Raw genomic sequence first — 57,671 nt, 5'->3', positions numbered from 1 at the left:
TGGGCCCCGACCTCCGTGGCCGCCTTGCGCGGCGGCTATGAGCTGGGCGGCGGGGTCGCCGAGCTGAAGCTGGACCGCCTGCCCCTGGCGGCGGGCAGCACCGTCTCCAGCCGGGTGGAGATGGGCGCGGGCAAGCTGGCCGTGACGGTCCCGCGCGACGCCCGGGTGAAGCTGGACATCGAGGTCGGGATCGGCGACATCTGGCTGCCGGGCGAGAAGAAGGACAAGCACAACGTCGACATCGGCCCGGGGCGGGAGCGCAAGCTCACCCTGGAGCCGGCGGGCGGCGGCAAGGCCGAGGGCACGGTCTCGCTGAAGCTGGAGATGGGGCTGGGCGCGGTGGAGGTGAAGCGATCATGAGGCGTCATTCGTTCGGTCATAGATTCGACCACTCGTTCGGTCACTCGTTCCCCGACCGGTCCCGCCACGCGTTCGAGCCGGGCAAGCTGGTGGCCGGTCTGGTGATCATGGGCGTGGCCGCGGCGTACGGGATGGACGCGGCCGGGGAGTGGAACGTCCGCCCGGAGATCGCCCTCCCGGCGCTCCTGGGCGGCCTGTGCGCGGCGGCCCTGACCTCGGCCCTGACGTACGCCCTGCGCCGCCGGTCGCGGCGGGCGGCCCCGGAGGACTGAGAGCGGGCCGGGGCCGGGGCGCGTGTGCGGGGGCGGTCCCCAGCGTGCCGGTGCGGTCCTCAAGGGGCTCAGGGGCAGCTCGGGGATGGCTCCGGGGCGGCTCCGGGCCGCCGCCCCCGGGCCCGGGTCGGGGGACGATCAGGGGCGACCCTGATACCCGTTGTCGGCCGGACGTGTGACGATCGAGCCATGACCGCCGCTGTGCCCCCTACGGCCCCCGAGCCACCCCCGCGCAAGCTCTACCGCAGTGCCGAAGGCCGCCTCCTCGGCGGTGTGGCGCGAGGGCTCGCGGGGCATCTCGGGCTTCCGGTCTCCTGGGTGCGGATCGTCTTCATCGCGCTGTTCATGGCGGAGGGGTTCGGCGCGCTGGTCTACGCGCTCTTCTGGTTCATCGTCCCGCTCGGCGTCGGCGGCGTGGAGACGACCACCATCCGCCCGCTCACCACCGTGGGCCCCGACGGCCGCCGCCGGATCCTGGCCCGCAGGCCGGAGCGGGGCCAGATCATCGCCCTCGTCGCCCTCTGCGTCGGCATGGGCATCTTCATCCAGGGCTTCCACCTCGGCCGCGCCAACACCTACATCTGGCCGCTCCTCCTCATCGGCGCGGGCGTCGCCCTCTTCTGGCGCCAGGCGGACAACGCCCGCCGCGCCCAGTGGGTCGAGCTCAGCCGCAGCAAGCGGGTGCTGCCCCTGGCCCGTGCCGCCGCGGGGGTCGTGCTGGTGGCCGCCGGGGTGTCCGGGATCGTCGTCCTCCAGGGCTCGGCCAGGCACCTGGGGGCCGTGCTCCAGGCGGCCCTGGCCGTCCTGGTCGGCATCGCGCTGCTGGCGGGCCCGTATGTGGTGCGGATGACGCAGGACCTCTCCGAGGAACGGCTGATGCGCATCCGCGCGCAGGAGCGGGCGGAGGTGGCGGCCCATGTCCATGACTCCGTGCTGCACACCCTCACCCTGATCCAGCGCAGCGCGGAGGACCCCCGCGAGGTGGCCAGGCTCGCCCGCGCGCAGGAGCGGGAGCTGCGCGCCTGGCTCTACCGGCCGGAGGGCACGGGCAAGGACGAGGCCGAGGAGCCGGACACCCTCGCGGAGGCGGTGAAGAAGACGGCGGCGGAGGTCGAGGACCACCACGGCGTCCCGATCGAGGTGGTGGTGGTCGGCGACTGCCCCCTGGACGAGAGACTGGGCGCCCAGATACAGGCGGCGCGCGAGGCGATGGTCAACGCGGCCAAGTACGGTGGCGACGGCGGGGCCGTCCAGGTCTTCGCCGAGGTCGAGGGGGCCACGGTGTTCATCTCCGTGCGCGACCGCGGCCCCGGCTTCGACGTGGACGCGGTGCCGGAGGACCGGATGGGCGTCCGCGAGTCGATCATCGGCCGGATGCAGCGGAACGGCGGCACGGCCCGGCTGAGATCCGCGCCGGACGGGGGCACGGAAGTGGAGCTGGAGATGGAGAGGGCGGCGACATGACTGATCCGACGGGCGGTACGAACGCGGGGAGTGGCCCCGGGGCGCAGGGCCTGCCGGGCGCCGTCCCCGCGCCCGGTCCGGGCGGGACCGACGATGCCGGGGTGGCGCGCCGGGTGCGGGTCGTGCTCGTGGACGACCACCGCATGTTCCGCACCGGGGTGCAGGCCGAGATCGGGGAGACGGCCCGGACCGGTGTCGAGGTGGTCGGCGAGGCGGCCGACGTCGACCAGGCCGTGACCGTGATCACCGCGACCCGCCCCGAGGTGGTGCTGCTCGACGTCCACCTCCCCGGCGGGGGCGGCGTCGAGGTGCTGCGCCGCAGCGCCTCGCTCATGGCCGACCAGGATCGCCCGGTGCGCTTCCTCGCGCTCTCCGTCTCGGACGCCGCGGAGGACGTCATCGGGGTCATCCGCGGCGGCGCCCGTGGCTATGTGACCAAGACCATCACCGGCACCGACCTTGTCGACGCGATCTTCCGGGTCTCCGAGGGCGACGCGGTCTTCTCCCCGCGCCTCGCCGGTTTCGTCCTCGACGCCTTCGCCTCCACCGACGCCCCGCCCGTGGACGAGGACCTGGACCGGCTCACCCAGCGCGAGCGCGAGGTGCTGCGCCTGATCGCGCGCGGCTACGCCTACAAGGAGATCGCCAAGCAGCTGTTCATCTCGGTGAAGACGGTCGAGAGCCATGTCTCGGCGGTGCTGCGCAAGCTCCAGCTCTCCAACCGCCATGAGCTGACCCGCTGGGCGACGGCCCGCCGCCTGGTCTGAGTCCGGGCCCCGGCTCCGGTCTTGGCCCCGGCCTCGGCCACAGAGGCATGGGGGACGGCGGCTCAGCCCGGCACCTCCATCCGCTGGGTGCCGACGACCGAGAGCAGCCGCAGCGCCTCCTCGGACGGCGAGCCGGGGTCGGCGGTGTAGATGACCAGCCGCTGGTCCCGGTCGGAGATGTCCAGCGCGTCGCAGTTGACGGTGATGGGCCCCACGAGCGGATGGTGGAACGTCTTGCACAGGGCGGGCCGGCCGGACACGTCATGGGAGTCCCACAGCCGGGCGAACTCCTCGCTGCCCGAACGGAGCTCGGCCACCAGCCCGGTCACCTCGGGATCGTCGGGGTAGCGGGCGGCCGCGGCGCGCAGGGTCTCGGCCGAGGTCCGGGCGGACTCGTCCCCGTCCGTCACCCCGTACAGCCGCCGCCCCTCCCGCCGTGGCCCGAGGAAGGCACGGCGGACGAGGTTGCGGTCGCGGCGCGAGAGCGCGGAGAAGTCCTCCATGAGGGCGGCCGCCAGGTCGTTCCAGGCGATGACCTCGTACGTCGCGGACACCACGATCGCCGCCGCCTGCGGCAGCCGCCGCAGCAGGTCCAGGATGCTCTGCCGCACCTCGCGCGAGGGCCCGGCCGCCGGGCCGGGAGGGGCGCCCGCGAGATGGTGGAGATGGACCCGCTCGGCGTCCGCCAGCCGCAGGGCGCGGACCAGCCCGGTCAGCACCTCACGGGACGGGCGCGGGGCGCGGGCCTGCTCCAGCCGGGTGTAGTACTCGGTCGAGATGAACGCCAGCTGCGCCACCTCCTCGCGCCGCAGCCCCGGGGTGCGGCGCCGCGTCCCGGCGGGCAACCCCACATCGGCGGGCGTGATCCGCTCGCGTCGGCTGCGCAGGAAGGCCGCCAGCTCTTGTCTGTCCACGCCTTCAGTGTGCGCGGACGGCGTGGGCTCAACCAGGTACCGCCGGTGCCTGGCTGGGCTCCGGCATCCGCAGCAGCCTCATGCACATGAACAACACACCGAACCCCACGCTCGACACCCCGACCCCCGCCCCGGCCGCCGGCCTGCTGGCGGGCAAGGTCGCCTTCATCACCGGCGCCGGGCGCGGCATCGGTGCCGCCGCGGCGCGCCTCTTCGCCCGGGAGGGCGCCCGGGTGCTGCTGGCGGCCCGTACGGAGGCCCAGCTCAAGACGGTCACCGAGGAGATCCGGGCGGCCGGGGGCACCGCGGACCACGTGGTGTGCGACCTCGCCGACGCGGTGAGCGTCCGCGCCGCCGTCGACCGGGCCGTGGAGCTGTACGGCCGGCTCGACGTGGCCTTCAACAACGGTGCGACGATCCAGCAGCCGGGCCCGATGGACCAGCTGCCGGAGGCCGACTTCGACCACGTCTACGCCGTCAACCTCCGGGGCCCCTGGCTGGCCATGAACGCCGAGGTCGCGGCCATCCGCGCCACCGCCGGAACGGGCGCCATCGTCAACAACTCCAGCGTCGGCAGCCTCGCCGGCAACCCCGAACTCCCCGCGTACGGCGCCATGAAGCGTGCCGTCAACAGCCTCACCGAATCCGCCGCCGTCACCTACGGCCCGGAGAACATCCGCGTCAACGCCATCGCGCCCGGTGCCACCCTCACCGAGATGATCCGCGCCTGGGAGGCGGAATCCCCCGGCGTCGTCGAACGCATCAGCACCCACGCCCCCCTGCGCCGCGCCGCCGACCCGGACGAGATAGCCCAGGCCGCGGCCTGGCTCCTCAGCGACCGTGCCTCGTATGTGACCGGTGTGGTCCTCCCGGTGGACGGCGGCACCCGGGCCTGAGCCGACCCGTGGCGGCGGCTGAACCACCCGATCCGGTGGCTTGATGTGATCGGCCCATCACGAGTGGTCGTGGGCTCCGGCGTCCGTCACGTGCCGAACGCGGCCGTCCCCGCGGTCCGCGTATGGCCTCATCCGAGGCCGGACTCCGGCTCGACCCCGGTCAGGCCGCGGCTTGCCGACCACAGGCGGGCCGCGGCCTCCGTGTCCGCCAGGGGGCCTCGGACGGGCTGGCGGCGGGGGGTGCCGCGGAGGCCGAAGAGCCGGGGGGTCCAGAGCTGGCCGCCGGTGATGGCGGGGTCGAGAACGGCCCGTACGGCGGTCCAGGCGGCCGCGTCCTTGCCCTGGACGAGGACTCCGGCGGGCAGGCCGCGCAGCCGTTCGCCCGTTCCGCGGACGTGGATGGGCGGGCGGGACGGGGTGAGGGAGTCGAGCGCGCCGCCGGGGTGGGTGACCACGCTCCGGACCGTGCTGCCGGCCGCCCTCAGGCGGCGGTCGAGTTCGAAACCGAAGAGCATCTGGGCCAGTTTGGAGCGCCCGTAGGTGCGGTCCGGCCGGTAGTCCCGGGTGCTCTCGAGGTCGTCCAGGTCCAGCCGCTCCGATGTGGCGGCGAAGCTGCCCGTGGTGACGACCCGGCCCTCGGGGGCGGCCGCGAGGAGCGGCGCCAGCCAGTGGGTCAGCGCGAAGTGGCCGAGGTGGTTGATCCCGAACATCGCCTCATGGCCGTCCCCGGTCTCCCGGCGGGTGGGCTGGTCGTACTTGACCCCGGCGTTGTGGACGACCGCGTCCAGACGCTCCAGGCGCAGTGAATCGGCCGAGGCTTCGAGCGAGGAGAGGTCGGCGAGGTCCAGCCGGATATGACGCACCCGGGCATCGGGGACCCGGGAGCGGATCGAGGCCACGGCGGCGTCCGCCCTGCCCGCGTCCCGGCTGCCGAGGACGACGGTGGCTCCCGTACCGGCGAGCTGTTCCGCGACGAAGTACCCGATGCCCGCGTTGCCTCCGGTCACCAGAAAGGTCTTTCCGTCGGCACGCGGCAGCCGATGGACGTCCCATGGGCCGGTCGACGCTTCGGGCGGGGCGGTGGAAGGCATACGGGGCTCCTCGGGCTCGGGGGCTCGGGTCGGTGACCGGTGACCGGTGACCGCCGGATGTGGTCGGCGCGGCCACGTATCAGCCTTACGGTCGTCACCGACGCTCCGCCGACAGATCGCCGTCACCCCACCGCCCCCGCCGACAGGCCCCCGTCACCCACCCGCCCCGCCGACAGATCGCCGCTCAGGCGAAGCCGGAGCCCACCGGCCCCGCCACGTCCAGCGTGTCCTTGACCATGGCGAGCGCCGCCCCCAGGGGGCTGGAGCGGCCGCCGCTCACCGTGATGTCGCCCACCTCGGGGCAGCCGTAGACGGCGGCCTTCTCGGGGCCCCTGAGGGCGTGCAGCGGGTCGCCCGGCCCCGTCTCCGCCAACCCGACGCGGACGACGAGCGGTTCATCGGCGGAGGCGGTCGCGACCGACCGCAGACGGCGGCCCCGCGCGGCGGCCGCGCGGGCCGCCTCCGCCGTCCCGGCGTCGATCCCCGGGCCCGTCTCCGTCCTTACGGCCGTCGCGTCCCACCCCCACAGCAGCGCCGCCAGCAGCCGCACCTTCACGGCCGCGTCGGCGCCGGAGAGGTCGGCCGTCGGGTCGGCCTCGGCGATACCGCGCCGCTGGGCCTCCGCGACCGCGTCCGGGAGCGGCTCGCCGTCCGCCAGCCGGTCGAGGACGAAGGTGGCGGTGCCGTTCGGGCAGGCGCGCAGCGTACGGCAGCCGAGGCCCCGTACGCCGATCCGCGCGAGGTCGGCGGTGGGGAGGGCGGCTCCGGTGGCGCTCGAGATCCGGATGCGGCTGCCGCCCTCGGCCGCCGCCAGGGCCAGCTCGCCCCAGTGGCTGAGCAGATGGCTCTTGGTGGCGGTCACCACATGGACCCCTCGGCGCAGGGCCGACAGCGCGTCCGCGGCGGCCTGTTCGCGCACCGCCGGGGACGACGGCACGGCCTGGGCCAGCACCGCCGCCCCCGTACGCTCCAGCGTCTCGGCGAGGGGCGGCAGCGGGCCCCAGCCGCCGCGCGGCTCCGGCGGCAGCCCCTCGGCGGCGCTGGTGCGCACGGCGGCGAGCCGCAGGGGCAGCGCGCCGCCGGTCAGCCGCTCGGCGTAGGCCCGGCCCACCGGGCCGTACCCCGACAACACGACGGACGCTTCGGACCGCACGTCAGCTTCGCTTGGCATGCGGCCAGTCTTACCCGTGGACCGGGGGCGGCGGCTACGCGGGGCGGGCCGCTCCCGCGAAGGGCATGTCGGCGACCGAGGCCATCCGGACGGGGGCCCCGGGGCGCGGGGCGTGGATCATGCGCCCGCCGCCGATGTAGAGGCCGACATGGCTGACGCCGGAGTAGAAGAAGACCAGGTCGCCGGGGGCCAGTTGATCGCGGGTGACGCGCCGTCCGGCGTTGATCTGGGTGTAGGTGGTGCGGGGCAGGGAGACCCCGGCGGCGCGCCAGGCGGCCTGTGTGAGCCCCGAACAGTCATAGCCGTGCGGTCCGGTGGCGCCCCACACATACGGCTTGCCGAGGGCCGCGTAGACGTAGGAGACGGCGCGGGCGGCGCGGCCCGCGCCGGGGGCCAGGGCGTCGGCGGCGCCGGTCTCGTCACCGCCTCTGGCGGCCGTCAGGCGCTGCCGCTGTTCGAGCGTCAGCCGGTCCAGGAGGCGATCGGCGGCGGCCAGCTTCCGCTGGACGGTCCGCTTGTGGCGGGCGGCGGCCGTCCGGGAGGCGCGCAGAGCGGCGAGGCGGTCGGCCGCCTCGCCGCGGACCTGGCGTAATTTCCGCTCCTGACGGCCGATGGCGGCGATCAGGGCGGCTTGGCGGCTTCCCGCGCGCTCGGCGAGCGAGGCGCGCTGAAGGTACTGGTCGGGGGAGGAGGACAGGGCGAGCTGGAGGGCCGGGGCGATCGTCCCCGAGCGGTACTGGGCGGTGGCGAAGGCCCCGAGCGCGTTGCGCGCGGTGTTGAGCCGGGTGGTGCGGCGGGCGGCCTGGTCGCGCAGCGCCTCCAGTGCCTCACCGGCCTTGTCGGCCTTCTCCTTCGCGCCGTTGTACCGCTCGGTGGCCTCTTCGGCCTCCCGCTGGTACCCGTCGATCTTCGCCCTCACCTGGGCGGGGGTGAGGCGGTTCTCGGCGTGCCCGGTGCCGCCGAGGAGGGTGGTGGACGCGGCGCCGGTGAGGGCGAGGAGCGCGGCCGCACGGGCGGTGCTGCTGGTGAGCGAGCGCTGCTTGGGCTTCCTGTGCGACGCCACTGCGGCGGTTCACCTGGTCTTTCTTGGGCATTCCAGGACGTTTGGCGAATCCTGGACCCTCATGGGGAGCGGACGGGCGGGTGGCAGTCCACCGTGAGGCGGGGACCCTCTGTTGACGGGAAGCGGACTGCCACCTGGAGGAGGAAGCTAGGCCGGGAAACGGGGTCCATGCGGGGGATTGAATGAGATTCAACGGGAGTGGACTGATTTCGTCGTTCCCGTGACGGCTGCTGATCGCCCGGCGAGTGGGGTGGTCGGGAGTGTGGAGCGGCCGTGACCGAAGCGGTGATAGGGGCCCACCCGAGTGCCGGGTGATGATATGAGCGGGGCTAGTCTCCGGAGCCATGGACGTACTCATTCACGTGTTCGTCGGCCTGCACATCGTCGGCATCGGCGCGCTGCTCGGCGGCTTCTTCTCGCAGTTGAAGGCGATGGGCGCGGGCGAGGCCCGGATGATCCCGGCGATGCTGCACGGCGCGCTGACCATGCTGGTGACCGGAGTCGCGCTGGTCGGGCTCAATCAGGCCGACGACAACAGCGTCAACACCGTCAAGATCGGTGTGAAGCTGGCGCTGTTGGTCGTGATCCTCGGCCTGGTGTACGTGAAGCGCGATGAGGAGAAGGTGGAGTCGGCCGCCTTCGGCGCGGTGGGTGCGTTGACAACGGCAAACATCTTCATTGCCGTGCTGTGGACCTGACGAACTGATGTTCTGAGGGTAATCCCACGACAATTGCGACACGATCCCGATGCAACCATTTGCACTCGCGAGCTGTCTTAGTAAAGAGCTGGGCAGTCGAGAGGAGTGGCCATGGGGGTAGTGGGGGCAGTCAGAAGTCGTCGTGGGCGGCGCGCGGGTGTGGCTCTGGGGCTGGTGGGGATGGCGGTGCCGCTCGCGGTCGCCGTCGGCGGTCCGGCGCAGGCCCAGACGCGGCCACTGGGCCGGTCGGCGGGGTCGGTGACACCGGTGACCATGGCCGCGTCGTCGTGCACGACCACCGCGGGGCCGTACCAGAAGCAGGCCGAGCGGTTCCTCGGCCGCCCCGTGGACGGGCGGCAGTCGCGGGCGGACTGTCTCGCGATCCAGAAGTTCCAGATCGACCACGGCATCAGCCCGACGATCGGCTACGCGGGCCCGATCACCTCGGGCGTCATGAACCTCATCAACGCCCAGAAGGCCGCGGGGCACAACCCGAACGCGGCGAAGAAGTGCCCCACCAACGAGGGCCGCATCGCCTGCGTCGACCTCACCCGGCAGCTGAGCTGGGTCCAGGACGGCTCCCGGCTCGTCTACGGACCGGTGCCGGTGCGGTCCGGGCGGGACGGCTTCGAGACCCGCACCGGGCTGAAGAAGGTCTACTGGCGGCACATCGACCACTGGTCGACGCTCTACAACGTCGCCATGCCGTACAGCCAGTTCTTCGACGGTGGCCAGGCGTTCCACTCGATCGCGGGCAGCGTATGGTCCCCGCCGGGCTCCCACGGCTGCGTCAACATGCGCAAGGGCGACGCCAAGAAGTACTGGAGCCTGCTGCGGAACGGTGACGACGTGTACGTCTACGGGCGCAAGCCCGGCACCTGAGGCGCGAGCGCCGCGTCCGAAGCGCGAGCCCGCGTCCGAGACGCGAGCGCCGCGTCCGAGGCGATGACGGTGCCGCTGCCCGGGGTCCGGCCCCGGGCAGCGGCATACCAGCGCCAGGGGTCTACGAGGGCCGCACGCTCCCGTAGATCGGCATCTCCGTGATCGGCGCCTTCTTCACCACATCGCCCGGCTTCGGCGCGTGGATCATCATCCCGTCGCCGATGTAGAGGCCCACATGGCTGATGTCGTCGTAGAAGAAGACGAGATCGCCCGGCTGGAGTTGGGACGTCGAGACCCGCGTACCGACCTTCACCTGGTCCCAGGTGGTGCGCGGCAGCGAGATCCCGGCGGACTTCCAGGCCGCCTGTGTCAGCCCCGAGCAGTCGAAGGAGCTGGGGCCGGTGGCGCCCCAGACATACGGCTTGCCGATCTGCGCCTTCGCGAAGGCGATGGCCTGGGCCGCCTTGGAGGTGTCGGCCGGGGCCGAGGGCGCCGTCGAACCGGAGCCGCTGCCCGTGTTCTGCTGTTCCTGTTGCTGCTGCTCCTGCTGCTTCTTGCGCGCGGCGGCCTCCTGCCGCTGCTTCTCGGCGAGCGCGGCGGCCTTACGGCGGGCCTCCTCCGCCTTCTTCTTCTCGATCGCCGCCAGCCGCGCCTTCTCCTTGGCGGTCAGATTCGCCAGCAGCCGCCGGGCCTCGGTCAGCTTGTCCTGGACGGTCTTCTTCTGGATCTTCAGCTGCTTCTGCGCCGAGGTCAGCGAGGCGAGGCTCTCGCTGGCCTTGCCGCGCTCCTTGGCGGCCTCCGCCCGCTGCTTCTGGAAGTCGTCGACGGCCTGCTTCTGCCGGCCGGTCATCCGGTCCATCAGATGCGACTGGTCGAAGACGTCCTGCGGATCGTTGGAGAACAGCAGGGTCGCGGCGGAGCGGGCCATCCCGCCGTCGCGGTACTGGGCGGCGGCGTACTGGCCGAGCATGCGCCGCGCCTCGTTGAGCTTCTCGGTGCGCTGGGCGACGGAGTCCAGCAACTTGTCGACCTTGCCCCGCTGCTGGTCGGTGCGCTCCTTGGCGGCGTTGTAGTGCTGGGTGGCGGTCTCCGCCTGGTGGTAGAGGGTGTCGACCTTCTCCTTGACCTTCTCGAGCGACTGCGTAGCCGGCTTGGGGTCGGCGGGCGTGGCGTTGGCCGTCTGGGAGAGGAGGGTGACGGACGCGAGGGCGGCCGTGGTGAACCCGACGGCCGTACGGCGGCCGTGGCCGGTGAGCGGGGCGGGTATTCGGCTCCGCGGCTTGCGGTGCGACGCCAAGGGAGGCGACTCCTTCCGTGGACCGCCTACCGGGTTAGCTGTCGGGTTCGGGCGGTTCGGAAGGCTGCCCTACGGCCGTCTCCGGGCGGCACTGTCCGTGCCGCACCGTTTCCGGCCGATTCACCCCGGTCTTGCGTTGTTGGGTCCCCGGCTCCGGGCGCCTCACGGCGATACCGGACTCGGCGGAGGCCACCCGTGCCGGCGCGGTTCGCCGACGGATCTTTCGGGCCGCCTGAGGCAGGACGGTAGCCAACGCGTGGGGCTTCTGTGAAGGCTGGTGGGCGTTTTGCCCGAAACCGTTTCGTGATGTTCGTAGGTCGGCTGTCAGTGGGGCGGCCTAGACTCGGTGAGCGATGAGCAGCCTCTTTGACGACAGCTTCCTGGCGGACCTCGGGCCTCCCTCGGACGAGGAGCAGCCCCCGCCGCCCGAGGATTCGGCGCACCCTGGCCACGGCGGTGCCGAGGATGTGCCGCATCACCTCTTCAGCGGCGGATTCGACGCGCCCGTGCCCCGGGAGTCCCATTACCGGGACGGCGCGGCGCGGTCCGTGGTGGACCCGTCCGCCCTGCTCCAGGGGTTGAACGAGCAGCAGAGGGCCGCCGTGGAGCACACCGGCTCGCCGCTGCTGATCGTCGCGGGCGCCGGCTCGGGCAAGACCCGGGTGCTCACCCACCGCATCGCGTATCTGCTCGGCGCCCGCGGCACACACCCCGGCCAGATCCTCGCCATCACCTTCACCAACAAGGCGGCGGGCGAGATGAAGGAGCGGGTCGAGGAGCTCGTCGGCCCGCGGGCCAATGCCATGTGGGTGTCCACCTTCCACAGCGCGTGCGTCCGCATCCTGCGCCGGGAGTCGAAGAAGCTGGGCTTCACCTCGTCGTTCTCGATCTACGACGCCGCCGACTCCAAGCGGCTGATGTCGCTGGTCTGCCGGGATCTGGACCTCGACCCCAAGCGGTTCCCGCCGAAGTCCTTCAGCGCCAAGATCTCCAACCTCAAGAACGAGCTGATCGACGAGGAGACCTTCGCCGGACAGGCATCGGACGGCTTTGAGAAGACCTTGGCCGAGGCGTATGCGATGTACCAGGCGCGGCTGCGCGAGGCCAATGCGCTGGACTTCGACGACATCATCATGACCACGGTCAATCTGCTCCAGGCGTTCCCGGATGTCGCCGAGCACTACCGCCGCCGCTTCCGGCACGTCCTGGTGGACGAGTACCAGGACACCAACCACGCGCAGTACACACTCGTGCGCGAGCTGGTGGGCACCGGCACCGACGAGACCCCGGCCGCCGAGCTGTGCGTGGTGGGCGACGCCGACCAGTCGATCTACGCCTTCCGGGGCGCCACGATCCGTAACATCCTCCAGTTCGAGGAGGACTACCCCAGCGCGCGGACGATCCTCCTCGAGCAGAACTACCGCTCCACCCAGACCATCCTGAGCGCGGCCAACGCGGTCATCGAGCGCAATGAGAACCGCCGCCCGAAGAACCTGTGGACGGACGCCGGCGCCGGGACCGAGATCACCGGCTATGTGGCCGACACCGAGCACGACGAGGCCCAGTTCGTCGCCGACGAGATCGACCGGCTGACCGACGCGGACGACGCCAGGGCCGGGGATGTGGCGGTCTTCTACCGGACCAACGCCCAGTCCCGTGTCTTCGAAGAGGTCTTCATCCGGGTCGGGCTGCCGTACAAGGTCGTCGGCGGGGTGCGCTTCTACGAGCGCAAGGAGGTCCGCGACGTCCTCGCGTATCTGCGGGTGCTGGCCAACCCCGAGGACGCCGTCCCGCTGCGCCGGATCCTGAACGTGCCCAAGCGCGGTATCGGGGAGCGCGCGGAGGCCATGATCGACGCGCTGGCCCTGCGCGAGAAGATCACCTTCCCGCAGGCGCTGCGCCGGGTCGACGAGGCGTACGGCATGGCGGCCCGCTCGGCCAACGCCGTCAAGCGGTTCAACACGCTCATGGAGGAGCTGCACACCATCGTGGAGTCCGGGGCGGGCCCGGCGACCGTCCTGGAGGCCGTGCTGGAGCGCACCGGCTATCTGGCCGAGCTCCAGACGTCCACCGATCCGCAGGACGAGACCCGGATCGAGAACCTCCAGGAGCTCGCGGCCGTGGCCCTGGAGTTCGAGCAGGACCGGGGCGAGAACCCCGGCACCCTCGCGGACTTCCTGGAGCAGGTCGCGCTCGTCGCCGACTCCGACCAGATCCCGGACGAGGACACCGAGGGCTCCGGCGTGATCACGCTGATGACGCTGCACACGGCGAAGGGCCTGGAGTTCCCGGTCGTCTTCCTCACCGGCATGGAGGACGGCGTCTTCCCGCATATGCGGGCGCTCGGCCAGACCAAGGAGCTGGAGGAGGAGCGGCGGCTGGCCTATGTGGGGATCACCCGGGCCCGCGAGCGGCTCTATCTGACCCGCTCGACGATGCGCAGCGCATGGGGCCAGCCCGCGTACAACCCGGCGTCCCGCTTCCTGGAGGAGATCCCGGACCAGTATGTGCGGTGGCGGCGCACCGGGCCCGCCACCCCGTCGGCGTCCATGAGCGGCGCCGCCTCGACCCCGCCGTCAGGGCTGTCGTCCGGTCTGTCGTCGTCGCGTTCGCGCGCCGGGGGCAGCGGGTTCGCCACCCGGCGGGCCAGTGAGCGCCCGGTGGTCGCGCTGGCCATCGGCGACCGGGTCACCCATGACTCGTTCGGGCTCGGCACGGTGGTGGCGGTGAAGGGCAGCGGGGACAACGCGGAGGCGACGATCGACTTCGGTGACGAGAAGCCCAAGCGGCTGCTGCTGCGGTACGCACCGGTGGAGAAGCTGTAGCGGGCGAGGCCGAGGCGTAGGCCCGCGGCCGTGGTGCGCCGGTGGCGCGCCACGGTGGCGCTGTGGGATCAGCGCCCGGGGCTGAGGCGGCCCTGCCGGATCAGGTGGGGTCGAGGCCCTGGCCGCGCAGCCAGGGCAGCGGGTCGATGGCCGCGCCGCCGCCGGGGTGGACCTCGAAGTGCAGATGGGGGCCGGTGGAGTTACCGGAGTTCCCGGAGTACGCGATGGTGTCCCCGGCCTTCACCGTTCCGGAGCGGATCTTGGCGCTGCTGAGGTGGCAGTACCAGGTCTCCGTGCCGTCCGGGCTGGTCAGGACGACCATATTGCCGTAGGCGTCGTTCCACTGCGTCGTTACGGTGCCGTCGGTGGCGGCCATCACGGGCGTCCCGTAGCTCACCGGGAAGTCGATGCCGGTGTGCACCGACATCCAGTTGATACCGGCCTGGCCGAACATGGCGCTGAGGCCGTGCTGGGCGACGGGCAGCGCGAACTTCGGGCGTAGCGCCTCCTTGCGCGCCGCCTCCTCGGCCTTGCGCTTCTTCTCCGCTGCCTGGCGTGCCTGGAGGTCGATCCGCTCCTGGGTGCGGCTGGCGCGGTCGCGGAAGTCGTCGGCGCCTTCGCGGACCCCGGCGAGCTGGGAGTCCAGCTTGCTGTTGGCGACGGAGGGCTTCACGGGGGCCGCCGCGGTGTCGGGGGCGGCCTGGGTGGTGGACTCGTCCTTCTTGTCGCTTCCGATCCCGCTGACCGAGGCGGCCGCCACGGCGGTGACGCCCAGGGCGCAGACGGAGGGGACGGCGACGGTCAGGAGCGCGGAGCGCTTGGGCCGGGACGAGGGGGTACGGCGGCGACCGCGGCTCACCTCCCGGCGGGGGGAGGGGGCGGATTCCCGCACGGCCGCCGCCTCGGGTTCAGGTTCCGCTTCGGGGGCCGGATCGTACGGCTGGTCGTCCTTGACCGGGTCGAAGACGGCGGTGTGCTCGAAGGCGCCGGGCTGCTCGGGGACGGCGGCCTGCTCGAACGCGGCGGCCTGCTCGAACGCGGCTTGATCGAACGCGGCTTGATCGAAAGTGGCCGTCTGGTCGACGGCGGCTTGATCGAAGGCGTTCGGATCGAAGACGGCTGTCTGCTCGAAGTTGTTCGGCTCGCGCTCGCGTTGGTCGAACCCTGACTGGTCGAGCCCGGGGCGGTGGACGAGGCCGTGCTGGTCGAAGCCCTGCTGGTCAAGACCGGCGTGCTGGTCGAGGCCGGAGTGGTCGAACTGCGCCTCGTCCACGGTCGTGTAGGCGGAGGCGTCCCAGAACTGGGTCTGCCCGGTGTCCACGCCCGAGGTGTACGCCTCGGCCTCGTACCCCGCGCCCTGGTCCCACTGCTCCGGCATCTCGGTGTGGCCGGTGGCGCCCGTGTCCCAGGCCCCGATGTCCCACTGGGCGCCGGTCTCGGCGTCCTGCTGGGCGGGGATGCCGGTCGGCAGGTGAGAGCCGGCGGCGCCCCACATCGTGGTGTCGTAGGCGCCGGAGTCGTAATGGGCCGTGTCGTAGTGGCCTGTGTCGCAGTGGCCCGTTTCGTACGACCCGGTGTGCTGCTGGTCGACGGTGGCCCACTGCGAGGCGTCGTACTGACCGCTGTGGGCGCCCTGCTGGCCGTCGTACGCGCCTGGAAGCGCGCCGAAGAGCGGGTCGCCGTCGCCGTAGAGCGGGTCGCCGTCCCCGTAGGCGGTGGCGAGGTGGGTGAAGCTGCCGGTGGAGTAGCCGTCGTACCCGGCGTAGCCGTGCGCTATGTCCTGACGCTGACCGTAAGCCTCGTCGTACGGATATGAGGCGTCGGGAGCGGGGACGGTCGGAGAGGCCCCCGACGGGTGACGGTCGTTCACCACCAACTTCTCTTTCGCCTAGGCTGCAGGAGAATTAGCGGCGACTGTACCCGGCAGTACGCGGCAGCGACAATCTTCAGTGAGTTTTGAGCATCATGGCAAAGGGCATTTGGCCGTCTTTCGGCTGACTGTACGTGCATCCTTGGCCGGGTGTTCGATTGACGTTCGGCAATTTCGGGGCTTCGGAAGCTTTGAGAACGCGCCGGAGGCGCCCGCCGACGCCTCGTCGGCGGTGTCCAGGGCCTCGTGGATCCCCGTGGCCACGGCGGAATGCACCGCCAGGGCGAGATGTCCGATTCCGTTGACGCGGATGTTCTGGGAGATCACATCCGGATGGTCTATCCGGGCCGTCACCGCCGGGATCATCAACTGATCCACATCGCTCCAGAAAGCGATGAATCGCGTATGGCAATCAGGGGCAGGCTGCCGCAACTCCGTTATCACCTCGGAGTCCGGGCACATCTGGCGCACGAGTGGATGTGCGGACAACAGGGGCGCGATACGCGTGCCGCCGTGCGGGGTGCCGAGCGTCACCAGGGTGTGGGCGCGGGTGTCCCCGCCGAGGCGCTGGACGTAGTGACGGGCGATCAGACCGCCCAGGTCGTGCCCGATGACATCCACCTGGCTGTGGCCGGTGCGGGCGCAGACCTCCTCGACCTGGCGGATGCCAGGCGAGAAACACCAGGTCGAGGGCGATGGCCCGGACGGCCCGGATGGCATGGATGGGCCGAACGGCCTGGATGGCCTTGCTGTGCCGGGTGTGCCGGGTGTGCCGGGGTGTGCTGGATGTGTACGAGGCCCATGGCGGCCGACCTCCCGGGGTGTGGCGTGCGGAAGGCGGCTGGAGGCGCCCCTCCCGCATGCCCTCATGGGCAGCCGGTCGCTTCGGTCGGTGTCGGCCGTGGTCATGGGTCCCGGTCAGGGCGACTTCGGTCGTGTGGTGGCCGGATGCCCGGCCACCACACGGTGATCGGCGCTGTGACCGCGTGACGCGGGACCGCCCGCCGCACCGCGGCGCCATGCGGCTCGCGGTGGCGCTGCGCGGTGCGACGGTCCCCGCTGCGGCTCCCCTGATGTGGCCGGCCCGAAGCGTATGCGGTGTCCGCGCGGCGGATGCGCGGCATGCGCGGATGCGGATGCGTATGCAGGTGCGGGTGCGGCCTTCAGCGAACGTGTCCCACGTGTGATTTCCCCCTCGCTGCGCGCCGCGAAACTGCCGGGTAGGGGATGCTGGAGATAACGTTCGTTCACGTCGATGCGGGGGATGGTGTGAAGGGCTTGGAGGCTGCGATGGGTGTGACCGGTCCGATCCGTGTGGTGGTGGCCAAGCCGGGGCTGGACGGCCACGACCGCGGGGCGAAGGTGATCGCGCGGGCGCTGCGCGACGCGGGCATGGAGGTCATCTACACCGGGCTCCACCAGACGCCCGAGCAGATCGTCGACACCGCGATCCAGGAGGACGCCGACGCGATCGGCCTTTCCATTCTGTCCGGTGCCCATATGACCCTGTTCGCCAAGGTGCTGGAGCTGCTGCGGGAGCGCGAGGCGGAGGACATCAAGGTCTTCGGCGGCGGGATCATCCCCGAGGCGGACATCCCCCCGCTCAAGGAGCAGGGCGTAGCCGAAATCTTCACCCCGGGCGCGACAACGACGTCCATCGTGGACTGGGTACGCAAGAACGTCCGCCCGGTGGCTGCCTGACCTGCCGTCGGAGTGCCGGTCGGCGCGCTGCCCGGCTACGCCCCGGCACCGCTGCTGTATGGCAGGGGACAGGTCCGGCTATCGGACTATCGGGCGGGAGCCTGAGGCCGGGCTTGCCCCGGGGGCATGATGCCGGAGCCCGCTCCGGAGCCTGATGCCCGGCCCCGCCGCCGAGCACGACGCCCGTGCCCCGAAGCCCGGCCTGGGCCTGAGCTCGGCCTGTGGACCTGTAGCGCGACCGGGGCTCCGGAGCGATCCCGGTACGTGAGCACGGGCCGGACCCCGGCAAGGGACGGGGCCGACTATCGGGCGGGAGCCTGAGGCCGGGCTCGTCCCGGGGGGCATGATGCCGGAGCCCGCTCCGGAGCCTGATGCCCGGCCCGCCGCCGAGCACGACGCCCGTGCCCCGAAGCCCGGCCTGGGCCTGAGCTCGGCCTGTGGACCTGTAGCGCGACCGGGGCTCCGGAGCGATCCCGGTACGTGAGCACGGGCCGGACCCCGGCAGGGGACGGGGCCCCTGGGCCCAGGCGCGGGCCGGGCCCAGGGGGATCTGCCGGGCCGGACCCCGTTCGGGATCACGCTGGGGCGAGTTCCGCTTGCATGGCTGCTCTCAGGCGGAGGGTGCCCACCAGCCGCTGGAACGCCTCCGCCCAGTAGCCTCCGGCCCCCGGCGCGGCCCCCTCCGTTTCGTCCGGTATCGCCGTCAGCACTTCGAGGCGGTCCGCTTGTGACGGGTCCAGACAGCGCTCGGCCAGGCCCATGACGCCGCTGAAGCTCCAGGGGTAGCTGCCCGCGTCGCGTGCGATGTCCAGGGCGTCCACGACGGCACGGCCCAGCGGCTCGGCCCAGGGCACCGTGCACACCCCGAGCAGCCGGAAGGCGTCGGACAGCCCGTGGGACGCGATGAACTCGGCCACCCACTCCGCCCGTTCCCGAGCGGGCAGCGCGGACAGCAGCTTCGCCGGGTCCCGCCAGGCGGCCGGGGCCGCCTCGCCCGCGGTGACCGGCGCGACCGCCGGGGTGCCGAGCAGCGCACGGCACCACTCGGCGCTGCGCTGCCGCACCGCGGCCCGGCACCAGGCCGCGTGCAGATCCGCCTGCCAGCCGTCCGTGACGGGCAGCGCCACGATCTCGGCGGGAGTGCGTCCGCCGAACCATTCGCTCCAGCGGTCCAGCGGGGTCGCCTCCACCAACTGGCTCAGCCACCACGACCGCTTCCCCCGGCCGGAGGGCGGCTTGGCCACGATGCCGTCGCGCTGCATTCCGCTGTCGCATTCGTCCGGCGGCCGGACGGCTATCCGCTCCCCGGCGGTCGGCTCGTCGGTGGTCAGCGCCACACAGCCCCGCGACCGCTCGGCCATGCGTGCGGCGAGCGCGGAGCCGGGGAGGGCGGAGAGCAGCTCGGCGGCGGTCGCCCGGACGTTCCGGCTGCGGTCGGACAGCGCCTGTTCGAGGAACGGCTCATCGGACGGGGAGAGATCGTCGCGCAGCGAGTCCAGGAACATCAGCCGGTCCTCGGCCCGCTCGGTCGACCAGGTGCCGCTGAGCAGCGCCAGCCCCGCCGCGGGGTCGCGGTGGCGCGCCAACGCCAGCAGCGACACTCGCTCGGCGAACAGCCCCTCCTCCCACAGCCGCTGTTCGTCGTCCGGGGCGGCGGCCACGTCGGACGGCTCCGGGAGCGGTGTGGGAGCCCGGCCCGCCGCGCCCCGGAGCGCGAACTTCCAGTCCGGGTTGAGCCGGGCCAGCCACAGCGCGCGGGGCCCGCCGAGCGTCAGCGCCTCGGGCCGCAGATCGGTGCGGGCGCGGGCCGCGTCCAGAAGCGCCGGGAGCAGCGCGTCGGGCACCCGATAGCCGTGGTGATTGGCCAGCGCGAGCCACTGCGGCAGCAACTCGGCGAGGTCGGGCGCGGAGCGCGGACCGCCGCGCCCCGGCGCCGAACGGTCGGCGAGCAGCAGCGCCAGCCTGCTGCGGGCGGCCGTGGGCAGCGCCGGCCGCGGATCCTCGGGCGCCCGGCCAGGGAGCGGCCGGGCGGGCGCGGGCCGCAGCCCGGCCCGCCGCCGCACGGTGCTGAGCGCGGCCGCGTCCAGCAGGGCGGACGGCGCGTCCTGCCCGGGGCGCGGCGCGACGGGCGGGGTGCGCCGCTCGGTGCCCAGCAGCGCGGCCGCGACGAGATCGTCCCAGGAGGCGACGGAGGCGACGGAGGCGACGGAGGCGACGGAGGTGGTGGAGGTGGTGGATGCGGTGGCGGTGGTGGACAGGGCGGACGTGGTGGGGGTCGTACTGGTCAACGGGTGCCTCCCTGCGCTGCTGCGCCGATGAGCGGGACGGGGGTCGGATCCCAGGCGGTGATGGGCGAGAAGCCGCGATGGCCGCACTCGCCGAAGACGGTGACCGGGCCACCGCCGGATATCGCCATCAGCTGCCATAGATCGGTGCGCCCCGCGCAGCGCGGATCGACGGGCAGCGCCGAGCCGCTCCGCTCATCCGCCAGCTGCCATCCGTCCTCCCCCGGGACCGGCACCACATCGGCGAGCACGACCGGCCAGCCGTCCAGCCATGGATCCTCCCCGAGCGCCGCTCCATAGGCCGCGAGCGCGGTATCGACATCGCATCCCTCGGGGGCCCGGGGCGCATCGCACCCCTCCGAGGCCGGGGGCGGAGCTGGAGACGGGTCCTGCGGCGCCTCCCCGTGCCGGGTGCCGATCGCGGCACGCAGGGGCCGGGCCGCCGGGTAATACGTGAGGTCGGCGTCGAGCACCAGGCCGGTGGGCAGCGCGAGCTCGGGCGACTGGCCGGGGGCGCTGAACGAGAGCAGCAGCGCCATACGGTGCGTGCGCTCGCCCCGCAGCCAGATCCTGCGGGTGGTCAGCCTGCCGTCCGTGCCGTCCTGGCGGCCCAGAACCAGCCAGCGGTCCCGGATCGCCTCCTCGGCCGCCAGCAGCTCGGCCAACGGAGTGGCGAGGCCCACGCGGGTGCGCGTGGTGGCGGCCAGCTTCTCCGGGAGCCGCTCCAGGTGGAGGAAGCCCTGGTTGAGCAGGTGCGCCAGCGCGCATTCCTCCAGCAGCCGGGCGGGCCACCCCGGACCGGACGACGGAATCGCCGCCAGCTCCCGCACCCGTGTCTCGAGACCCGGGGCCTGGGCGTCGACCATCCGCGCGGCCGTCTCGTCCCACGCCCCATACCCGGCGCGGTCGGCGGCGGCCAGACCGTCGCGGAGCAGATCGGCGAGGCGCCGCTCCAACTCCGTGGCGCCCGCGGCGATGCGCTGGGCCCGCCGCTCGGCGCGGCGGCGCGCCGCCTCCGGATCGGCCGCGCCCGCGCTCCCCCCTCTCCCCGCGTCTTCCCTCGTCTCACCGCCGCGGCCCGGGCCCCCATCCCGGGCCGCGGCGGCGAGCTTCGCGGCCCGCTCCCGCCGGCCGCCGAGCCACTGCTCGGCCCACTCCGGCGGCTCCTCGCTCGCGGGCACGCCCCCCTCGCCGGAAGCCCACCGCAACAGCAGGCTCAGCGCGTGCTTGCACGGGAACTTCCGGCTCGGGCAACTGCACCGATAACCGGGCCCGTTCAGATCGACGACGGTCTGGTACGGCTTGCTGCCGCTGCCCGCGCACAGCCCCCACACCGCCCGCCCGAGCGCGCCCGCGCCCGACCACTTGCCGGTCACGGCGAGCTTGCTGCCCGCTGTGCGTGACGCGGCGTCAGGAGCCAGGGCCAGCACCTGCTCCGCCGTCCAGCGTTCCCCCTGCGGATTCATGTCTGCGACGGTACGGGCACCCACTGACAATCGCCCTGACCTGGGCGTTTTCCGACCGGGGCCCGGTTGTCAGTGGGGTGGTGCAGTGTGGTTCACGCGTCCGGAAACGGAACGAGAAAACGAGTCGTGGGGGAGCTGTGACCGTCACTGTGCCCGGAACCGAATCCACCGATATGAGCGGGTCGGCAGAGACCGCCGGAGCCGCGGAAGCGCTGCGTCCACATGCGGAGGACGCCTTCGCCGCCGAGCTGAGCGCGCTCGCCGCGGCCGACGACCGCCCCCGTCCCGCGCGATGGCGGCTGTCGCCGTGGGCGGTCGCCACCTATCTGCTCGGCGGCACGCTGCCCGACGGCACCGTGATCACACCCAAGTACGTGGGCCCGCGCCGCATCGTCGAGGTCGCCGTCACCACCCTCGCCACCGACCGCGCCCTGCTGCTGCTCGGCGTGCCAGGCACCGCCAAGACATGGGTCTCCGAGCATCTGGCCGCCGCGGTCAGCGGTGATTCGACACTGCTCGTCCAGGGCACCGCCGGCACGCCCGAGGAGGCCATCCGATACGGGTGGAACTACGCCCAGCTCCTCGCCCACGGCCCGAGCCGCGACGCGCTCGTGCCGAGCCCGGTGATGCGCGCGATGGCGGACGGCATGACCGCGCGCGTGGAGGAGCTGACGCGCATCCCGGCCGATGTGCAGGACACACTGATCACCATCCTGTCCGAGAAGACGCTGCCGATCCCGGAGCTGGGGGCAGAGGTCCAGGCGGTCCGCGGCTTCAATCTGATCGCGACCGCCAACGACCGCGACCGCGGGGTCAATGAACTCTCCAGCGCTCTGCGCCGCCGCTTCAACACGGTCGTGCTGCCGCTGCCCGCGACCCCGGACGACGAGGTCGACATCGTCTCGCGCCGCGTCGCCCAGATCGGCCGCTCGCTGGAGCTCCCTGAGGTCCCTGAGGGCGTCGAGGAGATCCGCCGCGTGGTCACGGTCTTCCGCGAGCTGCGCGACGGGGTGACCGGCGACGGCCGTACGAAGCTGAAGTCGCCCTCGGGCACGCTGTCGACGGCCGAGGCCATCTCCGTGGTCACCAGTGGCCTCGCCCTCGCCGCCCACTTCGGCGACGGCGTGCTGAGGGCGGGCGATGTGGCCGCGGGCATCCTGGGCGCGGTCGTCCGCGATCCGGCGGCCGACCGCGTCATCTGGCAGGAGTACCTGGAGACGGTGGTTCGCGAGCGCGACGGCTGGAAGGACTTCTACCGCGCGTGCCGAGAGGTGACCGCATGACGGGCGCCCCGAAGGCGCGGGCCGCGGGCCCGCTGCTGCTGGGGGTGCGCCACCACGGACCAGGGTCGGCGCGAGCGGTGCGGGCTGCGCTGGAGGCGCGTGCGCCTCGGGTGGTGCTGATCGAGGGGCCGCCGGAGGCGGACGCGATCGTGCGGCTCGCCGCCGAGAAGGACATGCGCCCGCCCGTCGCGCTGCTCGCCCACGCCGCGGACGACCCGGGGCGCGCCGGATTCTGGCCGCTGGCCGGGTTCTCCCCGGAGTGGGCGGCCATCCAGTGGGCGCTGGCCCACGAGGTGCCCGTACGGTTCATCGACCTCCCGGCGGCCAACTCGCTGGCCATGTCGGCGAAGGAGACCCGGGCGGCCGAGCCCGCCCCGACCGGTCCGCCCGCCCCGGCGGTCCCGCCCGATCCGGCAGCTGAGCCTGCCCCGGCGGTCGCGTCTGCCCCGGCTGGTGCTCCCACACCGGGCGATCCGGCGGCCCCGGGAGATCAGGCGAACCTGGGCGACCAGGCCGACCCGCGCGGTCCGGCGGATCCGGGCGCCCCGGCGGATCCGGGCGGCCAGGGTGCTCCGGCCGCTCCGGCCGCCCGTTCCGCCGAGCGGCTGCGCGTCGATCCGCTGTCCGTCCTCGCTGAGGCGGCCGGATACGACGATCCGGAGCGCTGGTGGGAGGACGTCATCGAGCACCGCGGCACCGGCGGTACGGAGGCGTTCACGGCCGTGGCGGAGGCCATGGCGGCGCTGCGCGCCGAGTACGGGCATGGCGGGCACGAGGACGACGCCGTGCGCGAGGCCCATATGCGGCTGCGGCTGCGCGAGGCGCGGCGGGAGTTCGGGGACGACGAGGTCGCCGTCGTCTGTGGGGCCTGGCACGTACCGGCGCTGGGGGAGCGGACCAGCGTGACGGCGGACCGCAAGCTCCTCAAGGGGCTGCCCAAGGTCAAGACCGAGATCAGTTGGGTGCCCTGGACGCACCGGCGGCTGGCGCGGCACAGCGGATACGGGGCGGGCATCACCTCACCGGGCTGGTACGACCATCTCTTCCACGCCCAGGACCGGCCCGTCGAGCGCTGGCTCACCAAGGTCGCCGGGCTGCTGCGGGCCGAGGACTTCTCGGTCTCCTCGGCCCATGTCATCGAGGCCGTAAGGCTCGCCGAAACCCTGGCCGCCATGCGCGGGCGTCCGCTCGCCGGGCTCGCTGAGACCCTCGACGCCGTCAGAGCGGTGATGTGCGAGGGCTCCGATGTGCCGATCGCGCTGGTGCGGGACCGGCTGGTGGTCGGCGACGTCCTGGGCGAAGTGCCCGAGACGGCCCCGGCGGTGCCGCTTCAGCGCGATCTGACACGCACGCAGCGCTCGCTGCGGCTCAAGCCCGAGGCGCTGGAGCGCGAGCAGGAGCTGGACCTGCGCAAGGAGACCGACGCCGGGCGCAGCCGGCTGCTGCACCGGCTGCGGCTGCTGGGCGTCGACTGGGGCACCCCGGCCGTCTCCCGCGGCAGCACGGGCACCTTCCGGGAGACCTGGCGGCTGCGGTGGGAGCCGGAGCTGTCGGTGCGCGTCGCCGAGGCGGGGGTGTGGGGCACCACGGTGCTGTCGGCGGCCACCGCCAAGGCGGAGACCGAGGCCCGGAGCGCCAAGGGGCTCGCCGAGGTCACCGAGCTGGCCGAGCGCTGTCTGCTCGCGGGGCTCTCCGGGGCCCTTCCCGTCGTGATGCGCTCGCTCGCCGACCGTGCCGCGCTCGACGCGGACGTCGGCCATCTCGCCCAGGCCCTGCCCGCCCTGGTGCGCTCGGTGCGCTACGGCGACGTACGGGGCACCGACACCGCCGCGCTCGGCGAGGTCGCGGTGGGGCTGACCGAGCGGATCCTGGTCGGGCTGCCGCCCGCCTGCGTCGGCCTCGACGCCGACGGCGCCGCCGAGATGCGTCGCCATATGGAGGCCGTGCACCGGGCGATCGGGCTGCTGTCGGAGACAGCGACGGAGACCGGGGCAGCGGCGACGGGGGCAGGGGCGGAGACGGAGACCGGGACGGAGGGGCGGCCACACACGCAAACCGGCGCACGGCCGGCGGAGACGCGATCCGCCGGGCCCGGCGCCGCCGACGGACTGCGGGCCCGCTGGGCGGCCATGCTGCGCTCCCTCGCCGGGCGCGATGGCACCCCCGCCACCCCCGGGCTGATCCGGGGCCGCGCCGCGCGGCTGCTGCTGGACGACGGCCGGCTCGCCGAGGACGAGGCGGCCCGGCTGATGGGGCTCGCGCTCTCGCCCGGCACCCAGCCGCCCGAAGCGGCCTCCTGGATCGAGGGGTTCATCGGCGGCGGTGCGGGCGGCGGCATGCTGCTGGTCCACGACGAGCGGCTGCTCGGCCTGGTGGACCGCTGGCTGATCTCCGTTCCCGCCGAGGCGTTCACCGATGTGCTGCCCCTGCTGCGGCGCACCTTCTCCGCGTACGACACGGGTGTGCGCCGCACCCTGGGCGAGCTGGTCCGCCGGGGCCCCTCGGTCGACGGGCCCACCGGCGGCCAAGGCGCCCCCGCCGCACCCGGTTTCGGCCCCGGGCTGGACCCGGACCGCGCGGCGGCCGTCGTATCGACCGTGCGCATGCTGCTGGGCCTCGATCCCGCTCCGCACGCCAACGACACCATGGAGGCAGCCCGATGACGCACGGCGCCCTTCACAGCGACGCCGACCCGCACGGCGAACCGCACGCCGACCCGCACGGCGCCCCGCGCGGCGGCACTGACCCGCGGGGCGGCAACGCCCCTCACAGCGCCCCCGCCCCTCACAGCGCCCCCGCCTCCCACAGCGACCAGGCCCCCCACAGCGCCCCCGCCTCCCACGGTGAGGCCCCCCACAGCGGCGCCGACCCCAACCACGGCCACAGCCAAGGTGATCAGGAGCGGCTGCGGCGCTGGCGGCTGGTGCTCGGCGGCCAGGGCGCCGACGGCACCGGCTGCTCGCTCAGCGGGGCCGACGCCGCCATGGACCGCACGCTCGAGGCCCTCTACGGCTCCGGGGGCGGTGGTGGCTCCGGCGGCGACGGTGCGACCGCCGGGCGCGGCGGCGGCTCCCAGGGCGCGGCGAGCGGCGCGCGCTCCGGCGGGCTCGGCGGCTCCGCGCCCCAAGTGGCCCGCTGGCTCGGCGACATCCGTACGTACTTCCCCACCTCCGTCGTCCAGGTCATGCAGCGCGACGCCATCGACCGGCTGGGGCTGTCCGCGCTCCTGCTGGAGCCGGAGATGCTGGAGGCCGTGGAGGCGGACGTCCACCTCGTGGGCACCCTGCTGTCCCTCAACAAGGCGATGCCGGAGACGACCAAGAACACCGCTCGGGCCGTCGTCCGTAAGGTCGTCGCGGATCTGGAGAAGCGGCTGGCGACCCGCACCCGCGCCACCCTCACCGGAGCGCTCGACCGTTCCGCCCGGATCAGCCGCCCGCGCCACCGGGACATCGACTGGGACCGCACCATCCGGGCCAACCTCAAGAACTACCTGCCCGACCACCGGACGGTCGTGCCCGAGCGGCTGATCGGGTTCGGGCGCGCGGCGCGCGGAGTGAAGAAGGACGTGGTGCTGTGTATCGACCAGTCCGGGTCGATGGCCGCCTCCGTGGTCTACGCCTCGGTCTTCGGCGCCGTGCTCGCCTCGATGCGCTCCCTCGCCACCCGGCTGGTCGTCTTCGACACCTCCGTGGTCGACCTGACCGAGGAGCTCGACGATCCGGTGGACGTCCTCTTCGGCACCCAACTCGGCGGCGGCACCGACATCAACCGCGCGCTGGCCTACTGCCAGTCGCAGATCACCCGGCCCGCCGACACCGTCGTCGTCCTCATCAGCGACCTCTACGAGGGCGGCATACGCGAGGAGATGCTGGGGCGGGTCGCCGCGATGAAGGCGTCCGGGGTGCAGTTCGTGGCGCTGCTCGCGCTGTCCGACGAGGGGGCGCCGAGCTACGACCGCGAACACGCGGCGGCGCTGGCCGCGCTGGGCGCGCCCGCCTTCGCCTGTACCCCCGATCTCTTCCCGGAGGTGATGGCCGCCGCCATCGAGCGGCGCCAACTGCCTATACCGGACATGGCGATGCATCAGTGATCCGGGGCTTGCGCCGACCCCAGTGGGTCGTGCAAGGATCATCCCCGTCGCCCAGGACATGAATCCGGCCATCTGGTTGGCTATTTCGTCCTGCTGAGTGCGGCCCACAAGCCATATCGCCACGCTTACGTGCCCGTTGTACGCCTCGTACTCCCGGAAGGCTCCGCTCGTGTCTGTTGTGTCCGCCATGCCTGTCGCCGTGCGCCTGCCGCGCACGGTGGCCGCGCGGCGGGCGCTGCTGGCGGCGCTCTTCCTCGGCGGCTTCCTGGCCCTGGCGTTCCTCTTCGGCGGCAGCGCCCAGGCCGCCGAGAAGAGCGACCGGGGCGGTGCCACGGACGCGTCGCTCGACCGCTCCAGCGTGTCCCGGCTGCTCGACCCCTCGGGTGTCGAGCGGGCGCGGCAGCGGGTGGAGCCCGTGGTGGCGCGCACCACCCAGACGGCGCAGGACGTCGTACGGGAGGCCGTGCGGCCCATACAGGAGCCGGTCGAGCAGCAGGCGCAGAAGATCACCAAGCCGATAGACGACCTGGTCGGCGACACCGCGGCGGGCAAGCTGCCGGTGCGCCTTCCCGACGTCGGCCTCGGTGAGGCGGTCGGCATGGGCCCCCAGGGCTCCATGGCGCACAACGACCCGGCCGCCGAGCGGCCCGCGGCCGAGGCCGAGCCGGTGACCGTGCACAAGGCGGCACCCGCCGCCGCGGCCCCGATGGGGCCCGAGGTGCACACCCCGGCCGTCGTCACCCACGACGACGAGCCCGCCTCCCACACCGGGCACGGTCCCGCCGTGCGGGTGGCGGCATCCGGTACCGGTCCGGACGGTGGCGCTCCGGCGCCGCTGCCCCTTCCGCGGTCCCCGATGGGGGCCACCTCCCAGTGCACCGGCGACAGCGGCACTTCCCGTGGCGGGAACACCCATGCCGCTCTTCCGCCGTCCGGTGTGCCGTCGTTCGGGCTGAAGCCCGGCACGGTCCGCATGGAGAGCTCGGCGCCGACGCGCGAGCGGTTCAACGAAGTCCTCGAATTCCCCGGCTAGGGCAGACCTCACCCCCGTCTGTTGAGACCTGCCGCGCGGGGGCGGGTCAGGTCTGCCCGTCCGAAACCCCTCTTGACTTCGAAGGACTTCCTCCACCATGCGTAACAACCTTCGCCGCTCCATCCTCGTAGCCGCTGCCGCCACCGGTATCTGGGCGCTCGGTTCCGCCGCCGCCAACGCCGCCGAGAACCCGGCCGCGCCCGCCACCGACGGCGTCACCAGCACCGTGGACGGCGTCACCAAGACGGTGAACAAGACCCTGCCGACCGACAAGGTGACCAAGACGGTCGACGGCGTGACCGGCGGTGTGGCCGACACCTCCAAGGTGACCGACACCGTGAAGAACACCGTGGACGGCGCCGCCTCCACCGTGGACGGCGTCACCGCCCCCGTGCGGGACCGCGTCCCCGGCGGGGCCAACCTGCCGCGGGTCTCTGACGTCACCAAGACCGTCGAGGACACCACCGACGGCCTCACCGGCGACGTCGCCGCCAAGCCGGACAAGATCGTCAAGAAGGCCCACAAGGCGGTCAAGGGCGTCGAGAAGACCGTCAAGAAGACCACCGACCTCGACCTGCCCACCGGCGAGGTCCCCGGTGTGGTGCCCAGCCTCCCCGGCCTGGGCTCGCTGCCGACCCTGCCCGACACCTCCGCGCTGCCCACCGGCGCGCTGCCGAACGTCGACAGCGTCACGGGCGAGCTGCCCGCCCAGCTCCCCGCCACCCCGAAGCTGCCCTCCGCCCCGGGTTCGGCCAATGACCTGCTCGCCTCCCTCTCCGGCGCCGGTATCCGCCCGGAGGAGCTGACCGGCAAGGTCCAGGGTGTCGTCGGCACCACCCAGCCCGTCGTGGACGGTGTGGCCTCGGACCTCCTGCCGCCCGCCGTGCACCGCCTCGTGGTCAAGGTCGTCCCGGTCGCCCAGCAGACCGTCGGTGACACCGGTGCGCTGGCCGACGACGCTGTGGCCCGCACCACCCCGTACGTCGACGTCGTGACCGGCAGTGCCGAGGGCTTCGCGCTGGGCACCGCCTCCAACGTGATCCCGGCCGCCCAGGACACCGTCGACCGCCTGGTGCCGGTCGTGGTGAGCGTGCCGTCCACCGCCCTTCCGTTCGCGCAGGACCTGGCGGGCACCACCGTGCCGTTCGCCCAGGACCTGGCCACGGGCGTGGTCGCGAACGCCCAGACCACCGTGGGGAACGCCAAGGACGGTGCGCTGAGCCTGATCCCGGCGCTGCCCACCGACCTGACCGACGCCGCCAACATCCCGGCCCTCCCAGTCCTGCCGGCCGACCTCCCGCAGCTCCCGGGCGACCTGCCGACCGTTCCGGCCGACCTCCCGCAGGTCCCCGCCGAGCTGCCGCAGCTCCCGGCCGACCTCCCGCAGCTCCCGGCCGACCTGCCGACCGTTCCGGCCGAGCTGCCGCAGCTGCCCGCCGAGCTGCCGCAGCTGCCGACCGACCTCCCGCAGGTTCCGGTGGAGCTGCCGACCGTTCCGGGCACGCTCCCGACCATCTGATCGCTCCGGCGGGCGTACGGCGGTCACGCTGTGAAAGCCGGACATCGGTAAAACCGTAAGACAGACGACATCGACCGGGCAGCCCCCGTTGGGGAGGGGGCTGCCCGGTTGTCGTATCGAGATAGATGGAAACGGTCGCGATCTGTGACCGTAATCACCGCTCCAGTGTGATCTGCGATTTAGGGCCGCACGTCCTGCGGAGATAACCTGCGAGACGGACATGCCGCGTACCCGGCGAACGTGTGCCGCCCTCGTTATAGATCGCGTCCTCACGCTGCCCCCGCGGCACGCCCGCGCAGATAACGACCGCGAAATCCATGGAAAAGGGACGGACGCGCGTGGACCTGTTCGAATACCAGGCGAAGGACCTCTTCGCCAAGCACGGTGTACCGGTGCTGGCCGGTGAAGTCATCGACACGCCTGGGGCGGCGCGCGAGGTGGCCGAGCGACTGGGCGGCCGCGCGGTCGTCAAGGCGCAGGTCAAGACGGGCGGCCGCGGTAAGGCGGGCGGCGTCAAGCTGGCCTCCGACCCGGACGACGCCGTCGAGAAGGCGACCCAGATCCTGGGCATGGACATCAAGGGCCACACGGTCCACAAGGTGATGCTCGCCGAGACCGCGAGCATCAAGGAGGAGTACTACGTCTCCTTCCTTCTGGACCGCACCAACAGGACCTTCCTCGCCATGGCCTCCGTCGAGGGCGGCGTGGAGATCGAGGTCGTCGCGGAGCAGAACCCCGAGGCGCTCGCCAAGATCCCGGTGGACGCGATCGAGGGCGTGACCCAGGAGAAGGCCGCCGAGATCGTCGCCGCCGCGAAGTTCCCGGCCGAGATCGCGGACCAGGTCGTCGAGGTCCTCCAGAAGCTGTGGACCGTCTTCATCAAGGAAGACGCCCTGCTGGTCGAGGTCAACCCGCTGGTCAAGACCGAAGACGGCAAGGTCATCGCGCTGGACGGCAAGGTCTCCCTGGACGAGAACGCCGCCTTCCGCCAGCCCGAGCACGAGGCGCTCGAGGACAAGGCCGCGGCCAACCCCCTCGAGGCGGCCGCCAAGGCCAAGGGCCTCAACTATGTCAAGCTGGACGGCGAGGTCGGCATCATCGGCAACGGCGCGGGTCTGGTCATGTCGACCCTCGACGTCGTCGCCTACGCGGGTGAGACCCACGGCGGTGTGAAGCCCGCCAACTTCCTCGACATCGGCGGTGGCGCCTCCGCCGAGGTGATGGCCAACGGTCTCGAGATCATCCTCGGCGACCCGGACGTCAAGTCGGTCTTCGTCAACGTCTTCGGCGGCATCACCGCCTGCGACGCCGTCGCCAACGGCATCGTCCAGGCCCTGGAGCTGCTGAAGTCCAAGGGCGAGGATGTCAGCAAGCCGCTGGTCGTGCGCCTCGACGGCAATAACGCGGAGCTGGGTCGCAAGATCCTCACCGATGCCAACCACCCGCTCGTACAGCAGGTGGACACCATGGACGGCGCGGCCGAGCGTGCCGCCGAGCTGGCTGCGAAGTAAGGGACGAGGTCACCAGAAACCATGGCTATCTTCCTCACCAAGGAAAGCAAGGTCATCGTCCAGGGGATGACCGGGTCCGAGGGGCAGAAGCACACCCGTCGGATGCTTGCCTCGGGCACCAACATCGTCGGTGGCGTGAACCCGCGCAAGGCCGGCACCACCGTGGACTTCGACGGCTCCGAGATCCCGGTCTTCGGCTCCGTCAAGGAGGCCATCGACGCCACCGGCGCCGATGTCACGGTCATCTTCGTCCCGGAGAAGTTCACCAAGGACGCGGTCATCGAGGCGATCGACGCCGAGATTCCGCTCGCTGTCGTGATCACCGAGGGCATCGCGGTCCACGACACCGCCAACTTCTGGGCCTACGCGGGCAAGAAGGGCAACAAGACGCGCATCATCGGCCCGAACTGCCCGGGTCTGATCACGCCGGGTCAGTCGAACGCGGGCATCATCCCGGCCGACATCACCAAGCCCGGCCGGATCGGTCTGGTGTCGAAGTCCGGCACGCTGACCTACCAGATGATGTACGAGCTGCGGGACATCGGCTTCTCGTCCTGTGTGGGTATCGGCGGTGACCCGATCATCGGCACCACCCACATCGACGCCCTGGCCGCCTTCGAGGCCGACCCCGACACCGACCTGATCGTGATGATCGGCGAGATCGGCGGCGACGCCGAGGAGCGGGCCGCGGACTTCATCAAGGCCAACGTCACCAAGCCGGTCGTCGGCTATGTGGCGGGCTTCACCGCGCCCGAGGGCAAGACGATGGGCCACGCGGGCGCCATCGTCTCCGGCTCCTCCGGCACCGCCCAGGCGAAGAAGGAGGCCCTCGAGGCCGCGGGCGTGAAGGTCGGCAAGACCCCGTCCGAGACCGCGCGCCTGGCGCGCGCCGCGCTGGCCGGCTGAGGCCGCCACGGTTCCACGCCGCGGGCCCGCACCACCACGTGGTGCGGGCCCGCGGCGTTCCCGGGCGACGATACCCAGGGGTGGAACACGGCAAGCCACCCATTCATCCCACAGATCGATAAAAGACGCATAAGCGGACTAGCCGCGACACGGCGACCAAACCCTTGATGTAAGGATGAAACGGCTGTTATTGGCAGCATGGCCATGTGACGCAAACGACCGATCGCAGCCCGTCGGTGTCCTCACGCGGCCGTTCCGCGCCCCGGCGCTCCTCCGCCATCAGGGAGGCGTTCCTCGGCGGGGTGGTCGCCGCGGGGCTCGGCCTCGGCACGCTCGCCGTGGTCGTACTGCTGCTGTGGATCACTTCCTCGTCCCCCGACAGCAGCCCGGACGGAGCCCTGCACGTCGCCGCCGACCTGTGGCTGCTCGGCCATGGCGCCGACCTCGTGCGCACCGAGACGCTCTCCGGCCACACCGCGCCCGTCGGGCTGACCCCGCTGGTGCTCAGCGTGGTGCCGTGCTGGCTGCTCTACCGCGCCGCCCAGCACGCCGTCTACCAGGCCGAGCCCGAAGAGGGCGAGGGGCAGTGGGTGCCCGAGGAGTCCGTCGTCGATCCGCGCACCGCCTTCGCCTGGGTGACCGGCGGCTATCTGCTGGTCGGCATGGCGGCCGTGCTGTACGCCTCGACCGGGCCGCTGCACGTCGATCCGCTCAGCGCGCTGCTGCATCTGCCGGTCGTCGCCGGGGCCATCGCGGCCGTCGGAGTGTGGACGGCCGACGGGCGGTTCCCGCTCCGCCTGCCCGAACGGGCGACCGCCGGACTGCGGCGGCTCCCCGGCGCCGGCTGGACGGCGCGCACGGCCGCGTCCCTGGCCGCGCGCGGCTGGTTCCGGCGCCGTCGGCTGACCGCCGCGCTACGGGCCGGGACCAGCGGTCTCGTCGTTCTGCTCGGCAGCGGTGCGCTCCTTACGGCGACGTCGACGCTGAGCCACGCGGGCGCCGTGCAGATGACCTTCCTCAACCTCAGCGATGTGTGGTCGGGGCGGTTCGCGGTGCTGCTGGTGAGCCTGGCACTGCTGCCGAACGCCATCGTCTGGGGCGCCGCGTACGGGGTCGGCGCGGGGTTCACGGTCGGCGGCGGCAGTGTGGTCGCACCGCTCGGCATCACCTCCTACCCCCAGCTGCCGCACTTCCCGCTGGTGGCCGCGCTGCCCACCGACGGCTCCGGTGGGCCGCTGGTCTGGCTCACCGGGATCGCGGCCGGGGCGTCGGTGGCCTTCTTCATCGGAATCGCGGCGGTGCGGCGGCCCGGCAAGGCCGAGCCCAGGCCCCCCTGGGGCTGGGGCGAGACGCTGGTGCTCGCCACCCTGGCGGCCGTCGGCTGCGCGGCCGCGATGGCGCTGCTGGCCGGGGTCTCGGGCGGGCCGCTGGGCATCGGCATCCTCGCCGACCTGGGCCCGAGCTGGTGGCGTACGGGCCTGATCACGCTGGCCTGGACGGGAGTGATCGGGGTGCCCGGGGCGATGGTGCTGCGCTGGTACCGGCTGTGCGTCCCCACCAGGGCCTCCTGGCCGGAGTGGAAGGCGGCACGGGCGGCGCGCCGGACCGCCCGCGCACAGGCCCGTACGGAGGTGAAGGAGGCCCGTGCGGCGCGGGCCGCGGCCAAGGCGGAGACGCGGGCGGCGATGCGGCCCGCGGTCCTGCCCATGGAGTCCACCGAGGTGCGCGAGGCGATGGCCGAGCCGTGGTGGCAGTGGCTGCGCCCCGGGGCGTCGGGCAGGGACCGCAGGCGGAACCGGAAGCGGGGCCCCGGCGCCGGTACGGAGACGGGACGGGAGACGGCGGGCGTGGGCACGATGGCCGGACTCGCGACCCCCGCGGGCACCCCGGGCGCCGGGGCCCGCCCACGCCGCTGGACACTGAACCGCAAGCGCGCCCCCGAACCGCTTCCACAGCCGCCTGCCGAGTCCCAGTCGGCCCCGAGCACCCTCCGCACGGAGCCCTCGCCCCCGCCGGACGACGCCCGCCGCGAACCGTAAGGCTGCCGCGAGCCGTGAGGCGAACCGTAAGGCGGTCGCCAGCGCGCCGTGAACTCGTCGCGAGCCGTCAGTCCTGCGTGCTCAGCAGCGGGCGGAGCTGCTCGGGGAGCAAGGTCTCGCAGTCATGGCGCGAGCTCTGGGTGAGGGCGTCGTCCACACAGGTGTAGTAGTCGCTGTAGACGACCTGGAAGCTGAACGTGGCCGCGACGATGGCGAGCGCGAGCACGCCCGTCACCAGACCGCTGATCGCCGCCGTGGCCTGCGGCTTCGCGGAGCCACTGCCGGGCGCGGGCAGCGCCGCCGGGGTGGCGCCCGGGGGCGGGGGCGGTGCGTTCAGGGGCGCGGCCGCGGCCGGTGGCGGGGCCGTACGGCGCGGCTTGGCCCGCAGCGAGCTGATGCCCCAGTACAGGGCCAGCGCCCCGAGCAGCAGCGCGATCTGCGGCAGGCTGAAGAGCGCGAAGAAGAACGCCCACATGCCCGCGAGCAGCGCGTACCGGGCGCGCCGCTGGGCCGGGTCATTGGGGTCCCAGCGCGGTCCGCCGGGTCCGCCGGGGCCGGAGGGGCGGTTGGAACCGGGGCCGAGGCCGAAGCCGCCGCTCTGGCGGCCGGGCTGCCGGCTGCTCCACTGGCTGCCCCAGGCCGGAGGCTGCTGCGGCTGCCGCCCGTCCTGGTCGTGCTGCCCGTCCTGCCCGTCCTGATGGCCGCCCTGGGCCTCCGGACGGCCCTCGCCGCCGTTCCCGTCGGTGCCGTCCGGCCGGGGCCGCCACGGCTGGTCCGGTCTGCCCTCGGGCGGCGGGGCGAACGGATTGTCCTCGTGCCGCTGGTCCCCGTTCTGCCCGCCGGGGGCGGACGATGACGAGGAGGACGACGACTGCTGCTCCCGGAGCAGCGGCGTCGTACGCGACATGCGGGCGTACCTCATCGCCGCCCCCCGGTCGAGGCGGGAGTCGGAATGAGGCGATGAGCCGCGCGGCGGCGTCGGTCCGGCATGTGGAGTGTGTCTTCCCCTTGTGTCGTCGTCCTGCACACCGAGGGCGGGTGCGGCCGGTGCCGTACGGCCCGCGTACGGCCGGTGCCGTACGGATCAAGGCGCGGGCGCGGCGGTCCTTCCCATGGCGTCAGTGTCGTCAGTTGGTTTCCCAGTCCAGACGCTACCTCCCGTGCCCGCCCCCGTCCCCTGGGGGCCGCTTCGTGTGCCGGTATCGTTGCTGACGGTCGGCGGCTTCGTAGAGTTCCCTGGAATTGATGAGTCCGCGACCTTGTACGACCACACAAACGGCAGCACCGCCCGCGAGAAAGAGCCCCGCCGTGGCCTCCCCGCCTTCCCCCGTCAGCCCTGCGCGCCCCGGGCGCCCGGTCCGCCTCGCCGTCCTCGTCTCCGGCTCCGGTACGAATCTCCAGGCGCTGCTCGACGCCATCGACGCCGAGGGCGTGGCCCGCTACGGCGCCGAGGTGGTGGCCGTCGGCGCCGACCGAGACGGTATCGAGGGCCTGACGCGCGCCGAGCGCGCCGGGATCCCCACGTTCGTATGCAGGGTCAAGGACTACGCCGACCGCGCCGAGTGGGACGCGGCGCTGGCGGAGGCCACCGCCGCCCACGAGCCGGATCTGGTCGTCTCGGCCGGGTTCATGAAGATCCTGGGCCGGGAGTTCCTCGCCAGGTTCGGCGGCCGCTGCGTCAACACCCATCCCGCGCTGCTCCCCAGCTTTCCCGGTACCCACGGCGTACGCGACGCGCTCGCGCACGGTGTGAAGGTGACCGGATGCACTGTCCACTTCGTCGACAACGGGGTCGACACCGGCCCGATCATCGCCCAGGGCGTGGTCGAGGTCCGGGACGAGGACGACGAGTCCGCTCTCCATGAGCGGATCAAGGAAGTCGAGCGTTCGCTGCTCGTCGAGGTCGTGGGGCGTCTGGCCCGGCACGGCTACCGCATAGAGGGACGAAAGGTAAGGATCCCGTGACCGCCGAAGGTACCAAGCGGCCCATCCGCCGCGCGCTGGTCAGCGTCTACGACAAGACGGGTCTCGAGGAGCTGGCCCGAGGGCTGCACGCGGTGGGTGTCCAGCTCGTCTCGACCGGCTCGACGGCCGCGAAGATCGCCGCCGCCGGGGTCCCCGTCACCAAGGTCGAGGAGCTGACCGGCTTCCCCGAGTGTCTCGACGGCCGGGTCAAGACGCTGCACCCGCGCGTCCACGCGGGCATCCTGGCCGACCAGCGGCTCGACTCCCACCGTGAGCAGCTCCAGGAGCTGGGCGTGGCCCCCTTCGAGCTGGTCGTGGTCAACCTCTATCCGTTCCGCGAGACGGTCGCCTCGGGCGCCGCGCCGGACGAGTGCGTCGAGCAGATCGACATCGGCGGCCCCTCCATGGTCCGTGCCGCCGCCAAGAATCACCCGTCCGTGGCCGTGGTCGTCAACCCCGAGCGGTACGGCGACATCCTCAAGGCCACCGCCGAGGGCGGTTTCGACCTGGAGCGGCGCAAGCGGCTGGCGGCCGAGGCGTTCCAGCACACCGCCGCCTACGACGTGGCGGTGGCCAACTGGTTCGCGGCCGACTACGCGGCGGCGGACGACTCCTCCTTCCCGGACTTCCTGGGCGCCACCGTCACCCGCAACAACGTGCTGCGCTACGGCGAGAACCCGCACCAGCCGGCCGCGCTCTACTCCGACGGCAGCGGTAAGGGGCTCGCGGAGGCCGAGCAGCTGCACGGCAAGGAGATGTCGTTCAACAACTACACCGACACCGAGGCCGCCCGCCGGGCCGCGTACGACCACTCCGAGCCCTGTGTCGCGATCATCAAGCACGCCAACCCGTGCGGGATCGCGGTCGGGGAGGATGTTGCCGAGGCGCACCGTAAGGCGCACGCCTGCGATCCGCTGTCGGCCTTCGGCGGAGTGATCGCCGTCAACCGCCCGGTGTCGGTCGCCATGGCCGAGCAGGTCGCCGAGATCTTCACCGAGGTCATCGTCGCCCCCGCGTACGAGGACGGCGCGGTCGAGGTGCTCGCCCGTAAGAAGAACATCCGTGTGCTGCGCTGCGCGCAGTCGCCGGCGGACGCCACCGAGCAGCGGCCCATCGAGGGCGGCCTGCTGGTGCAGGCCAAGGACCGGCTCCAGGCCGAGGGCGACGACCCGGCCAACTGGACGCTCGCCACGGGCGAGGCGCTGGACGCCGACGGCCTCGCCGAGCTCGCCTTCGCCTGGCGCTCCTGCCGTGCGGTGAAGTCCAACGCGATCCTGCTCGCCAAGGGCGGCGCCACGGTCGGCGTCGGCATGGGCCAGGTCAACCGCGTGGACTCGGCCAAGCTGGCCGTCGAGCGGGCCGGTGCCGAGCGGGCCACCGGTTCGTACGCCGCCTCCGACGCCTTCTTCCCGTTCCCGGACGGCTTGGAGGTGCTGACCGAGGCGGGCGTCAGGGCCGTGGTGCAGCCGGGCGGCTCGGTCCGTGACGAACAGGTCGTGGAGGCCGCCCAGAAGGCCGGTGTGACCATGTACTTCACGGGCACGCGCCACTTCTTCCACTGAGCGACCGCTGAACGAGCACAGGAGGCCGCACCCCGACCGGATCACGGGGTGCGGCCTTCGCCGGTCCGGCAGCACCGACCGGCCCCTGATTGGATCCGATGTCCCCGCATCCGGGAGGATGAAGTCATGACCGCCCAGATTCTCGATGGCAAGGCAACCGCATCCGCGATCAAGTCCGACCTCGTCAGCCGCGTGGAGGCGCTGAACGCCAAGGGTATCCATCCCGGCCTCGGGACGGTGCTGGTGGGCGAGGACCCCGGCAGCAAGTGGTACGTGGCGGGCAAGCACCGCGACTGCGCCGAGGTCGGCATCTCCTCCATCCGGCGCGACCTGCCCGAGACCGCCACCCAGGAGGAGATCGAGGCGGCGGTGCGGGAGCTCAACGAGGACCCGGCCTGCACCGGCTACATCGTCCAGCTGCCGCTCCCCAAGGGCATCGACGCCAACCGGGTGCTGGAGCTGATCGACCCGGCCAAGGACGCCGACGGGCTGCACCCGATGAACCTCGGCCGGCTGGTGCTGGGCGAGAGTGGCCCGCTGCCGTGCACGCCCCAGGGCGTCATCCAGCTGCTGCGCCACCACGGTGTGGAGATCAACGGCGCGCATGTGGTGGTCGTCGGCCGGGGCATCACCGTCGGCCGCTCGATCGGACTGCTGCTGACCCGCCGCTCGGAGAACGCGACGGTCACCCTCTGCCACACCGGCACCCGCGACCTGCCCGGCATCCTGCGCCAGGCCGACATCATCGTGGCGGCCGCCGGGGTGCGGCATCTGGTCAGGCCGGAGGACGTCAAGCCGGGCGCCGCGGTGCTCGATGTGGGCGTCAGCCGGGACGAGCACGGCAAGATCGCCGGCGATGTGCACCCCGGGGTGGCCGAGGTCGCGGGCTGGCTCTCGCCGAACCCGGGCGGGGTCGGCCCGATGACCCGCGCCCAGCTGCTGGTCAACGTGGTGGAGGCCGCGGAGCGGAACGCGAAGGCGGCCGCGGACGCCGGTGCCGGCCATGACGGCTGAGGCGGGCGAGCCGGCGGCCGGGAAGCAGCGGCCCTCCGGGCCCGCCCGGCTGGTCCGCGCCTCGCGCCGCTTCCCGTTGATCACCCGGGACACCGCGCGCCCGGAGGGCGGCGGCCGGGCCGCGCCCGGTGCCGCTCCGGCGCCCGCCAGGCAGTGGCCGCTGCTCGCGGTGATGGGCGGGGTGGGCCTGGGGTTGCTGATCGTCGCCCTGGACGCGTTCCGGGCGGGCACGGTGCTGATCGGGCTGTCCCTGCTGGCGGGCGCCTTCCTGCGGTGGGCGCTGCCCGAGGTGGGGATGCTCGCGGTGCGGTCGCGCTTCACCGACATGCTGACCTACGGGCTGCTGGGCGCGGCGATCGTGCTGCTGTCCCTGATGGCCCAGCCGGATCCATGGGTGTCGATCCCGTTCCTGGACGACGTGGTGCATTTCACGGTGCGCTAGCCGACGGCGTGAAACGGCGGCCCGTCCTCTCCCCCGTGGGAGGACGGGCCGCCGTCGTCATGGCCGGATCCCAACGGTCCGGCGGCGGTCCGCCCTCTCCCCCGAAGAAGGACGGGCCGCCTGATAACCAGGGTTGTGTGTGGGCTGTGCCGGATCAATGAACGTCGGGACCCTGTGGCGCGGAAGTGACCGTTCCAGCACGAGGTCTCGGACACGCAACGACGAGCCGGGCGCGGGGAAGTGCGTACCGGTGCACGAAATGCTCCGATGCGCCCCAGCCCGAGGAGCTGACATCCTGGGGCAAGGCATCCCTTTGGGTAGGGAGTTCGGGGCCCGCAGACGCCAACGGCGGCCGTGACGCCGGGGATTGACGGGCACGTGCGAGGGGGGACAGGGGGAGGCAATGCCTCGTTGGAGGGACTTACCGGAGGAACTCGACCCGCAGGTACGGGAGTTCACCGGCCGGCTGCGAACGCTCGTCGAGCGCAGCGGGCTCAGCGTCGTGGCCGTGGCCGACCGCACCGGCTACAGCAAGAGTTCATGGGAGCGCTACCTCAACGGACGGCTGCTGCCCCCGCAGGGCGCGGTGGAGGCCCTGGCCGAGGCCACGGGCGCCGATGCCCACCACCTCACCACGCTGTGGGAACTGGCGGAGCGGTCCTGGAGCCGCTCCGAGATGCGGCACGACGTCACGATGGAGGCCATCAGCGTCGCGCAGGCGCGGGCCGCCATCGAACGGTTCGACCCGGCGGAGCGGGGGGTGGGCGCCCGGAAGAACGGCCGCCCCTTGGGGAAGGGCCGGCCGAGCGTCGAACTGCCCGATCCGGAGCAGCCGCTGGTCGCGACCGCTCCGGTGTTCTCGGCTCCCGCGGCCTCGGCCGGGCGGGCGCCGGACTCCTCCGAGCAGCCGCCGCCCGGGTCGTCCCCGCCGTCCCGGTCGGGGCGTAAGCGTGCCGCGCTGTTCGCCGGGGGCCTCGTCGGCGCGCTCCTCCTGGTTGCCGGAGCCGTCCTTCTGATCGACGCGGTCGGCGACGGTGAGCAGCGGGGGAAGCAGCCGACCACCGCACCGGCCACCAGCGCGCGTCAGCTGCCGGAGGGCGTGAAATGCGCCGGGGAGGACTGCGCCGGTCAGGATCCGCAGACCATGGGGTGCGGCGCCGCCGCGACGACCATCGACGACGTCACCGTCGGCACCGCCTATGTCGAGGTCCGCTACAGCAAGACCTGCAAAGCGGCCTGGGCCCGGATCACCCGGGCGGCACCGGGCGATGTGATCGAGGTCGAGGCGCCGGGCGCGAAGGGCGGCGCGGTCCGCTCGCAGCGTGCCAGGGTCGGCGCCGACGGCGATGCCTACACCAAGATGATCGCGGTGGACCCCACCGCGCGGGCCGCCGCGTGCGCCACCCTCACCGGCGGCACCCTCACCGGCGGCACGCGCGCCTGCGCGGCCCCCGGCGGCCGGGGGTGAGCGCGGGGGAAGGGGGCCCGTCCGGGGGAATTCGGAAACGGGGGGAATGAGCCGGGGGAATCGGGGCAGGCGCTGCCCGAGCCCCCCACGGGTGCGGCACTGGGCGGCCGCCTGCACTCCCCCTCCTGGCAGGCGGCCGCCAAAGTGCGTGGCGGGCCGGAAGGCGCGGTGAGCGGTTACACAATGGCCCGAGAGAACCTGGGCCAGGTGCCGTCGGATAGCCTGACGCGGGTATCTCGACACCAAGAGATCTTGGACTGACAACACAGCGCAGGAGACCGCCATGACCCGCACTCCCGTCACCGTCACCGTCACCGGCGCGGCCGGCCAGATCGGCTACGCGCTGCTCTTCCGCATCGCCTCCGGTCAGCTCCTCGGCGCGGACGTGCCGGTCAAACTGCGTCTCCTGGAGATCCCGCAGGGGCTGAAGGCCGCCGAGGGCACCGCGATGGAGCTCGACGACTGTGCCTTCCCGCTGCTCCAGGGCATCGATATCTCCGACGACCCGAACGTGGGCTTCGACGGTGCGAACGTCGCCCTGCTGGTCGGCGCCCGCCCGCGCACCAAGGGCATGGAGCGCGGCGATCTGCTGGAGGCCAACGGCGGCATCTTCAAGCCGCAGGGCAAGGCCATCAACGACCACGCCGCGGACGACATCAGGGTCCTGGTCGTGGGCAACCCGGCCAACACCAACGCGCTCATCGCGCAGGCGGCCGCGCCGGACGTACCGGCCGAGCGCTTCACCGCGATGACCCGGCTGGACCACAACCGCGCCCTGTCGCAGCTCTCGAAGAAGACCGGCGCTCCGGTCAGCGAGATCAAGAAGCTGACGATCTGGGGCAACCACTCCGCCACCCAGTACCCGGACGTCTTCCACGCCGAGGTCGCGGGCAAGAACGCCGCCGAGGTCGTCAGCGACGAGCAGTGGCTGGCCGACACCTTCATCCCGACCGTCGCCAAGCGCGGTGCCGCGATCATCGAGGCGCGCGGCGCCTCCTCGGCCGCCTCCGCCGCCAACGCCGCCATCGACCACGTCCACACCTGGGTCAACGGCACCGCCGCCGACGACTGGACCTCCGCCGGTGTGGTCTCCGACGGCTCGTACGGGGTGCCGGAGGGTCTGATCTCCTCCTTCCCGGTCACCGCGAAGGACGGGAAGTTCGAGATCGTCCAGGGCCTGGACATCAACGAGTTCTCGCGGACCCGCATCGACGCGTCGGTGAAGGAGCTCGAGGACGAGCGCGAGGCCGTGCGGGGCCTCGGACTGATCTGACGCGCCCACCGCGGCTGGTTCCGAAGGGTCACACTCCGTTATTCACTCCGGAGTGTGACCCTTCGGTAATTCACTGTAATCGCGGGTCATCTTCCCCTACCGTGGAGGCAGTTGCTACGGCCTCGGGGGGAAACATGGCCAATACGCACGGTGATCATTCTCCAAGCGATCAGTCCGCTCAGCTGCCGCAGTCGCGGGCGGAGCCTTTACCGGCAGCCTCGTTATCGGCTGTCTCGTCATCAGCAGTCCCTTCGTCACCGGTGCCTTCGTCAGCGGCCCCGTCTCGTCGTGCCGCCGATGCGTCTCCCCATGCCACCAGCGAGGCCACCCGGCTGCTGTGCGCGGGCACGTATCTGGACGACGACTTCCGGGACGCGGTCGTGGACGAGCTGTATGTCCACGAAGAGCGCGCCGTGGCGCCCTCGCTGGGCATCGACGCGGCGCGGGTGCTCGCGCACGCGCTGCGCGCCCGCCGTCTGGAGGCAGGCTGGACCGCGCTGCTGGTGTCCTTATGGGTGCTGGACTTCCTGCTGGCCCAGGGCTTCTTTTATCTGTTCCTGCTGTCCTGTGCGCTGCTTCTGCTGGCGGCCTGGGCCAGGGGCGGCGCCATGGGTCCCTTCCGCGCCGACTACCCCGGGGCCGACGGGGTCACCGTCACCCGGCGGCGGGCGGCCGCGGTGCTGCGGCTGCTCGGCTGTCTGTCCCTGCTGTCCTATGTGGCCTCCGCCCTGACTCAGGTGCTCACGGACGAGCCCGATCCGAGCGGGCTCCAGGGCTTGGCCCCGGCCCTGACCACCGGATCGGACACCACCGCCGCCTGGTTCGCGCTGGTGATCCCGGCGGCGATGGCCACTGCGGTCGCCCTGCACCGTGAGCATGTGGCCCGGGTGCTGGCCACCGATCTGGAGCCGGAGACCTTCGCCGACATCTCCGCGGACCCCGCGGAGGGGTACGAGGGCGGGCGCTTCCAGCGGGTGCGGGCCCTGATCCGCCGTGAGCAGCACTCACCGGTGATCCTCTACCACGATCGGCACCCCTTCCTCGGCGCGGGCACCGCCCATGACACCTGGACCCTCGCCGTCGAACTGCGGCCGCGCGAGGGCGGCGATCCGGTGCCGCTGGACAACCGGGTGATCCTGGAGCGGATCCGGCCGCTGGTCGAGAAGTTGCGCACCCCGTCCATCCAGGGCACCGGCCGCACCGGCCATACCGCGGGCACCGCCACCGAGAGCCGCGACCGGCTGCGCGGGCTGGAGCTCGATGAATGCGTCTTCCTGAAGGTCACCGGCTTACGGAGCCGCTCCTTCGTGCCGTATGGCGAGGCGGACTTCGCGCGGGAGCGGGCGGAGGCGGTCGAGGAGGGCGGCGAGATCCGCCGGCACTTTCTGCGCATCCGCGTCGGCGCATGGCGGGAAGAGGTCGTCACCACCGTCTTCGTCCGGGTGCATACGCAGGGCGGCATGCTGATGCTGGAGTTCGCCCCGCATGTGCTGCGCCCGATCCGCCCGGACTTCCGGGCGGTCGACCGGCTCTCCGACTCCCACCGCCGCGGCGGGCTGCCGGGCAAGGTGGTCTGGGCGGTCGGGCGGACGCCCACGGCCGCGGGCCGGGCGGTCATCCACGCCTTTCGCTCGGCCGCCTTCGTCTGGCGGATGTACGCGGGGGGTTATGAGGCGGCCATCCCCGATGGTCCGTGGATCTCGGTGCGGGAGCTGGGCAGTGACACCGGCGCATCGCTCTTCCAGGAGATGGATGTCAGCCGCTATCTGAAGAGCGTCGAGGACCGGGTGGCCAACGGAGTGCGAAGGGCGCTGGACGAAGCCGGCTGGGAGACCGGTGAGTTCGAGCAGAAGGTCATCAATGTGAGCGGCGGCGGAGTCTTCATCGAGTCCGCGGAGAACAGCGCCTTCGGCTTCGGCGACCACAACACCATCAGCAACACCACCGGAAGTACGGGAAGCACCGGAAGCGCCGGGAACACCAGAGGCGCCGGAGGCACCAGAGGCGATGGAGGGGGAGGCGGCCATGGCGATGGCTGACGCAGGAGACGGTAGCGGCATGGGCGGCGGCAGCGCGGACCGCTCGGCGAATGCGAGCGGTGGCGGCGCGGACCCGGCGGGCGGCGGGAGCACGTTCGGGAACATCCGGTTCGGCAATGTGCGCGGCAGCGCCATCGGCATCGGCGACCACAACCGCATTGTGAACGGGCGGGAGGGCGAGGTCCCCTGCGACCCCGCCTATCAGGAGCTGCTGGAGGCCGTTCGGCAGCTCACCGACGATCTGCGGCGGGTGGTCTCGAGCCCTGAGGTCGGCGCGCTCACCGACGAACTGGCCCAGACCCAGGACGAGATCCGGCGCACCGGCCGGGCCGGGGCCGGCCGACTCGCCAGGATCCGGGTGCTGTTACAGGACGCCAGCGCCAGCGTCGGCATGCTCGCCTCCGGCGTCGCCGTCGGACAGGCGGTCGGCGCGCTGTTGGGCGGCTGAGATGAGCACATCGGGCGGCGAGGGGGGCCGTCGATGGGACGAGCAGACCCAGCGCTGGGTGGGGCAGGGCGCGGAGCCGCCGACCCCGGGCCGAAGACCACCCAATCCGCATCTGGGCACGGTGCTGTTGGCGGTGCTCGCCGTGGTCCTGGTCGGCGGGATCGGGGTCGGCGCCTGGCAGTTGGTGTCGGGCGACGGGGATGACAAGCCCCGGGCGGACGGCGGTTCGCCCTCGGCCTCGGCCTCGTCCTGGTCATCGTCGGCCGAGCAGCCCTCGGAGGCGCCGTCGGGGCCGTTCTCGGAGACCGCCTCGGCGCCGCCTTCGGTGTCCGCGGACAGCACACAGGAGCCTCCGGCGGACTATGTGCGCACCACCGACCCGGAGGGGTTCCGGCTGGATGTGCCGAGGGGCTGGCAGCGGGTCAAGCGCGATACCGGGGTGTTCTACGAGTCGTCCGACGCGAGCAGTCTGATCCAGGTCTTCGCGCTGACCGAGCCCGACATCACACCGTATGAGGCGCTGCGCCGGGCGGAGAAGGGGCTCAAGAAGAACCCCGGCTACCACCGGTACGAGCTCAAGCGGCTCGGCCCCGGCGATGACGCGGACGCGGAGCTGGAGTACGGCTACCGCAGCGCCAAGTACGGCCCGCGCCGAATACTCGACCGCGCCTTCGCCGGTCCGGACAACGTGCAGTACGCGGTGCTGGTCGCGGGTCCGGCCGACGACTGGCCGCAGCAGCGGGAGCGGCAGCGCATCGTGCTGGCGTCCTTCTGCCCCACCGCCTACTGCCCGGCCGCCTGAACGACGGGGACAGCGGCGGGCACAGGACGGTCGGAGACAGCGAGGCGCAAGGGGGCGCGGCGCGAGCGGACGGGAGGTAAGGGGGCGATGTACGAGAGGGCGCGGCACGAGGGGCGCGTCTCGGGCGACATCTCCGTATCGGTGCGGTGACAGAGGGTGGGGAGGCCCTCCAGCCGGGTACACCGATGTCGGCCGGCTCGGCTTGTCGGCTTATGGGAGCAGAGATCCACAATCGGGGGCAGCGAAATGAGCATGCACGACGGGGGAGCGCCGGGGCAGGACACCAGGCGGGCACTGCGGGCACTGGCGGTGACGGTCTTCCTGGCCGCGGGGATGGCGTTCTCCGGATGGGTGGCCTTCGGGGGCGACGGCGGCTCCCGCCATCAGGCGGGGCCGCTGCCCTGGGACCAGAAGACCCCCACGGCCACGCCGAGCGGGGACGCTTCCCAGCCGAGCGATCTCTACCCCTCGCCCGGTCCGGAGACCGGTGGGCCGACCGATCTCCCCACGGACCTGCCGACCGGGGCGCCCTCCGGGTCCCCGTCCGCGACGCCCTTCGGCACCCCGTCCTCCCCCTCCCTGACGGGGGCCGCCCCGCCCGCGGGCTACAGCACCCAGGCCGACCCGGCCGGATACCACCTAGCGGTCCCGGACGGATGGCAGCGGACCACGCAGGGCCCCAGCGTCTACTACACCTCGCCCGACGACAGCACCATGATCCAGGTCTTCGAGCTGCGGGGGCCCGAGTCGACGCCGTACGAGTCCGCCCAGGAGGCCGAGCGGATCGCCTCCACCCACCGGGACTACGAGCGGATAGCCCTCACCCGGCTGGGTTCGGCCGCTATGGACCCGGCCCAGCTGGAGTACACGTACGAGTCCAAGGGCTCCGGCCACCGCCGGATCCTCGACCGCCGCTTCGCCGCGCCCGACGGCACCATGTACGCGGTGCTGGTGATCGGCCCCTCCGGGGACCGGGCGAAGGAGCGGGAAGTCCACCAGGCGGCGGTGGACACCTTCTGCCCGACGGCCTCCTGCACCGCCTCCTGAGGCCGATCCCTTCCGCAGTTCCCGCTTCGCACGTGACCCGGCCCACTTTCTGTTGCGAATCGCGCATAGGTTCGCGCCTTCCGGTTAGGGGTCCAAGTTGCTGGCTTGGACCAGTGGCAAAGCTCGCAGAACCGGAAGGCAGAATCACGTGGCGGCAGCCGAGACCATTCATGTGGACGGGGTGTGGCAGGCGGCCGCATCCGGGGCGCAGCGGGAGGTCCTCGACCCCGCCGACGCCAAAACCCTCGCGGTCGTCGCCGAAGGGGGCGTCGAGGACACCGACGCGGCGGTCGCGGCCGCGCGTCGCGCCTTCGACCAGGGCCCCTGGCCCGGGACGCCGGTGGCCGAGCGGGCGGCGCTGCTGCGCCGCGTCGCCGATCTGCTACAGCGTGACCGCGAGGCGATCGCGCTCACCGAGAGCCGTGACACCGGCAAGACCCTGGAGGAGGGCCGGGTCGACGTCGACGATGTGACGAACGCCTTCCGCTACTTCGCCGACCTGGCCGCGGGCGAGTCGGCCGGGCGCGTCATCGACGCGGGCACCCCCGATGTGCACAGCGTCGTGGTCCATGAGCCGGTCGGCGTCTGCGCGATGATCACCCCCTGGAACTATCCGCTGCTCCAGGCCAGCTGGAAGGTCGCCCCGGCGCTGGTCGCCGGTAACACCTTTGTGATCAAGCCCAGCGAGGTGACCCCGCTGTCCACCGTCCATCTGGTGCGGCTGCTGGCCGAGGCCGGACTGCCGTCCGGGGTGGCCAACCTGGTGACCGGCACGGGCGACCCGGTGGGCGCGCGGTTGTCCGAGCACCCCGATGTGGACCTGGTCTCCTTCACCGGCGGCCTGATCAGCGGCACCAAGGTCGCCCAGGCCGCCGCGCCGACAGTCAAGAAGGTCGCGCTGGAGCTCGGCGGCAAGAACCCCAATGTGGTCTTCGCCGACGCCTGCGCCACCGCCGAGGGCTTTGACACCGCCGTCGACCAGGCCCTGAACGCCGCCTTCATCCACAGCGGCCAGGTTTGCTCGGCCGGTGCCCGGCTGATCATCGAGGAGTCCGTGCGCGAGCGGTTCGTGGCCGAACTCGCCCGCCGCGCGGAGAAGATCAAGCTGGGCCGCGGCACCGAGGACGGTGTCGAATGCGGTCCGCTGGTCTCGGCCCAGCAGCTGGACAAGACCGAGGCGTATGTGGCGTCCGCCCTGGAGGAGGGCGCGCTGCTGCGCTGCGGCGGCAAGCAGCCGGAGCCCAACGCGGTCCGCCCCGCCACCGGTTACTTCTACCTCCCCACGGTTCTCGACCAGTGCCATCGCGAGATGCGGGTGGTGCGGGAGGAGACGTTTGGGCCGATTCTGACGGTCGAGTCCTTCCAAACCGAGGACGAGGCGGTCACACTCGCCAATGACACGGAGTACGGACTGGCCGGCGCCGTCTGGTCCGCCGACACCGCACGGGCGCGGCGCGTCGCCGCCCGGCTGCGGCACGGCACCGTGTGGATCAACGACTACCACCCCTATCTTCCGCAGGCCGAATGGGGCGGTTTCGGCAAGTCCGGGGTCGGGCGTGAGCTCGGTCCCACGGGCCTTGACGAATACCGCGAGACCAAGCACGTCTACGAGAACCTGCGGCCGAGCCCGGTGCGCTGGTTCGCCGGCTGACGCTCCGCCGCAGGTCCCGCCCGGACCGCGGCCGGGCCCGCACCCGTCCCCCGGGGTCCGGACCCGGCCGCGCCCGATCACGGCGACCGGCGGCGACAAGCCCGTGGACGCCACCGAGGCGCCCAGCATCACCCCCACCCCCAGGGGCGGCAGCCCCCGGCCCGCGCCCGCGTGAGCCGTTCGGGGAAGACGCGAGGAGTCCCCCACATGTCCGTACCTGTCGTATATGACTACGTCGTCATCGGCGGCGGCACCGCGGGATCGGTGATCGCTTCCCGGCTCACCGAGGACCCGGGCATCCGTGTCGCCGTCATCGAGGGCGGACCGTCCGATGTCGACCGGCCCGATGTGCTCACCCTGCGCCGCTGGCTCGGGCTGCTCGGCGGCGACTTGGACTACGACTACCCCACCACCGAGCAGCCACGCGGAAATTCGCATATCCGGCACAGCCGGGCGCGGGTGCTCGGAGGGTGCTCCTCGCACAACACCCTGATCTCCTTCAAGCCGCTGCCGGGTGACTGGGACGAGTGGGCCGAGGCCGGTGCCGAGGGCTGGGACGCGGAGTCCATGGACCCGTACTTCCAGCGGCTGCGCAACAACATCGTCCCGGTGGACGAGAAGGACCGGAACGCGATCGCGCGGGACTTCGTCGACGCCGCCCAGGCCGCCGCCGGGGTGCCGCGGGTCGAGGGGTTCAACAAGAAGCCGTTCCACGAGGGCGTCGGCTTCTTCGACCTCGCGTACCACCCGGAGAACAACAAGCGCTCCTCGGCGTCCGTCGCCTATCTGCATCCGTTCCTGGACCGGCCCAATCTCCATCTGATGCTGGAGACCTGGGCGTACCGGCTGGAGCTCGACGAGACCGGCCGGGTCACCGGCGTCCATGTGCGCACCAAGGACGGTGCGGAGATCCTCGTCCGGGCCGAGACCGAGGTTCTGGTCTGCGCGGGCGCCGTGGACACCCCGCGGCTGCTGATGCACTCCGGCATCGGGCCCAGGTCGGATCTGGAGGCGCTGGGCATCCCCGTCGTCCACGATCTGCCGGGCGTTGGCGAGAATCTGCTCGACCACCCCGAGTCGGTCATCGTGTGGGAGACGGACGGCCCGATTCCGGACAACTCCGCGATGGACTCCGACGCGGGCCTGTTCATCCGGCGGGACCCCGAATCCCGGGGCCCGGACCTGATGTTCCACTTCTACCAGATCCCGTTCACCGACAATCCGGAGCGGCTGGGCTATGAAAAGCCCGAGCACGGTGTGTCGATGACCCCGAACATCCCCAAGCCGCGCAGCCGCGGCCGGCTCTTCCTCACCAGCGCCGACCCGTCCGTCAAGCCCGCCCTCGACTTCCGGTACTTCACGGACGAGGAGGACTACGACGGCCGCACGCTGGTCGACGGCATCCGTGTCGCGCGTGAGATCGCCAAGACCGAACCGCTGGCGAGCTGGCTCAAGCGCGAGGTGTGCCCGGGCCCGGAGATCACCTCGGACGAGGAGATCAGCGAGTACGCCCGCAAGGTCGCGCACACCGTGTACCACCCGGCGGGCACCTGTCGTATGGGTGCCACGTCGGACGAACTCGCCGTGGTCGGCCCCGATCTGCGGATCCGGGGCCTGAGCGGCGTCCGTATCGCCGACGCGTCCGTCTTCCCGACGATGCCGGCCGTGAACCCGATGATCGGAGTCCTGATGGTGGGCGAGAAGTGCGCTGAGCTGCTGTTCGAGGATCGTGATCGGGAACGGCACAGGCCCGATGAGCGAGCCGCCACGCTCGCGCCGGGAGGCGAGGCGTGATGGCGACGACCGTGGCCCCCGAGACGCCCAAGAGCCCCGAGAGCGGCGAGCGCACCCCGGTGTTCTCGGTCCGCGACCTGTGGAAGGTCTTCGGCCCCAAGGCCGATCGGATCCCCGGTTCCGCCGAGGCGAAGCTGTCCGCCGGGGAGTTGCGCGCCCGCACCGGCTGTACGGCGGCCGTCCGCGAGGTCTCCTTCGACGTCCAGCCGGGCGAGGTGTTCGTGGTCATGGGGCTGTCCGGCTCCGGCAAGTCCACCCTCGTCCGCTGTCTGACCCGGCTGATAGAGCCCACCTCCGGGACCTTGAAGATCGACGGCGAGGACGTTCTGGCCATGGACAAGGCGCGGCTGCGCCATCTGCGCCGGCACCGCGCCGCCATGGTCTTCCAGCACTTCGGGCTGCTGCCGCACCGCTCCGTCATCGACAACGTGGCCTACGGGCTGGAGATCCAGGGCGTGGGCAAGGCCGAGCGCCGGGCCAAGGCCGCCGAGGTGGTGGAGAAGGTCGGGCTCACCGGTCTGGAGCGCCGCCGCCCCGGACAGCTCTCCGGCGGTCAGCAGCAGCGGGTGGGCCTGGCCCGGGCGCTGGCCGTCGACCCCGAGGTGCTGCTCTTCGACGAGCCGTTCAGCGCGCTCGACCCGCTGATCCGCCGCGATATGCAGGAGGAGGTCATCCGGCTGCACCACGACGAGGGCCGGACGATGGTCTTCATCACCCATGACCTCAGCGAGGCACTGCGCCTCGGCGACCGGATCGCGCTGATGCGCGACGGCGGGATCGTCCAGCTCGGCACCCCGGAGGAGATCGTCGGCTCCCCGGCGGACGACTATGTACGGGACTTCGTCCGCGATGTTCCGCGTGAGCAGGTGCTGACTGTGCGCCGTGCCATGCGCCCCGCGAAGTCCGACGAGAAGGACGGCGGGCCCGCGCTGGCCCCGGGCACCACGGTCGCCGACGCGATCGAGGCCGTGGCCCGCAGCGGCGGCCTGGCGCGCGTCATGGACGGCGGCCGCTGCCTGGGCGTCGTCGACCACGCCTGTCTGCTGAGCGTGGTCGCGGGCCTGGACCGCAAGGAGGTGGCCGCGGCATGAGCACCGCCTCGACCCTCTCCCCGCCGGGCGGGACCGGGAGGCGCGTATGAGTGCCACGGCCACCCGCCCCACCACCGAACCTGGCGCCACCGGGACGGCCGCGCCCGAACCGCGCCCGTCCCCGCTGAGCGCGGCCGTCCACAGCCACGCCGTGCGCAAGCTGGCGGTGCTCGTGGTGATCGCCGCCGTTCTCATACCCCTGGCGCACGCCAAGTGGGCGAGCGGCACCTGGCCGGACGCGCTGACCGTCGATGTGTCGGAACCGCTCGGCAAGGCCAGCGACTGGATCATCGACAACCGCGACAGCCACTGGATCTTCCTCTACTTCTTCGGCCACATCAGCAACGCGGTCATCATCAGCGTGCGCGCCGTCTACGTCGTCCTGCTCACCCTCGGCTGGGCCGGGGTCACCGCCGCCTCGACGCTGGTGGCCTGGCGGGTCGCCGGGGTGCGGGTCGCGGTGACGACCATCGTGTCCTTCGTCGTATGCGGGCTGCTGGGCATGTGGGTGCCGACGATGCAGACCCTGGCGCTGATGGCCGTCGCCGTCACCGCGTCCGTCGTCATCGGTGTGCTGCTGGGCCTGGCCGGCGGGCTCTCGGAACGGGCGTTCCGTGCACTGCGACCGGTGCTGGACACCATGCAGGTGCTGCCCGCGTTCGCCTATCTGCTGCCCGTTGTGCTGATCTTCGGCATCGGCGTACCGGGCGCGGTGCTGGCCACCGTGATCTACGCGGCGCCCCCGATGGCCCGGCTCACCGCCCTCGGCCTGCGCGGTGCGGACGCCGGGGTGCTGGAGGCGGTGACCTCGCTCGGCGCCACCTGGCGGCAGCGGCTGCTGTCGGCCCGGCTGCCGCTGGCCCGCAAGGAGCTGCTGCTGGGCGTCAACCAGGCGATCATGATGGCGCTGTCCATGGCCGTCATCGCCTCGGTGATCGGCGGCGGCGGTCTCGGTGACCGCGTCTACCAGGCGCTGTCCAGCGTGGACGTCGGCAAGGCGCTGGCCGCCGGCCTGCCGATCGTGCTGCTCGCCGTCGTGATGGACCGCACCACGGCGTCGGCGGGCGAGCGCCTCGGCGCCCCGCCGGCCGAGGGCGGGCCCCGGCTGCTGCGCGGCTGGCCGGCCTGGGCGGGCGTGGCGGCGATCACCGTGGTGGTGACCGTCGCCGGGCGGCTGGCCGGGTCCCAGACCTGGCCGACCGGCTGGACCGTCGCCATCGAGGAGCCCGTCAACCAGTTCAAGGACTGGATGGTCGACCACCTCTACACCGGCGTGCCGGTCGTCGGCGGCACCGCCGAATGGGCCTCGGACTACGTCAAGTGGATCCTGGACCCGCTGCGCGAGGGGCTCCAGGGCCTCCCGTGGTACGCGGTGCTGCTGATCGTCGCGGCGCTGGCCTGGCTGATCGGCACCTGGGCCACCACCCTGACCGCCACCGCCGCCATGGCCGCGATCGGTGTGCTCGGGGTGTGGGAGCCGTCCATGGACACCCTCTCCCAGGTGGTGGCCGCCGTCTTCGTCACGCTGGTGCTCGGGTTCGCGATCGGTATCGCGGCCGCGCGGTCCACCCGGCTGGAGCGGTTGCTGCGGCCGGTGCTGGATGTGTGCCAGACCATGCCGCAGTTCGTCTATCTGATCCCGGTGGTCGCGCTGTTCGGCGTCGGCCGCGCCCCGGCGGCGGCCGCCGCCATCGTCTACGCGCTGCCCGCCGTCATCCGCATCACCACCCAGGGGCTGCGGAACGTGGACCCGGCGGCGCTGGAGTCGGCGCGTTCGCTCGGCGCCACCCAGGGGCAGCAGCTGCGCCAGGTCCAGCTGCCGCTGGCCCGCCCGGCGCTGCTGCTCGCCGTCAACCAGGGCGTGGTGCTGGTACTGGCCGTGGTGATCATCGGCGGTCTGGTCGGCTCGGGCGCGCTCGGCTACGACGTGGTGTTCGGCCTGGCGCAGGGCGATCTGGCCACCGGTCTGGTCGCGGGCGCGGCGATCGTCTGCCTGGGTCTGATGCTCGACCGGGTCACCCAGCCGACGGCGCGCCGCGACAGGAAGGGGGCCTGATATGGCTCGCACCCGCACTCAGCTGCTGATGGCCGCCGTCGGTGTCACGGCCGTGTTCACCGCGACCGGCTGCGGCGCGGCGGACATGACCAAGCAGACCTCGCCGTACGCCAATGTGGGCGGGGCGAAGAGCGTCACGCTCTCCGTCCAGTCCTGGGTCGGCGCCCAGTCCAATGTCGCGGTCGCCCAGTATCTGCTGGAGCATGAGCTGGGCTACCGCGTCGACACCGTCCAGGTGGACGAGGTTCCGGCGTGGGACGCGCTCAGCCAGGACCGGGTGGACGCGATTCTGGAGGACTGGGGCCACCCGGACCAGGAGCAGCGGTACGTCAAGGACAAGAAGACGATCGTGCCGGGCGGCGGGCTCGGCGTCACCGGCCATATCGGCTGGTGGGTGCCGAAGTACTTCGCCGACGCCCATCCGGACGTCCTGAACTGGAAGAACCTCAACAAGTACGCGAAGACCTTCAGGACCGCGGAGAGCGGCGGCAAGGGCCAGCTGCTGGACGGTTCACCGTCCTATGTCACCAATGACAAGGCGCTGGTGAAGAACCTGAAGCTGAACTACCAGATCGTCTTCTCGGGTTCGGAAGCGGCGCAGATCACCCAGATGAAGCAGTTCGCCAAGGCGAAGAAGCCGTTCCTGAGCTACTGGTACGAGCCGCAGTGGCTGTTCAACCAGGTGCCGATGGTCGAGGTCAAGCTGCCCAAGTACACGGACGAGTGCGCGAACGAGGGCGCCGAGGACCCGGAGTCCTTCGACTGCGCCTACCCGACCACACCGCTTCAGAAGTACCTCAACGCGGACTTCGCGAAGAAGGGCGGCAAGGCGGCGGCGTTCCTGAAGAAGTTCCACTGGACCAAGCAGGACCAGAACGAGGTGTCCGAGTTGATCGCCTCGCGGGGGATGTCGCCCGAGGACGCCGCGAAGAAGTGGGTCGAGGCGCACCCGGACGTCTGGAAGAAGTGGATTCCGTAGGGGCGGCTCTACGGCCGTAGGCCCATGGGGTGGACCCCGCTTCGTCCGCGATCAAGGGACGGGGCGGGGTCCAGCCGTTTCACGGCGCGGGGTCCGGCTTGTCTCACGGCGGGGGTCCGGCCGTTCTACGGTGCCGGGCCCAGCCGTTTTACGAGGTCCGCGGCCGCGGCCATCGTCTGCCGGAGCAGCCGGGGGCCGAAGGTGATCCGGGTGGCGCCCAGCCGGCCCAGCTCACGCGGGGACGGGCCGTCCGGGTCGAACGCCGCCGCGTTCAGCGGGGCGTCGATGGCGGCCGCCAGGCGGGGCAGCAGCTCCGGGGGCGCGAGGATCGGGTACACACAGTCCGCGCCCGCCTCCACATAGAGCCGTGCGCGCTCGATCGCGGCGGTGGCCGCGGCCTCGGGGCCGATGTCCGGGCCGCCGTGGACGAAGGTGTCGACCCGGGCGTTGATCACCAGGCCCTCGCCCGCCTCGGCCCGCACCGCCGCCAGCAGGTCCGCCTGTCGCCCGGGTTCCACCAGCCGCCCGGCCGCCCGGTCGAAGTCCTCCAGGTTGCAGCCGACCGCGCCGGTCTCCAGCAGCCGCTCGACCAGCTCCTCGGGGGCCAGTCCGTAGCCCGCTTCGACGTCCGCGGAGACGGGGATGTCCACCGCCCGGACGATCCGGGCGATCGTGGCGAACATCTCCTGCGGCGGAGTCTGGCCGTCCTGGTGGCCGAGGGAAGCCGCGATCCCCGCGCTCGGGGTGGCGAGCGCCGGGAAACCGGCGTCGGCGAAGACCCGGGCCGAGGCGGCGTCCCAGGGGCCGGGGAGCACCAGCGGATCGCCGGGCTCGCGGCCGTGGTGCAGCGCGCGGAGCGTCCGGGCGCCGTCGGTGGTCGCGGGTGCCGTCATGGCGGGCCCGCCTCAGTGGCCCGAGGGCTTGTAGGCGCCGGGGGCCAAGCGGGTGGTCACACCGATCCGGTTCCAGGCGTTGATGGTGAGGATCAGGGCGATCAGCTGGGCCAGCTCCCGCTCCTCGAAGTGCTTGGCGGCCCGCTCGTAGACCTCGTCCGGGACGAAACCGTCGGTCAGGACGGTGACGGCCTCGGTCAGGGCGAGGGCGGCCTGCTCCTTCTCGGTGTACAGGTCCACGGCCTCCTCCCAGGCGTTGAGGAGGTACAGACGGTCCTCGGACTCGCCCGCCGCACGGGCGTCCTTGGTGTGCATGTCGATGCAGAACGCGCAGTGGTTGAGCTGTGAGGCACGCGTCTTGACCAGCTCGGCCAGCTTCGGGTCCACGTCCTTTCTGGCGGCCGCGTCCAGGGCGACCATGGCCTTGTAGACCTCGGGGGCGGCCTTGGCGAACTGCATCCGGGGGACGTGTCGGTGAGTGCTCTCTGTCGTCGTCATGCCTCCACGCTAGAGGCCGGGCGGCCCAGGAGTATGGTCCATTTCCATGGCGGATTCATGGGCCACTCAGAGGGACGAACCCGGACAGCGGACAGGCAGATCTGGACAGCGGCCGGGCGGGCCGGGCGGGTCCGGACAGCGGACGGGCGGGGCCCGGGAGGTCGCGGACAGCCCCGGGCAGCGGACAGGGCACCGGACGGCCGGTGCCGGTGAGCGGGCGGGCGACCCCGGGCAGGGGACGGCCGACCGGGCCGCCGGGCTGGGCACGGACCTCCATCTGGATCTGCCGCCGGGCGGCGGGACCGGGGTACGGGACGCGCTCATCCGCGCGCTGCGCGACGCCGTCCGCGGCGGGCGGCTCGCCCCGGGCACCCGGCTGCCCTCCTCCCGTTCCCTCGCCGCAGACCTCGGCATCGCCCGGAACACCGTCGCCGACGCCTATGGGGAGCTGGTCGCCGAGGGCTGGCTGACGGCCCGGCAGGGCTCGGGCACCCGGGTCGCCCGGCGCGTCGTACCGCCCGAACCCGCCCCGCCGCGCACACCTCCGCCCGCCGCCGCCGCGGCCGCCGCCCGGCCCGTCTACGATCTGCGGCCCGGCCAACCCGATGTCTCGGCCTTCCCCCGGTCCGCCTGGCTCTCCGCGGCCCGGCGCGCCCTGACCGCCGCGCCGAACGACGCCTTCGGCTACGGTCACCCCGCCGGACGGCCCGAGCTGCGGCGGGTCCTGGCCGACTATCTGGCGCGCGCCCGTGGGGTGCGGGCCGCGCCGGAACGGGTCGTGATCTGCGCGGGGTTCGTCCAGGGGCTGGCCCTGCTCAGCAGGGTGCGGCAGAAGGCCGGGCACCGCGAGGTGGCCGTGGAGTCCTACGGGCTCGACATCCACTGGAACGTGATGCGCGGGGCCGGGCTGCGCACCATACCGCTGCCGGTCGATCAGCAGGGCGCGCGGACAGCGGAGCTGGACCGGCTGCCCGGGCCGCGGACCGTCCTGCTCACCCCGGCGCATCAGTTCCCCATCGGGGTTCCGCTGGACCCCGACCGGCGCGCCGCCGTGGTCGACTGGGCCTCGCGGGTGGGCGGGCTGGTGCTGGAGGACGACTACGACGGGGAGTTCCGCTACGACCGTCAGCCGGTCGGGGCGCTGCAAGGGCTGGACCCCGAGCATGTGGTCTATCTGGGCACCGCGAGCAAGAGCCTGGCGCCCGCGCTGCGGCTGGCCTGGATGGTGGTGCCGGACCATCTGATGGACGACCTCCTGGCGGTCAAGGGGACGGGGGAGTGGCAGTTGGGCGGTCTTGACCAGCTGACGCTCGCGGAGTTCATCGACTCCGGGGCGTACGACCGCCATGTGCGCGGTATGCGGATGCGCTACCGGCGCCGCCGCGACCAGCTGGTGGCGGCGCTCGCCGAACGCGCCCCGCGGGTGCGGGTCACGGGCATCGAGGCGGGGCTGCACGCGGTGCTCCAACTGCCGCCGGGCACCGAGCGGTCCGTGGTGCAGGGCGCGGCCTGGCAGGGCCTGGCCCTGGAGGGGCTCTCCCGCTTCCGCTACCGCGAGGAGCGGGAGCCGGGTGGGCCCGGACCGGCGCCGGGGGAGGGGCCGGACGCGCTGGTGTTCGCCTATGGCACCCCGCCCGACCACGCCTTCACGGGCGCGCTGGAAGCGCTGTGCCGGGTGCTGCCCTGAGCCCGGCCAGCCCCCTCTCAGCAACTCGGTGGAATCCACCGGCCGCGGTTCGCAAGCTGCCTCGAAGAGGCGCGGGGCTGTGCCGGTGTGCGGCTCCGCCGCGTGGGCGCGGCCGGGCCCCGCCGTCCATGGGCGCGGCAGTTCCCCCTAGGGTGGGCGGCGGTCTCGGGGAGAGAAACGGGGGAGACTGCGATGGAACGGAAGACGACGCGGCGGCTGCGGTCGAGCACGGTGATCCTGGGCGGTATGGGCGCGCTGGCGGCGGCGCTCACCTCCTGTGGTTCGGAACCGGACAAGCGCTGTGTGGACCGGAACAGCTATGACGCCGTGAACGGGTACCGGGTCGTCGACTCCGGCGCCTGCAAGGGCTCTGCGTCCACCACGGGCGGCAAGGGCAAGAAGAGCCGGGGCAAGGCGGGCGTCGACGGCGAGTGGTACTACGACTCCGACGTCAGCGGCCGCTGGGCGGACTACGGCACCTTCGACAAGAGCAAGGCCGCCGACCGGGGCGGCTTCGGCTGCTCCGGCTCCAGCGGCGGCTGAGCGGGCCGTCCCTCGATGAAGCGCCACACCATCGACCCCCGCCGCGACTGGCAGTCCACGGTGGAGGAGCAGGGGGTCATCTATCCGCTGACCCGCTACCCGGACGGCTCGCTGCGCCCCTACTGGGACGAGAGCGCCTACTACGCCTTCTCGCTGCCCGAGGTCGAGGCGCTGGAGGAGGTGGTCGAGGAACTGCACCGGATGTCGCTGGCCGCGGCCGCCCATATCGTCGAGACCGGCCGCTTCGCCGACCTGGGCATCCACGATCCACGGCTGGCCGGGCTGGTCGCCGAGTCCTGGCACCGCCGGGCCGAACAGCCCAGCGTCTACGGCCGGTTCGATCTGCGCTACGACGGTGAGGCGGGCCCGGCGAAGCTGCTGGAGTACAACGCCGACACGCCCACCTCGCTGGTGGAGGCGGCGAGCGCCCAGTGGTTCTGGATGGAGGACCGCTTTCCGGGTGCGGACCAGTGGAACTCCCTCCATGAACGGCTGGTCGACGCCTGGCGCACCCAGGCGGCGCTGCTGCCGCCGGGAACGCCCCTGTACTTCGCCCATTCCGCCGGGGACGAGCTGGGCGAGGATCTGATGACGGTGGCCTATCTCCGGGAGACGGCCGAGCAGGCCGGGCTGAGGACCGAGGCGATCTCCATGGAGGACATCGGCTGGGAAGGGCTGTCGGGCCGCTTCGTGGACAAGCGGTTCCGCTTCATCCGGAGCTGTTTCAAGCTCTACCCCTGGGAGTGGCTGGTCACCGACCGGTTCGGCCCGCATGTGCTGGACACGCTCGACAACGGGGGCGGCACCGGATCCACGCTGTGGATCGAACCGGCCTGGAAGATGCTGCTGTCCAACAAGGCGCTGCTGGCCGTGTTGTGGGAGCTCTTCCCGGGCCATCCCCATCTGCTGCCCGCCTACCTCGACGGCCCCCGGGAACTGGCCCGCACCACCGGCTATGTGGCCAAACCGTTGCTCGGCCGGGAGGGCGCGGGGGTGACCGTGCATCCGCCGGG

General features: G+C 72.4%; 46 protein-coding genes, 1 pseudogene and 1 riboswitch (2 of these 48 cut by a window edge). Of the genes and pseudogenes, 35 read left to right on the top strand and 12 right to left on the bottom strand.

Annotated features, from left to right (window positions below; translation table 11 throughout):
- The 4 genes from NQU54_RS09750 to NQU54_RS09735 all read left to right on the top strand — a co-directional run.
- On the top strand, window positions 1-360 hold the 3' portion of the coding sequence (locus NQU54_RS09750; protein ID WP_257630706.1) for a PspC domain-containing protein. Its footprint begins 951 nt before the window's first position; 360 of the gene's 1,311 nt are visible here — the last part of the coding sequence; its start codon lies beyond the left edge, outside the window; the stop codon is at window positions 358-360.
- Window positions 357-632: a hypothetical protein gene (locus NQU54_RS09745; RefSeq protein WP_093705954.1), complete on the top strand. Its 276-nt coding sequence runs from the start codon at window positions 357-359 to the stop codon at window positions 630-632. The genes NQU54_RS09750 and NQU54_RS09745 overlap by 4 nt, the downstream gene beginning before the upstream one ends.
- Window positions 633-821: 189 nt before the next feature.
- On the top strand, window positions 822-2,096 hold the full coding sequence (locus tag NQU54_RS09740) for an ATP-binding protein (RefSeq protein WP_257630705.1): 1,275 nt from the start codon (window positions 822-824) through the stop codon (window positions 2,094-2,096).
- Window positions 2,093-2,863 (top strand): LuxR C-terminal-related transcriptional regulator, encoded by a 771-nt coding sequence (locus tag NQU54_RS09735; RefSeq protein ID WP_306278535.1) that lies wholly within the window; start codon window positions 2,093-2,095, stop codon window positions 2,861-2,863. Before NQU54_RS09740 ends, NQU54_RS09735 begins: the two co-directional genes overlap by 4 nt.
- A gap of 62 nt (window positions 2,864-2,925) precedes the next feature.
- Here NQU54_RS09735 and NQU54_RS09730 read toward each other — a convergent pair whose 3' ends face one another.
- The gene (locus NQU54_RS09730) at window positions 2,926-3,777 is read right to left on the bottom strand and encodes a helix-turn-helix transcriptional regulator (protein WP_257630704.1); all 852 of its coding nucleotides are present in this window, start codon (window positions 3,775-3,777) and stop codon (window positions 2,926-2,928) included.
- Window positions 3,778-3,863: 86 nt separating this feature from the next.
- On the opposite strand from NQU54_RS09730, the gene NQU54_RS09725 reads away from it, so the two are divergent.
- A complete protein-coding gene (locus NQU54_RS09725) occupies window positions 3,864-4,673 on the top strand; it encodes an SDR family NAD(P)-dependent oxidoreductase (RefSeq protein WP_257630703.1) in 810 nt (269 codons plus the stop codon).
- A 128-nt stretch (window positions 4,674-4,801) separates the two neighbouring features.
- On the opposite strand, the gene NQU54_RS09720 is transcribed toward NQU54_RS09725, so the two are convergent.
- The 3 genes from NQU54_RS09720 to NQU54_RS09710 all read right to left on the bottom strand — a co-directional run bounded on the left by NQU54_RS09720 (window position 4,802) and on the right by NQU54_RS09710 (window position 7,998).
- Window positions 4,802-5,764, bottom strand: coding sequence for an SDR family NAD(P)-dependent oxidoreductase (locus tag NQU54_RS09720; protein ID WP_257630702.1), 963 nt, complete (start codon window positions 5,762-5,764; stop codon window positions 4,802-4,804).
- A gap of 184 nt (window positions 5,765-5,948) precedes the next feature.
- Window positions 5,949-6,935: a homoserine dehydrogenase gene (locus NQU54_RS09715; RefSeq protein ID WP_257630701.1), complete on the bottom strand. Its 987-nt coding sequence runs from the start codon at window positions 6,933-6,935 to the stop codon at window positions 5,949-5,951.
- Between the two features lie 34 nt (window positions 6,936-6,969).
- Window positions 6,970-7,998, bottom strand: a complete 1,029-nt coding sequence (locus tag NQU54_RS09710; protein WP_257630700.1) for a C40 family peptidase — start codon at window positions 7,996-7,998, stop codon at window positions 6,970-6,972.
- A 344-nt stretch (window positions 7,999-8,342) separates the two neighbouring features.
- Here NQU54_RS09710 and NQU54_RS09705 point away from each other — a divergent pair, with 344 nt between their 5' ends.
- Together NQU54_RS09705 and NQU54_RS09700 are read left to right on the top strand one after the other, a co-directional pair.
- Window positions 8,343-8,696, top strand: a complete 354-nt coding sequence (locus NQU54_RS09705; protein ID WP_069870465.1) for a hypothetical protein — start codon at window positions 8,343-8,345, stop codon at window positions 8,694-8,696.
- Window positions 8,697-8,807: 111 nt separating this feature from the next.
- Window positions 8,808-9,578 (top strand): L,D-transpeptidase, encoded by a 771-nt coding sequence (locus NQU54_RS09700; protein ID WP_257630699.1) that lies wholly within the window; start codon window positions 8,808-8,810, stop codon window positions 9,576-9,578.
- Window positions 9,579-9,699: 121 nt separating this feature from the next.
- Here NQU54_RS09700 and NQU54_RS09695 read toward each other — a convergent pair whose 3' ends face one another.
- The gene (locus tag NQU54_RS09695; protein WP_257630698.1) at window positions 9,700-10,875 is read right to left on the bottom strand and encodes a C40 family peptidase; all 1,176 of its coding nucleotides are present in this window, start codon (window positions 10,873-10,875) and stop codon (window positions 9,700-9,702) included.
- A gap of 8 nt (window positions 10,876-10,883) precedes the next feature.
- Window positions 10,884-11,070: riboswitch (cyclic di-AMP (ydaO/yuaA leader) on the bottom strand.
- Between the two features lie 158 nt (window positions 11,071-11,228).
- On the opposite strand from NQU54_RS09695, the gene pcrA reads away from it, so the two are divergent.
- The gene (gene pcrA, locus NQU54_RS09690) at window positions 11,229-13,700 is read left to right on the top strand and encodes a DNA helicase PcrA (RefSeq protein WP_257630697.1); all 2,472 of its coding nucleotides are present in this window, start codon (window positions 11,229-11,231) and stop codon (window positions 13,698-13,700) included.
- A gap of 100 nt (window positions 13,701-13,800) precedes the next feature.
- Here the strand turns inward: pcrA and NQU54_RS09685 are convergent, their stop codons facing one another.
- Together NQU54_RS09685 and NQU54_RS09680 are read right to left on the bottom strand one after the other, a co-directional pair.
- Window positions 13,801-15,573, bottom strand: coding sequence for a M23 family metallopeptidase (locus NQU54_RS09685; RefSeq protein ID WP_441005739.1), 1,773 nt, complete (start codon window positions 15,571-15,573; stop codon window positions 13,801-13,803).
- A gap of 189 nt (window positions 15,574-15,762) precedes the next feature.
- Window positions 15,763-16,290: pseudogene (locus NQU54_RS09680) on the bottom strand (alpha/beta hydrolase); the annotation flags it as partial.
- 570 nt (window positions 16,291-16,860) lie between these two features.
- On the opposite strand from NQU54_RS09680, the gene icmB reads away from it, so the two are divergent.
- Window positions 16,861-17,271, top strand: coding sequence for a coenzyme B12-dependent isobutyryl CoA mutase small subunit (icmB, locus tag NQU54_RS09675; RefSeq protein ID WP_069870451.1), 411 nt, complete (start codon window positions 16,861-16,863; stop codon window positions 17,269-17,271).
- Window positions 17,272-17,846: 575 nt separating this feature from the next.
- Here the strand turns inward: icmB and NQU54_RS09670 are convergent.
- Window positions 17,847-19,529, bottom strand: coding sequence for a DUF5691 domain-containing protein (locus NQU54_RS09670; RefSeq protein WP_372505839.1), 1,683 nt, complete (start codon window positions 19,527-19,529; stop codon window positions 17,847-17,849).
- A 26-nt stretch (window positions 19,530-19,555) separates the two neighbouring features.
- Window positions 19,556-21,022 carry an SWIM zinc finger family protein gene (locus NQU54_RS09665; RefSeq protein WP_257630694.1) on the bottom strand — a complete coding sequence of 489 codons (1,467 nt, stop codon included), beginning with the start codon at window positions 21,020-21,022 and terminating at the stop codon, window positions 19,556-19,558.
- A gap of 173 nt (window positions 21,023-21,195) precedes the next feature.
- Here NQU54_RS09665 and NQU54_RS09660 point away from each other — a divergent pair, with 173 nt between their 5' ends.
- The 8 genes from NQU54_RS09660 to NQU54_RS09625 all read left to right on the top strand — a co-directional run bounded on the left by NQU54_RS09660 (window position 21,196) and on the right by NQU54_RS09625 (window position 33,406).
- Window positions 21,196-22,305, top strand: coding sequence for an ATP-binding protein (locus NQU54_RS09660; protein ID WP_208973742.1), 1,110 nt, complete (start codon window positions 21,196-21,198; stop codon window positions 22,303-22,305).
- Window positions 22,302-24,968 carry a DUF5682 family protein gene (locus NQU54_RS09655; protein ID WP_257630693.1) on the top strand — a complete coding sequence of 889 codons (2,667 nt, stop codon included), beginning with the start codon at window positions 22,302-22,304 and terminating at the stop codon, window positions 24,966-24,968. Before NQU54_RS09660 ends, NQU54_RS09655 begins: the two co-directional genes overlap by 4 nt.
- The gene (locus tag NQU54_RS09650; protein ID WP_257630692.1) at window positions 24,965-26,398 is read left to right on the top strand and encodes a VWA domain-containing protein; all 1,434 of its coding nucleotides are present in this window, start codon (window positions 24,965-24,967) and stop codon (window positions 26,396-26,398) included. Before NQU54_RS09655 ends, NQU54_RS09650 begins: the two co-directional genes overlap by 4 nt.
- Window positions 26,399-26,585: 187 nt before the next feature.
- Window positions 26,586-27,431 carry a hypothetical protein gene (locus NQU54_RS09645; protein WP_257630691.1) on the top strand — a complete coding sequence of 282 codons (846 nt, stop codon included), beginning with the start codon at window positions 26,586-26,588 and terminating at the stop codon, window positions 27,429-27,431.
- Window positions 27,432-27,528: 97 nt separating this feature from the next.
- On the top strand, window positions 27,529-28,950 hold the full coding sequence (locus NQU54_RS49195; protein WP_306278533.1) for a hypothetical protein: 1,422 nt from the start codon (window positions 27,529-27,531) through the stop codon (window positions 28,948-28,950).
- Between the two features lie 338 nt (window positions 28,951-29,288).
- The gene (sucC, locus tag NQU54_RS09635) at window positions 29,289-30,461 is read left to right on the top strand and encodes an ADP-forming succinate--CoA ligase subunit beta (RefSeq protein WP_069870442.1); all 1,173 of its coding nucleotides are present in this window, start codon (window positions 29,289-29,291) and stop codon (window positions 30,459-30,461) included.
- Window positions 30,462-30,482: 21 nt separating this feature from the next.
- Window positions 30,483-31,367, top strand: a complete 885-nt coding sequence (gene sucD / locus NQU54_RS09630) for a succinate--CoA ligase subunit alpha (protein ID WP_069870440.1) — start codon at window positions 30,483-30,485, stop codon at window positions 31,365-31,367.
- A 206-nt stretch (window positions 31,368-31,573) separates the two neighbouring features.
- A complete protein-coding gene (locus NQU54_RS09625; RefSeq protein WP_308408474.1) occupies window positions 31,574-33,406 on the top strand; it encodes a cell division protein PerM in 1,833 nt (610 codons plus the stop codon).
- A 67-nt stretch (window positions 33,407-33,473) separates the two neighbouring features.
- Here the strand turns inward: NQU54_RS09625 and NQU54_RS09620 are convergent, their stop codons facing one another.
- On the bottom strand, window positions 33,474-34,313 hold the full coding sequence (locus NQU54_RS09620; protein WP_257630690.1) for a hypothetical protein: 840 nt from the start codon (window positions 34,311-34,313) through the stop codon (window positions 33,474-33,476).
- 401 nt (window positions 34,314-34,714) lie between these two features.
- Between NQU54_RS09620 and purN the strand changes: the two genes are divergently transcribed.
- From purN to NQU54_RS09545, 15 genes are all read left to right on the top strand, one after another.
- Complete coding sequence (purN, locus tag NQU54_RS09615; protein WP_069870434.1) at window positions 34,715-35,371, top strand: phosphoribosylglycinamide formyltransferase; 657 nt, start codon at window positions 34,715-34,717, stop codon at window positions 35,369-35,371.
- Entirely contained in the window at window positions 35,368-36,933 is a 1,566-nt protein-coding gene (gene purH, locus NQU54_RS09610; protein WP_257630689.1) for a bifunctional phosphoribosylaminoimidazolecarboxamide formyltransferase/IMP cyclohydrolase, read from the top strand. The genes purN and purH overlap by 4 nt, the downstream gene beginning before the upstream one ends.
- A gap of 126 nt (window positions 36,934-37,059) precedes the next feature.
- The gene (locus tag NQU54_RS09605) at window positions 37,060-37,947 is read left to right on the top strand and encodes a bifunctional methylenetetrahydrofolate dehydrogenase/methenyltetrahydrofolate cyclohydrolase (protein WP_093706741.1); all 888 of its coding nucleotides are present in this window, start codon (window positions 37,060-37,062) and stop codon (window positions 37,945-37,947) included.
- Window positions 37,937-38,389: a DUF3017 domain-containing protein gene (locus NQU54_RS09600; RefSeq protein ID WP_232564562.1), complete on the top strand. Its 453-nt coding sequence runs from the start codon at window positions 37,937-37,939 to the stop codon at window positions 38,387-38,389. The genes NQU54_RS09605 and NQU54_RS09600 overlap by 11 nt, the downstream gene beginning before the upstream one ends.
- 403 nt (window positions 38,390-38,792) lie before the next feature.
- Window positions 38,793-39,857, top strand: coding sequence for an XRE family transcriptional regulator (locus NQU54_RS09595; RefSeq protein ID WP_257630688.1), 1,065 nt, complete (start codon window positions 38,793-38,795; stop codon window positions 39,855-39,857).
- Between the two features lie 283 nt (window positions 39,858-40,140).
- Window positions 40,141-41,130, top strand: coding sequence for a malate dehydrogenase (locus NQU54_RS09590; RefSeq protein WP_079257984.1), 990 nt, complete (start codon window positions 40,141-40,143; stop codon window positions 41,128-41,130).
- Between the two features lie 260 nt (window positions 41,131-41,390).
- Complete coding sequence (locus NQU54_RS09585) at window positions 41,391-43,169, top strand: AbeC-like domain-containing protein (RefSeq protein WP_257630687.1); 1,779 nt, start codon at window positions 41,391-41,393, stop codon at window positions 43,167-43,169.
- A complete protein-coding gene (locus NQU54_RS09580) occupies window positions 43,162-43,617 on the top strand; it encodes a hypothetical protein (RefSeq protein ID WP_372505835.1) in 456 nt (151 codons plus the stop codon). Before NQU54_RS09585 ends, NQU54_RS09580 begins: the two co-directional genes overlap by 8 nt.
- A 1-nt stretch (window position 43,618) precedes the next feature.
- Window positions 43,619-44,419: a serine/threonine kinase C-terminal domain-containing protein gene (locus NQU54_RS09575; protein ID WP_257630685.1), complete on the top strand. Its 801-nt coding sequence runs from the start codon at window positions 43,619-43,621 to the stop codon at window positions 44,417-44,419.
- A 246-nt stretch (window positions 44,420-44,665) separates the two neighbouring features.
- A complete protein-coding gene (locus NQU54_RS09570; RefSeq protein ID WP_257630684.1) occupies window positions 44,666-45,466 on the top strand; it encodes a serine/threonine kinase C-terminal domain-containing protein in 801 nt (266 codons plus the stop codon).
- A 148-nt stretch (window positions 45,467-45,614) separates the two neighbouring features.
- Complete coding sequence (locus NQU54_RS09565; protein WP_257630683.1) at window positions 45,615-47,117, top strand: aldehyde dehydrogenase family protein; 1,503 nt, start codon at window positions 45,615-45,617, stop codon at window positions 47,115-47,117.
- 207 nt (window positions 47,118-47,324) lie between these two features.
- A complete protein-coding gene (locus NQU54_RS09560; RefSeq protein ID WP_257630682.1) occupies window positions 47,325-48,911 on the top strand; it encodes a GMC family oxidoreductase in 1,587 nt (528 codons plus the stop codon).
- A complete protein-coding gene (locus NQU54_RS09555; protein ID WP_257630681.1) occupies window positions 48,911-50,002 on the top strand; it encodes a quaternary amine ABC transporter ATP-binding protein in 1,092 nt (363 codons plus the stop codon). The genes NQU54_RS09560 and NQU54_RS09555 overlap by 1 nt, the downstream gene beginning before the upstream one ends.
- Window positions 50,003-50,048: 46 nt before the next feature.
- Window positions 50,049-52,058, top strand: coding sequence for an ABC transporter permease (locus tag NQU54_RS09550; protein ID WP_257630680.1), 2,010 nt, complete (start codon window positions 50,049-50,051; stop codon window positions 52,056-52,058).
- A 1-nt stretch (window position 52,059) separates the two neighbouring features.
- Window positions 52,060-53,037 (top strand): ABC transporter substrate-binding protein, encoded by a 978-nt coding sequence (locus NQU54_RS09545; RefSeq protein WP_257630679.1) that lies wholly within the window; start codon window positions 52,060-52,062, stop codon window positions 53,035-53,037.
- A gap of 125 nt (window positions 53,038-53,162) precedes the next feature.
- Here NQU54_RS09545 and NQU54_RS09540 read toward each other — a convergent pair whose 3' ends face one another.
- Window positions 53,163-53,930, bottom strand: coding sequence for an isocitrate lyase/PEP mutase family protein (locus NQU54_RS09540; protein WP_257630678.1), 768 nt, complete (start codon window positions 53,928-53,930; stop codon window positions 53,163-53,165).
- Window positions 53,931-53,942: 12 nt separating this feature from the next.
- Window positions 53,943-54,428 (bottom strand): carboxymuconolactone decarboxylase family protein, encoded by a 486-nt coding sequence (locus tag NQU54_RS09535; RefSeq protein WP_257630677.1) that lies wholly within the window; start codon window positions 54,426-54,428, stop codon window positions 53,943-53,945.
- Between the two features lie 46 nt (window positions 54,429-54,474).
- On the opposite strand from NQU54_RS09535, the gene pdxR reads away from it, so the two are divergent.
- From pdxR to NQU54_RS09520, 3 genes are all read left to right on the top strand, one after another.
- Window positions 54,475-56,115, top strand: a complete 1,641-nt coding sequence (pdxR, locus tag NQU54_RS09530; RefSeq protein ID WP_257630676.1) for a MocR-like pyridoxine biosynthesis transcription factor PdxR — start codon at window positions 54,475-54,477, stop codon at window positions 56,113-56,115.
- 192 nt (window positions 56,116-56,307) lie between these two features.
- The gene (locus NQU54_RS09525; protein ID WP_257630675.1) at window positions 56,308-56,658 is read left to right on the top strand and encodes a hypothetical protein; all 351 of its coding nucleotides are present in this window, start codon (window positions 56,308-56,310) and stop codon (window positions 56,656-56,658) included.
- A 15-nt stretch (window positions 56,659-56,673) separates the two neighbouring features.
- A protein-coding gene (locus NQU54_RS09520) for a glutathionylspermidine synthase family protein (protein ID WP_257630674.1) crosses the window boundary here: on the top strand, window positions 56,674-57,671 show its 5' portion. It continues 190 nt past the right edge of the window; the window shows 998 of its 1,188 coding nt (coding positions 1-998); it begins with the start codon at window positions 56,674-56,676; the stop codon falls past the right edge of the window.

Origin of the sequence: Streptomyces malaysiensis subsp. samsunensis, assembly GCF_024519315.1 — a bacterium.
In the GTDB taxonomy this organism is placed as follows: domain Bacteria; phylum Actinomycetota; class Actinomycetes; order Streptomycetales; family Streptomycetaceae; genus Streptomyces; species Streptomyces malaysiensis.
Note: the sequence above shows the minus strand (reverse complement) of the source record. Positions and strands in the feature narration are given on the sequence as shown.

Coding starts and splice junctions, on each gene's coding strand:
- NQU54_RS09745 (WP_093705954.1), top strand. CDS start 357: ATGAGGCGTCATTCGTTCGGTCATAGATTCGACCACTCGTTCGGTCAC.
- NQU54_RS09740 (WP_257630705.1), top strand. CDS start 822: ATGACCGCCGCTGTGCCCCCTACGGCCCCCGAGCCACCCCCGCGCAAG.
- NQU54_RS09735 (WP_306278535.1), top strand. CDS start 2,093: ATGACTGATCCGACGGGCGGTACGAACGCGGGGAGTGGCCCCGGGGCG.
- NQU54_RS09725 (WP_257630703.1), top strand. CDS start 3,864: ATGAACAACACACCGAACCCCACGCTCGACACCCCGACCCCCGCCCCG.
- NQU54_RS09720 (WP_257630702.1), bottom strand. CDS start 5,764: ATGCCTTCCACCGCCCCGCCCGAAGCGTCGACCGGCCCATGGGACGTC.
- NQU54_RS09715 (WP_257630701.1), bottom strand. CDS start 6,935: ATGCCAAGCGAAGCTGACGTGCGGTCCGAAGCGTCCGTCGTGTTGTCG.
- NQU54_RS09705 (WP_069870465.1), top strand. CDS start 8,343: ATGGACGTACTCATTCACGTGTTCGTCGGCCTGCACATCGTCGGCATC.
- NQU54_RS09700 (WP_257630699.1), top strand. CDS start 8,808: ATGGGGGTAGTGGGGGCAGTCAGAAGTCGTCGTGGGCGGCGCGCGGGT.
- pcrA (WP_257630697.1), top strand. CDS start 11,229: ATGAGCAGCCTCTTTGACGACAGCTTCCTGGCGGACCTCGGGCCTCCC.
- icmB (WP_069870451.1), top strand. CDS start 16,861: ATGGGTGTGACCGGTCCGATCCGTGTGGTGGTGGCCAAGCCGGGGCTG.
- NQU54_RS09665 (WP_257630694.1), bottom strand. CDS start 21,022: ATGAATCCGCAGGGGGAACGCTGGACGGCGGAGCAGGTGCTGGCCCTG.
- NQU54_RS09660 (WP_208973742.1), top strand. CDS start 21,196: ATGAGCGGGTCGGCAGAGACCGCCGGAGCCGCGGAAGCGCTGCGTCCA.
- NQU54_RS09655 (WP_257630693.1), top strand. CDS start 22,302: ATGACGGGCGCCCCGAAGGCGCGGGCCGCGGGCCCGCTGCTGCTGGGG.
- NQU54_RS09650 (WP_257630692.1), top strand. CDS start 24,965: ATGACGCACGGCGCCCTTCACAGCGACGCCGACCCGCACGGCGAACCG.
- NQU54_RS09645 (WP_257630691.1), top strand. CDS start 26,586: ATGCCTGTCGCCGTGCGCCTGCCGCGCACGGTGGCCGCGCGGCGGGCG.
- NQU54_RS49195 (WP_306278533.1), top strand. CDS start 27,529: ATGCGTAACAACCTTCGCCGCTCCATCCTCGTAGCCGCTGCCGCCACC.
- sucD (WP_069870440.1), top strand. CDS start 30,483: ATGGCTATCTTCCTCACCAAGGAAAGCAAGGTCATCGTCCAGGGGATG.
- NQU54_RS09620 (WP_257630690.1), bottom strand. CDS start 34,313: ATGTCGCGTACGACGCCGCTGCTCCGGGAGCAGCAGTCGTCGTCCTCC.
- NQU54_RS09605 (WP_093706741.1), top strand. CDS start 37,060: ATGACCGCCCAGATTCTCGATGGCAAGGCAACCGCATCCGCGATCAAG.
- NQU54_RS09600 (WP_232564562.1), top strand. CDS start 37,937: ATGACGGCTGAGGCGGGCGAGCCGGCGGCCGGGAAGCAGCGGCCCTCC.
- NQU54_RS09595 (WP_257630688.1), top strand. CDS start 38,793: ATGCCTCGTTGGAGGGACTTACCGGAGGAACTCGACCCGCAGGTACGG.
- NQU54_RS09590 (WP_079257984.1), top strand. CDS start 40,141: ATGACCCGCACTCCCGTCACCGTCACCGTCACCGGCGCGGCCGGCCAG.
- NQU54_RS09580 (WP_372505835.1), top strand. CDS start 43,162: ATGGCTGACGCAGGAGACGGTAGCGGCATGGGCGGCGGCAGCGCGGAC.
- NQU54_RS09575 (WP_257630685.1), top strand. CDS start 43,619: ATGAGCACATCGGGCGGCGAGGGGGGCCGTCGATGGGACGAGCAGACC.
- NQU54_RS09570 (WP_257630684.1), top strand. CDS start 44,666: ATGAGCATGCACGACGGGGGAGCGCCGGGGCAGGACACCAGGCGGGCA.
- NQU54_RS09560 (WP_257630682.1), top strand. CDS start 47,325: ATGTCCGTACCTGTCGTATATGACTACGTCGTCATCGGCGGCGGCACC.
- NQU54_RS09555 (WP_257630681.1), top strand. CDS start 48,911: ATGGCGACGACCGTGGCCCCCGAGACGCCCAAGAGCCCCGAGAGCGGC.
- NQU54_RS09550 (WP_257630680.1), top strand. CDS start 50,049: ATGAGTGCCACGGCCACCCGCCCCACCACCGAACCTGGCGCCACCGGG.
- NQU54_RS09545 (WP_257630679.1), top strand. CDS start 52,060: ATGGCTCGCACCCGCACTCAGCTGCTGATGGCCGCCGTCGGTGTCACG.
- NQU54_RS09540 (WP_257630678.1), bottom strand. CDS start 53,930: ATGACGGCACCCGCGACCACCGACGGCGCCCGGACGCTCCGCGCGCTG.
- NQU54_RS09535 (WP_257630677.1), bottom strand. CDS start 54,428: ATGACGACGACAGAGAGCACTCACCGACACGTCCCCCGGATGCAGTTC.
- pdxR (WP_257630676.1), top strand. CDS start 54,475: ATGGCGGATTCATGGGCCACTCAGAGGGACGAACCCGGACAGCGGACA.
- NQU54_RS09525 (WP_257630675.1), top strand. CDS start 56,308: ATGGAACGGAAGACGACGCGGCGGCTGCGGTCGAGCACGGTGATCCTG.